Annotated in this window: 52 protein-coding genes and 1 tRNA gene (1 of these 53 only partly in view); 26 read left to right on the top strand and 27 right to left on the bottom strand. The window is 59.6% G+C overall.

The genetic code is table 11. The features are described from left to right. Positions 1-493: the 3' portion of a beta-ketoacyl-ACP synthase II gene (gene fabF, locus INR99_RS13050; RefSeq protein ID WP_194116793.1), read on the top strand. 749 nt of this gene lie to the left of the window's left edge; 493 of the gene's 1,242 nt are visible here — the last part of the coding sequence; the start codon falls outside the window, past its left edge; the stop codon is at positions 491-493. Between the two features lie 271 nt (positions 494-764). Then, complete coding sequence (locus INR99_RS13045; protein WP_194116792.1) at positions 765-3,176, top strand: DUF1631 family protein; 2,412 nt, start codon at positions 765-767, stop codon at positions 3,174-3,176. A 64-nt stretch (positions 3,177-3,240) separates the two neighbouring features. Here the strand turns inward: INR99_RS13045 and INR99_RS13040 are convergent, their stop codons facing one another. Continuing rightward, positions 3,241-3,762, bottom strand: a complete 522-nt coding sequence (locus INR99_RS13040; RefSeq protein WP_194116791.1) for a lipocalin family protein — start codon at positions 3,760-3,762, stop codon at positions 3,241-3,243. A 71-nt stretch (positions 3,763-3,833) separates the two neighbouring features. Between INR99_RS13040 and INR99_RS13035 the strand changes: the two genes are divergently transcribed. From INR99_RS13035 to INR99_RS13025, 3 genes are all read left to right on the top strand, one after another. Next, positions 3,834-5,129, top strand: a complete 1,296-nt coding sequence (locus tag INR99_RS13035) for an aminodeoxychorismate synthase component I (protein WP_308431495.1) — start codon at positions 3,834-3,836, stop codon at positions 5,127-5,129. After that, positions 5,126-5,992, top strand: a complete 867-nt coding sequence (gene pabC, locus INR99_RS13030) for an aminodeoxychorismate lyase (RefSeq protein ID WP_194116790.1) — start codon at positions 5,126-5,128, stop codon at positions 5,990-5,992. The genes INR99_RS13035 and pabC overlap by 4 nt, the downstream gene beginning before the upstream one ends. A 93-nt stretch (positions 5,993-6,085) precedes the next feature. Continuing rightward, entirely contained in the window at positions 6,086-6,985 is a 900-nt protein-coding gene (locus INR99_RS13025; protein ID WP_194116789.1) for an ankyrin repeat domain-containing protein, read from the top strand. A gap of 58 nt (positions 6,986-7,043) precedes the next feature. Here INR99_RS13025 and prmB read toward each other — a convergent pair whose 3' ends face one another. After that, a complete protein-coding gene (gene prmB / locus INR99_RS13020; protein ID WP_194116788.1) occupies positions 7,044-7,952 on the bottom strand; it encodes a 50S ribosomal protein L3 N(5)-glutamine methyltransferase in 909 nt (302 codons plus the stop codon). A gap of 158 nt (positions 7,953-8,110) precedes the next feature. Between prmB and INR99_RS13015 the strand changes: the two genes are divergently transcribed. Next, positions 8,111-9,508: a DEAD/DEAH box helicase gene (locus tag INR99_RS13015; protein WP_194116787.1), complete on the top strand. Its 1,398-nt coding sequence runs from the start codon at positions 8,111-8,113 to the stop codon at positions 9,506-9,508. Between the two features lie 126 nt (positions 9,509-9,634). Here the strand turns inward: INR99_RS13015 and INR99_RS13010 are convergent, their stop codons facing one another. Together INR99_RS13010 and INR99_RS13005 are read right to left on the bottom strand one after the other, a co-directional pair. Next, a complete protein-coding gene (locus tag INR99_RS13010) occupies positions 9,635-9,976 on the bottom strand; it encodes a hypothetical protein (RefSeq protein ID WP_194116786.1) in 342 nt (113 codons plus the stop codon). A 69-nt stretch (positions 9,977-10,045) separates the two neighbouring features. Beyond that, positions 10,046-10,357, bottom strand: coding sequence for a DUF2322 family protein (locus INR99_RS13005; RefSeq protein WP_194116785.1), 312 nt, complete (start codon positions 10,355-10,357; stop codon positions 10,046-10,048). 129 nt (positions 10,358-10,486) lie between these two features. On the opposite strand from INR99_RS13005, the gene INR99_RS13000 reads away from it, so the two are divergent. Next, a complete protein-coding gene (locus tag INR99_RS13000; RefSeq protein WP_194116784.1) occupies positions 10,487-10,939 on the top strand; it encodes an EF-hand domain-containing protein in 453 nt (150 codons plus the stop codon). 10 nt (positions 10,940-10,949) lie between these two features. Here INR99_RS13000 and INR99_RS12995 read toward each other — a convergent pair whose 3' ends face one another. From INR99_RS12995 to cysE, 10 genes are all read right to left on the bottom strand, one after another. Next, positions 10,950-11,948 carry an HD-GYP domain-containing protein gene (locus INR99_RS12995; RefSeq protein WP_194116783.1) on the bottom strand — a complete coding sequence of 333 codons (999 nt, stop codon included), beginning with the start codon at positions 11,946-11,948 and terminating at the stop codon, positions 10,950-10,952. Between the two features lie 61 nt (positions 11,949-12,009). After that, a complete protein-coding gene (iscX, locus tag INR99_RS12990; protein ID WP_194116782.1) occupies positions 12,010-12,204 on the bottom strand; it encodes a Fe-S cluster assembly protein IscX in 195 nt (64 codons plus the stop codon). A 65-nt stretch (positions 12,205-12,269) separates the two neighbouring features. Beyond that, entirely contained in the window at positions 12,270-12,608 is a 339-nt protein-coding gene (gene fdx / locus INR99_RS12985; RefSeq protein ID WP_194116781.1) for an ISC system 2Fe-2S type ferredoxin, read from the bottom strand. A gap of 14 nt (positions 12,609-12,622) precedes the next feature. After that, positions 12,623-14,479 (bottom strand): Fe-S protein assembly chaperone HscA, encoded by a 1,857-nt coding sequence (gene hscA / locus INR99_RS12980; RefSeq protein ID WP_194116780.1) that lies wholly within the window; start codon positions 14,477-14,479, stop codon positions 12,623-12,625. Between the two features lie 152 nt (positions 14,480-14,631). After that, positions 14,632-15,162 carry a Fe-S protein assembly co-chaperone HscB gene (hscB, locus tag INR99_RS12975; RefSeq protein ID WP_194116779.1) on the bottom strand — a complete coding sequence of 177 codons (531 nt, stop codon included), beginning with the start codon at positions 15,160-15,162 and terminating at the stop codon, positions 14,632-14,634. Positions 15,163-15,249: 87 nt separating this feature from the next. After that, a complete protein-coding gene (gene iscA / locus INR99_RS12970) occupies positions 15,250-15,573 on the bottom strand; it encodes an iron-sulfur cluster assembly protein IscA (protein ID WP_194116778.1) in 324 nt (107 codons plus the stop codon). Positions 15,574-15,640: 67 nt separating this feature from the next. Then, a complete protein-coding gene (gene iscU, locus INR99_RS12965; RefSeq protein ID WP_028452109.1) occupies positions 15,641-16,021 on the bottom strand; it encodes a Fe-S cluster assembly scaffold IscU in 381 nt (126 codons plus the stop codon). Positions 16,022-16,172: 151 nt separating this feature from the next. Then, positions 16,173-17,384 carry an IscS subfamily cysteine desulfurase gene (locus INR99_RS12960; protein WP_194116777.1) on the bottom strand — a complete coding sequence of 404 codons (1,212 nt, stop codon included), beginning with the start codon at positions 17,382-17,384 and terminating at the stop codon, positions 16,173-16,175. An 11-nt stretch (positions 17,385-17,395) separates the two neighbouring features. Next, entirely contained in the window at positions 17,396-17,878 is a 483-nt protein-coding gene (iscR, locus tag INR99_RS12955) for a Fe-S cluster assembly transcriptional regulator IscR (RefSeq protein ID WP_194116776.1), read from the bottom strand. Between the two features lie 108 nt (positions 17,879-17,986). Then, positions 17,987-18,760: a serine O-acetyltransferase gene (cysE, locus tag INR99_RS12950; protein ID WP_194116775.1), complete on the bottom strand. Its 774-nt coding sequence runs from the start codon at positions 18,758-18,760 to the stop codon at positions 17,987-17,989. A 165-nt stretch (positions 18,761-18,925) separates the two neighbouring features. Between cysE and INR99_RS12945 the strand changes: the two genes are divergently transcribed. Beyond that, positions 18,926-21,391, top strand: a complete 2,466-nt coding sequence (locus INR99_RS12945) for a mechanosensitive ion channel family protein (RefSeq protein ID WP_194116774.1) — start codon at positions 18,926-18,928, stop codon at positions 21,389-21,391. A 45-nt stretch (positions 21,392-21,436) separates the two neighbouring features. Here INR99_RS12945 and INR99_RS12940 read toward each other — a convergent pair whose 3' ends face one another. The 5 genes from INR99_RS12940 to malQ all read right to left on the bottom strand — a co-directional run bounded on the left by INR99_RS12940 (position 21,437) and on the right by malQ (position 27,008). Next, positions 21,437-22,855, bottom strand: a complete 1,419-nt coding sequence (locus INR99_RS12940; RefSeq protein ID WP_228098310.1) for an SEL1-like repeat protein — start codon at positions 22,853-22,855, stop codon at positions 21,437-21,439. Positions 22,856-22,978: 123 nt separating this feature from the next. Further along, positions 22,979-23,182 carry a hypothetical protein gene (locus INR99_RS12935; protein ID WP_194116772.1) on the bottom strand — a complete coding sequence of 68 codons (204 nt, stop codon included), beginning with the start codon at positions 23,180-23,182 and terminating at the stop codon, positions 22,979-22,981. A 174-nt stretch (positions 23,183-23,356) separates the two neighbouring features. Further along, positions 23,357-23,911, bottom strand: a complete 555-nt coding sequence (locus INR99_RS12930) for a hypothetical protein (RefSeq protein ID WP_194116771.1) — start codon at positions 23,909-23,911, stop codon at positions 23,357-23,359. A 201-nt stretch (positions 23,912-24,112) separates the two neighbouring features. Then, positions 24,113-25,264 carry a TDT family transporter gene (locus INR99_RS12925; protein WP_228098309.1) on the bottom strand — a complete coding sequence of 384 codons (1,152 nt, stop codon included), beginning with the start codon at positions 25,262-25,264 and terminating at the stop codon, positions 24,113-24,115. 133 nt (positions 25,265-25,397) lie between these two features. Beyond that, positions 25,398-27,008: a 4-alpha-glucanotransferase gene (malQ, locus tag INR99_RS12920; RefSeq protein WP_194116770.1), complete on the bottom strand. Its 1,611-nt coding sequence runs from the start codon at positions 27,006-27,008 to the stop codon at positions 25,398-25,400. Positions 27,009-27,262: 254 nt separating this feature from the next. Between malQ and glgB the strand changes: the two genes are divergently transcribed. The 6 genes from glgB to INR99_RS12890 all read left to right on the top strand — a co-directional run bounded on the left by glgB (position 27,263) and on the right by INR99_RS12890 (position 38,501). Beyond that, complete coding sequence (glgB, locus tag INR99_RS12915) at positions 27,263-29,473, top strand: 1,4-alpha-glucan branching protein GlgB (RefSeq protein ID WP_194116769.1); 2,211 nt, start codon at positions 27,263-27,265, stop codon at positions 29,471-29,473. After that, a complete protein-coding gene (gene glgX, locus INR99_RS12910) occupies positions 29,466-31,445 on the top strand; it encodes a glycogen debranching protein GlgX (RefSeq protein ID WP_194116768.1) in 1,980 nt (659 codons plus the stop codon). Before glgB ends, glgX begins: the two co-directional genes overlap by 8 nt. Positions 31,446-31,449: 4 nt before the next feature. Then, positions 31,450-33,078: an alpha-D-glucose phosphate-specific phosphoglucomutase gene (locus INR99_RS12905; RefSeq protein WP_194116767.1), complete on the top strand. Its 1,629-nt coding sequence runs from the start codon at positions 31,450-31,452 to the stop codon at positions 33,076-33,078. A gap of 145 nt (positions 33,079-33,223) precedes the next feature. Beyond that, positions 33,224-34,498 carry a glucose-1-phosphate adenylyltransferase gene (glgC, locus tag INR99_RS12900; protein ID WP_194116766.1) on the top strand — a complete coding sequence of 425 codons (1,275 nt, stop codon included), beginning with the start codon at positions 33,224-33,226 and terminating at the stop codon, positions 34,496-34,498. A gap of 100 nt (positions 34,499-34,598) precedes the next feature. Continuing rightward, positions 34,599-36,035, top strand: coding sequence for a glycogen synthase GlgA (gene glgA / locus INR99_RS12895; protein ID WP_194116765.1), 1,437 nt, complete (start codon positions 34,599-34,601; stop codon positions 36,033-36,035). Between the two features lie 9 nt (positions 36,036-36,044). Next, positions 36,045-38,501 (top strand): glycogen/starch/alpha-glucan phosphorylase, encoded by a 2,457-nt coding sequence (locus INR99_RS12890; protein ID WP_194116763.1) that lies wholly within the window; start codon positions 36,045-36,047, stop codon positions 38,499-38,501. Between the two features lie 108 nt (positions 38,502-38,609). On the opposite strand, the gene INR99_RS12885 is transcribed toward INR99_RS12890, so the two are convergent. The 4 genes from INR99_RS12885 to INR99_RS12870 are packed head-to-tail and all read right to left on the bottom strand — an operon-like array spanning position 38,610 to position 41,254. Further along, positions 38,610-39,197 (bottom strand): BON domain-containing protein, encoded by a 588-nt coding sequence (locus INR99_RS12885; RefSeq protein ID WP_194116762.1) that lies wholly within the window; start codon positions 39,195-39,197, stop codon positions 38,610-38,612. Then, positions 39,197-39,790 carry a phosphoheptose isomerase gene (locus INR99_RS12880; protein WP_194116760.1) on the bottom strand — a complete coding sequence of 198 codons (594 nt, stop codon included), beginning with the start codon at positions 39,788-39,790 and terminating at the stop codon, positions 39,197-39,199. The genes INR99_RS12885 and INR99_RS12880 overlap by 1 nt, the downstream gene beginning before the upstream one ends. 13 nt (positions 39,791-39,803) lie before the next feature. Beyond that, positions 39,804-40,148, bottom strand: coding sequence for a YraN family protein (locus tag INR99_RS12875; RefSeq protein ID WP_194116759.1), 345 nt, complete (start codon positions 40,146-40,148; stop codon positions 39,804-39,806). Then, complete coding sequence (locus INR99_RS12870) at positions 40,145-41,254, bottom strand: penicillin-binding protein activator (RefSeq protein WP_194116757.1); 1,110 nt, start codon at positions 41,252-41,254, stop codon at positions 40,145-40,147. Before INR99_RS12870 ends, INR99_RS12875 begins: the two co-directional genes overlap by 4 nt. Between INR99_RS12870 and rsmI the strand changes: the two genes are divergently transcribed. The 4 genes from rsmI (at position 41,249) to INR99_RS12850 (ending at position 44,853) form a co-directional block, all read left to right on the top strand. Further along, positions 41,249-42,118 (top strand): 16S rRNA (cytidine(1402)-2'-O)-methyltransferase, encoded by an 870-nt coding sequence (gene rsmI, locus INR99_RS12865; protein WP_308431494.1) that lies wholly within the window; start codon positions 41,249-41,251, stop codon positions 42,116-42,118. The two genes, INR99_RS12870 and rsmI, sit on opposite strands and share 6 nt — an antisense overlap. Positions 42,119-42,163: 45 nt before the next feature. After that, positions 42,164-42,247: transfer RNA gene (locus INR99_RS12860), tRNA-Leu, on the top strand. A 168-nt stretch (positions 42,248-42,415) separates the two neighbouring features. Then, positions 42,416-43,705 (top strand): DUF445 domain-containing protein, encoded by a 1,290-nt coding sequence (locus tag INR99_RS12855; protein WP_308431493.1) that lies wholly within the window; start codon positions 42,416-42,418, stop codon positions 43,703-43,705. A gap of 98 nt (positions 43,706-43,803) precedes the next feature. Beyond that, entirely contained in the window at positions 43,804-44,853 is a 1,050-nt protein-coding gene (locus INR99_RS12850; RefSeq protein WP_194116754.1) for a GGDEF domain-containing protein, read from the top strand. An 89-nt stretch (positions 44,854-44,942) separates the two neighbouring features. Here the strand turns inward: INR99_RS12850 and INR99_RS12845 are convergent, their stop codons facing one another. Together INR99_RS12845 and rlmD are read right to left on the bottom strand one after the other, a co-directional pair. Beyond that, positions 44,943-46,217 (bottom strand): ABC transporter substrate-binding protein, encoded by a 1,275-nt coding sequence (locus INR99_RS12845; protein ID WP_194116753.1) that lies wholly within the window; start codon positions 46,215-46,217, stop codon positions 44,943-44,945. Positions 46,218-46,477: 260 nt separating this feature from the next. Next, positions 46,478-48,010 (bottom strand): 23S rRNA (uracil(1939)-C(5))-methyltransferase RlmD, encoded by a 1,533-nt coding sequence (rlmD, locus tag INR99_RS12840; protein ID WP_194116752.1) that lies wholly within the window; start codon positions 48,008-48,010, stop codon positions 46,478-46,480. Here rlmD and INR99_RS12835 point away from each other — a divergent pair. From INR99_RS12835 to INR99_RS12820, 4 genes are all read left to right on the top strand, one after another. After that, positions 47,988-48,638: a putative pterin-binding protein gene (locus INR99_RS12835; RefSeq protein WP_194116751.1), complete on the top strand. Its 651-nt coding sequence runs from the start codon at positions 47,988-47,990 to the stop codon at positions 48,636-48,638. The genes rlmD and INR99_RS12835 overlap by 23 nt on opposite strands. A 22-nt stretch (positions 48,639-48,660) precedes the next feature. Next, on the top strand, positions 48,661-50,829 hold the full coding sequence (locus tag INR99_RS12830; RefSeq protein WP_194116750.1) for an ATP-binding protein: 2,169 nt from the start codon (positions 48,661-48,663) through the stop codon (positions 50,827-50,829). 78 nt (positions 50,830-50,907) lie between these two features. Beyond that, the gene (gene nagZ / locus INR99_RS12825; RefSeq protein WP_194116749.1) at positions 50,908-52,461 is read left to right on the top strand and encodes a beta-N-acetylhexosaminidase; all 1,554 of its coding nucleotides are present in this window, start codon (positions 50,908-50,910) and stop codon (positions 52,459-52,461) included. A gap of 108 nt (positions 52,462-52,569) precedes the next feature. Then, positions 52,570-52,884 carry a hypothetical protein gene (locus INR99_RS12820; protein ID WP_228098308.1) on the top strand — a complete coding sequence of 105 codons (315 nt, stop codon included), beginning with the start codon at positions 52,570-52,572 and terminating at the stop codon, positions 52,882-52,884. A 99-nt stretch (positions 52,885-52,983) separates the two neighbouring features. Here the strand turns inward: INR99_RS12820 and INR99_RS12815 are convergent, their stop codons facing one another. Beyond that, complete coding sequence (locus INR99_RS12815) at positions 52,984-53,808, bottom strand: HDOD domain-containing protein (protein ID WP_194116747.1); 825 nt, start codon at positions 53,806-53,808, stop codon at positions 52,984-52,986. Positions 53,809-53,999: 191 nt separating this feature from the next. Here INR99_RS12815 and INR99_RS12810 point away from each other — a divergent pair, with 191 nt between their 5' ends. Then, positions 54,000-54,485, top strand: a complete 486-nt coding sequence (locus tag INR99_RS12810) for a GNAT family N-acetyltransferase (protein WP_194116746.1) — start codon at positions 54,000-54,002, stop codon at positions 54,483-54,485. A gap of 58 nt (positions 54,486-54,543) precedes the next feature. On the opposite strand, the gene INR99_RS12805 is transcribed toward INR99_RS12810, so the two are convergent. Beyond that, positions 54,544-54,750, bottom strand: a complete 207-nt coding sequence (locus INR99_RS12805; protein WP_194116745.1) for a DUF1289 domain-containing protein — start codon at positions 54,748-54,750, stop codon at positions 54,544-54,546. Between the two features lie 192 nt (positions 54,751-54,942). Here INR99_RS12805 and INR99_RS12800 point away from each other — a divergent pair, with 192 nt between their 5' ends. Genes INR99_RS12800 through INR99_RS12790 form a run of 3 tightly spaced genes read left to right on the top strand, consistent with a single transcriptional unit; the run spans position 54,943 to position 57,056 of the window. Further along, on the top strand, positions 54,943-55,761 hold the full coding sequence (locus INR99_RS12800) for a UDP-2,3-diacylglucosamine diphosphatase (RefSeq protein ID WP_194116744.1): 819 nt from the start codon (positions 54,943-54,945) through the stop codon (positions 55,759-55,761). Then, a complete protein-coding gene (locus INR99_RS12795; RefSeq protein ID WP_194116743.1) occupies positions 55,758-56,816 on the top strand; it encodes a glycosyltransferase family 4 protein in 1,059 nt (352 codons plus the stop codon). Before INR99_RS12800 ends, INR99_RS12795 begins: the two co-directional genes overlap by 4 nt. 39 nt (positions 56,817-56,855) lie before the next feature. After that, positions 56,856-57,056, top strand: a complete 201-nt coding sequence (locus INR99_RS12790) for a hypothetical protein (RefSeq protein WP_194116742.1) — start codon at positions 56,856-56,858, stop codon at positions 57,054-57,056. Positions 57,057-57,198 lie beyond the last annotated feature (142 nt).

Raw genomic sequence — 57,198 nt, 5'->3', positions numbered from 1 at the left:
GCGTGGTGCCAAGATTTACGCCGAACTGATCGGTTTCGGCATGAGCTCGGATGCGCACCACATCACCGCGCCGAACGCCGAAGGCCCGGCGCGTGGCGTAGCCAATGCGCTGCGTGATGCAGGTGTGAATCCGGATGATGTGCAGTACGTGAATGCGCACGGTACCTCGACCCCGCTGGGTGACGCCAACGAGACCAATGCGCTGAAGCTGGCGTTTGGCGATCATGCCAAGAAGCTGGTGGTGAACTCGACCAAGTCGATGACCGGTCACCTGCTGGGTGGCGCGGGCGGCGTCGAGGCGATCTACTCGATCCTGGCCATCCACAATCAGGTGTCACCGCCGACCATCAACTTGGTCGAGCAGGACATCGATGCTGGCTGCGATCTGGATTATTGCGCCAACACCGCACGCGACATGAAGATCGACGTGGCGATCTCCAATTCCTTCGGTTTTGGTGGTACCAACGGCACGCTGGTTTTCAAACGCGTCTGAGCACGGAGCTCCCGAAAAAAGCCACCCGAAGGGTGGCTTTTTTCTTGGCTTCCTTGCATGGCATGGTTCGGCCATCCATATGGTGCATTGTAAGTGTGTCGTAGGCTCCCGCAGCAGCTATGCTGCAAGTGGAACACCATGCCGGTGCTGGCGGTGCATCTATGCAGCCAGGCGGCTGACTTCTGCGCTGTACGGCTATACAGTGATTCCCTGATCCTTACTATAATCACGTCCGGCCCGATGCCGCTCACATGACCAATTACGAGTTACCATGGATCGAAACGAACTGCTGACTGCAACCCGGACGACATTTTTGCGCGCGTTCAATGCCGCAACGGCCGGCCTGACCAACAAGGCGGCAGAAAATCTGTTCAACCGGGCATCGCTGGCGAGCAATCTGGTCGAGCAGCGCGAGCTGCTCGATATCCGTGCTGCGCTGATGGCGAATGAAGCAGCCGTCCGTGAAGCGATTGCATCATCCATGGAGCGCCTGCTCAATCGCAGTTATCAGACGGCATACAGCACATTCAGACCCTCCTTTTCCGAAGCGTTTACCCAGCAGACGCTGTCACTGGTTGATGTCTCGGTCTTTGATGGTGAATTGCACATCGATGACATCACGACGCGGATGCGCAACAGCGCTGAAGAGCAGTTGCGCGATCTGAATATCCGCATGGCGGTGCTGTTCGATCAGGACAACATCAATGAGCGGGAAAACCCATTCCGCCCGTATCTGCTCACGCGCAGCCTCAGCCTGGCCATTGAGCAAATCGGTCTCACGCCTCCACAGCAGGATGTATTGACGTCGGTGCTGGCTACCGAGCTGATGCCGCAAGTGGCGACGATTTATGAGGCGCTGAACCGCTTGCTGGCTGAGCGAGGCATCGCTGCACAGCTGCAGTTGCGGGTGCGGCAATTGCCTGGACGAATGCCCGCTGCGCCAGGCGGGTTTGCCGAACCATCGGCAGGAGAGGCTGAACAGGCCGCCGCATATGACCACACCTTGCCAGAGCTTGGCGGGGATAGCCCGCTGCCCTTGCCGGCGGTGGAAGGGCAGCGTTTTAACCGCTTTCTCACCTTGGTGCGAGCCAGTGCCAGTGGGCAGCCTCAACAAGCGCTTTCTGCCGCGCCGTCCGGCCATCCTGTGGCCGGGTATGCCACGGATGCGGGATCTGCTGGCTTGCTGGGCGGCTGGCTTGGCAGTGTGCAGGGGATCGGGCAGGCCGTGCGGCAGTTCTTCTCCGGCCAGATGCTGGGCGAGCGGGTCGGAATGCCAGCCAGTGCATCGCTGACCAGCTCCATTGAACAGTTGCAGCAGCGCACCCAGCTTGCAGTCAGTGCACCGCTGAACGAGTCAGGCGAAGTACGCAACCTCATTCTGGAAATGCGCCCGCAACTGACCGAGGCGACCAGTGACCTGAATGAGCAGATGATCATCGACATCGTCGGGATGCTGTTCGAGTTTATCCTGCGCGATACCCAGGTTCCGGCGGAAATCCGTGCCCAGTTGGGGCGCTTGCAGCTGCTGGTGCTCAAATCTGCGCTACAGAACCCGGCGCTGTTCTCCCAGAAGCATCATCCGGCTCGACTGCTGGTCAACCGCATCGGTTCGATCGCCCAGGGGTTGCAGCAGTTGGATCCCGGTGCTGAGCGGGTTACCGCTGAAATTCGTCGCATTATTGAAGCACTTCTCTCTGGCGAAGAGGACGATCTGACGCTGTTTGCGCGGATGCTTGATGAGCTGGATGCCTTCATTGCCCGGGAGCTGCGGGCAGCTGACGAGCGCGTCGAGCTGGCGGCCAAGGCGATGGAAAGTGCCGAGAGCCGAACACTGCGCTATGCACGCATCAGTGCGCAGACGGCCGATGCGCTCGCCGACTTTACGCTGGATGCGCAGTTGCGCGATTTTCTGGTCACGACTTGGCCTTATGCCATCGAGCGTGCCGAGCGTGCCGATGCGGTGCAGGCCTTGCGCTTTCGCATGCTGGTTCCCGAGGTGCTCTGGAGTATTGCACCCAAGACCGAGCGTATCCAGCGGCAGGCCTTGCTGGCACTGATTCCGACGCTACTGGGCACCTTGAGTGAAGGGCTGCAATTCACCCCATGGAGCGCAACGCAGCGGCAGACGTTCCAGGGCTGGCTGGTTGATGCACACCGCCATGCTCTGCGGATTTCCAGCAGCACGGCGCAGGTGCCGACCATCGAGGCATTGCGGGCGCACTTTACCGATTTTATCGGCCAGAGTGCGGCGGAAGTCGATAGCAGCAATCTGGTCAGGCTTGATGAGGTCAATCCGGCGTTGCTGCAGGAGGCGATGCACGAGATCAATGCCGAGTTCAGCAAGATCGACTTGCCGCTTGGGCAGGATGAGGCGGAGCCCGAAGGTGATGCGACACTGGCCGAGGCGGAATCGGCCGCTTTGCTGGCGCGGCTGCAGGCCGGGCTGCGAATCGAAATCAACCTTACCGGCAGCATGGTGCCGGCAACGCTGTGCTGGCTCAATGCGGGCGAATCGCAATTGCTGCTCAAGCTGGCTGACCGCGATGAGCCCAGCATGCTTGCTGCCGCCGCGTTCCGCCGACTGCATCGCAGCGGCCGCCTGCGCCTGCTGGAAACCGAGCCGCTCTTCGAGCGGGCTCTTGCCGCGCTGGTGGCTACTGCAGATACGCTGGATCAGGATTGAGTGAGTAACTGTGGTGGGTATAGGGATGCAGCTCGGCATTCATAACCACTACAGGCTTATACCCCTACTGTTGCTGGCCATGTGCCGTGTAGCGCAGCCGCTCCAGTGAATAACCTTGTCCGATGGCGGATGTCAGTGCCGCGTCTAGCAACGGTTGTTCGAGTTGCGGGGTGCGGCTAAGCAGCCACAGATAGTCCCGGCTGGGGTGGCCGACAACCGCCCAACGATACTCCGGATCCAGCCCGATCACCCAGTAGTCGCCGTAGAAAGGCCAGAAGAACGTCACGCGCAATTTACTGTTATTACTCCCGGCGACGACCTTGGCGCGGCCTTCCGCGCTGTCAATGTCGCCGCTGGCCGTACGGCAGCGATTGATGACCCGCACCAGCCCATCCTCGCGCATGCTGTATTCGGCAGTCGTGTCCGCAGTGCATTGCGCCTGAAAGCGCATCGGGAACGCGGCGATTTCATACCATTTGCCTAGATAGCGGCCCAGGTCGACGGCTGGCACGGTCTGCACTTCAGCGGCCAGCGCCATGGTGCTGCAGACGGTGAAGAGCAGGGCTGCGAGAAAACGCGTGGGCATGGGAAATTCCTCAGTGGCAATAGGGTGCGATCTTGGGTTGTTGCTGTGGATTTCAAGCTAGAATGCGCGCCATGTCTACCATGATTCATACCCTCCCCGGACCTGCGGGGCTTGATCTGGCCGCGTTGGCGGCCAGGCATCCTGCTGCCTTTCCGGGCTTGCTGCAATCCGCTCGTGAAACAGGCTGGGATATCCTGTTTGCGCTGCCACAGGAATCGCGGGTCTACCGCAGTGGTGAAGGTGCGGCGTTCGTCAGCGATCTGGCTGCCTTGCCACGCTGTAAGTCGCTGGGCAGCACTTTGCCATTTCATGGCGGCTGGCTGGTGTATGCAGGGTACGAGCTGCTGGAAAGCTTCGAACCCAGCGTGCCGCAGCGGGAAGCCGATGAATACCCGCTGGCGGCCCTAATCCGTTGTCCGGCGGCAATTGTCTGCGATCGTTCCAGCAAGGCGGTGACGCTGCTTGCCGAAACGCCACAGCTGCTTGAACAACTGGAGTCCCTGCTTGTGGCCGGGGAATGGCAACCCAATCCGCTGCAGCTGGCTGCCATTCGTGAAGATGACGAAGCGGCCTTCCTGGCCGGGGTAGAGCGCTGCAAGCAGTACATTTACGAGGGTGATGTCTTCCAGGTCAATCTGTCGCGTGGCTGGAATGTGACGTTGGCGCAGGGTAGTGCCGATGACTTGTTCGCGGCGTTGCGCCAGGCAAATCCCGCGCCCTTCTCGGCATTGCTGCGACTCGGCGATTGTCAGATTGTCAGCTCCTCTCCCGAGCGGCTGGTGCGCTTGCGAGACGGAGTGGTCGAAACCCGGCCAATTGCCGGTACCCATCCGCGCTCGACCGATCCGCAGGAAGATGCCCGCCTGAAGCAGCAACTGATTGATACACCCAAAGAACGGGCCGAACACATCATGATCGTCGATCTGGAGCGCAATGATCTCGGGCGGATCGCCGTTCCCGGGAGTGTGCATGTCGATGAGTTGATGGCCGTTGAGACGTATGCGTTTGTACACCATATCGAATCGAATATCCGGGCACATATCCGTGAGGGTATGTCGGCCGCGGATGTGTTGCGGGCGCTATTTCCCGGTGGCACGATCACTGGCTGTCCCAAGGTGCGCTGCATGCAGATCATCCGCGAGCTGGAAGACCGACCGCGCGCGGCCTACACCGGCAGTCTGGGCTACATCAACCGCGATGGTTCGCTCGATCTGAACATCCTGATCCGTACCTTCATGATGCGTGGTGACACCTTGTATTTCCGGGCTGGAGCCGGAATCGTGGCATATTCGGATGCGCAGCGGGAGCTGCAGGAAACGCGCCACAAGGCTCGAGGGCTCCTACGTGCATTGGGGGTGCTGGAATGAAATTGCTCAATGGTCAGCCCTCCGAAATGTTGCCGCTGGCAGACCGGGGGCTGCAGTTCGGTGACGGTGTATTCCGTACGTTGCGACTGGAGCACGGAGTAATGCCCTTCTGGTCGCGGCACTACGCCAAGCTGGCGGCTGACTGTGCCGTGCTCGGGCTGTCTTGTCCGGCAGAGGCGCTGCTGCTCGAGGATATCCGCCAGTTGGGTGTCGATTCGGCCACGATCAAGATCATCATCACCCGGGGGGAGTCCGCGCGGGGTTACGCGATCCCGGAGGGCTGCCAAGCTAACCGGATTGTCCAGGCCACCGGATTGCCGGCTTATCCAGCGGAATACTACAGTCAGGGCGTAGCGGTTCGGCTGTGCGCGACTCGCGCCAGCTGGCAGCCGGCACTGGCCGGCGTCAAGCATCTCAATCGGCTGGAAAATGTGCTGGCACGGCGAGAGTGGCAGGATCCGGCCATTTTCGACGGACTCTTGCTGGATCGCGATGGATTCGTCGTCGAAGGCGTGTTGAGCAATATACTGCTGTTGGATCAGCAGGGGCGGGTACTCACCCCGTTACTGCGCAGTAGTGGTGTGGCGGGCGTCATGCGGGCGATCGCGCTGGAACTGTTTGCCGCGCAGGGTTATACGGTGCAAGAGCAGGAAATTCCGGTGCAGACGCTGCTGGCGGCGCGGCAGATCTGGCTAAGCAATAGCCTTTTTGGTCTTCTGCCGGTACGGCAGCTGGGGGAAAGGCAGTGGATTGTCGATCCGCTCGATACGCTGTTGCAAGAGAAGTTGCAACACGCCGCCGAGAATGAATTCCTGAGGCTTGAACTGCCGCAGGATCCTGCCCGTCAGGGGCAGAGGAAGTAGCGCAGTTTCAGTCTGAACGGTGTCAACTCAGTCTTGCACTGTACTTGCAGCGTTCTAGACTGAATCATCCTCAATCAAGGGTGACGCGGGACCATGAACGACAATCTTCTGCACTTGCTGGGCGGTGATGAGGCTCAGTATCCGCATGCACTGGGCGAAAAATATCCGCGCATTATCGAACGTCTTGTCTCCTTGTGGGGCACGCCGGATGTACTGGTGTACCTCAATGGCCTGATTTTCGATCAGCGCGGGGGACGCGAGGGCTTTCCCGAAGACGCCGCCAAGGATCTCTTTCATCTGAATGACTGGATCCGCTCGCATATGACAGAAGCGATGAAGCAGCAGGCTGCTGGCAGGCTGTCGCATTTTGATGATGTCTGGGAAACCGCCGAGATGCTGCAGGGGGAGAAGCGCAGCAATGAAGTGGCCATGCTGCCGGAGACCCTGCTCGAAGCCGGTCAGCGTGGTGATATCGAAGCAATCCGCAAGCATCTTGATGCCGGGCTTGGTATCAACAACATCGCCGGGCCAAATGAACAGACCGTGCTGCATGGTGCCTGTGGGTATGGCCATGCACATTGCGTCGAATCGATTCTGCGTCTGGGCGGGCAGGTGGGAAGCAAGGATGCCGCTGGGCGTAGCCCTTTGCATCTGGCCGCACAGGCAGGTAGTGCCGATTCGATCGAATTGCTGCTGGCTGCAGGGGCTGACATCAATACGGTAGACAAGGAGGGGCAAACTCCACTTCATCATGCGGTTCAGTCAGGCAAGATGCGCTCGGTTGTGCAGTTGCTGGAGGCGGGGGCTGCTTTGAATGTTCAGGATGTCAGACAGAATGCCCCCTTGCACTTGGCGGTGCTGGCCAAGCAGTCGCGCATGGTCGAATTGCTGCTGAGTTATGGTGCCGAGCGCACCTTGGTCAATGCCGACGGGCATACGCCGTTGGAGCTGGCTCTGATGAGCTCGGATACGCGTTTGCCGGGTCTGTTCTGAATGTATTTGCCCATGAAAAAAGGCCCGAATGGGCCTTTTTTCATGGGGGAGGTGGGGCTCAGTAGCCTGCCTCTTCGAGCATTTCACGCGTCAACAGGAACACGAAGCCATCACCTGACTCGGTGTCCAGCCACACGAACGGCAGTTCGGGATAGTGGGCTTCCAGGACATCACGGTTGTGACCAATTTCAACCACCAGCACGCCGAGCGGATTGAGGTAGGTGGTCGCCGACTCGATAATGCGGCGGGTGATATCCAGCCCATCTTCGCCGCTACCAAGTGCCATCTCTGGCTCGTGACGGTATTCGTCGGGCAGTTCGTCCATGCTGTGGGCATCGACGTAAGGTGGGTTCGAGATGATCAGGTCGTACTTTTCACCTTCCAGCGGCTCGAACAGATCGCCGTCGAGCAGATCGATGCGCTCGCCAAAGTGGTAGTCGGCGACGTTGATTTCCGCCACATCCAGTGCGTCCGGGCTGAGGTCGACAGCATCAATCTGGGCATCGGGGAAGTAGTCGGCCAGCAGGATCGCCAGGCAGCCCGAGCCGGTGCAAAGGTCCAGTGCGCGGTGGATCAGTTCCGGATGCTCGATCCAGGGATCAAGTCCGCCAGCGGCCATGATTTCGGCAATGAAGGAGCGCGGCACAATGGTGCGTTCGTCAACATAGAAGCGGTATTCGCCCAAGAAGGCTTCGTTGGTCAGATATGCGGCAGGTTTGCGCGTTTCGGCGCGAGTCTGCAGGGTCGTCAGCACCTGATCCAGCTCTCCGGGGAGCAGTTTGGCGTCATATACGGCTTCAAGGCGATCCAGCGGCAGCTTCAGGGTGGCCAGAATCAGATAGGCCGCCTCATCCCAGGCATTGTCGGTGCCGTGGCCGTAGAACAGTTCGGCGGCCTGGAAGCGGCTGACCGCAAAACGGTGCAGATCGCGTATCGTGGTCAGCGTGGTGCGAGCCTGGTCGAACATGGCGCTCTCCTTAGGTTGAATGGCCGTCAGTGTAGAGGCTATTCCTTGCCGAGGCTATGGCTTTCTGTGTCGTGGCGCCCCATATTGTAAGGTAGGCAGGGGAGGGCGCTTCGTGTAAAATCAAGTGCTTATTTTTTGCACACTGGAGTGACCGCAGGATGACATTCGCAGCGCTCGGCCTGGCGCCGGAACTGCTCAAGGCCGTGAGCGAACAGGGATACGAGAATCCGACACCGATCCAGGCTGCAGCCATTCCCGTGGTGCTGGCAGGGCAGGACGTGCTCGGAGCTGCCCAGACCGGCACCGGCAAAACAGCCGCGTTTACCCTGCCCATCCTGCAGCGATTGCTGCGCCACGCCAGCACCAGTGTTTCACCGGCCAAGCACCCGATCCGTGCGCTGGTGCTCACGCCGACCCGCGAGCTGGCTGATCAGGTGCATGACAGCGTCACCCAGTACGCCAAGTACAGCAATCTGCGCAATCACGTGGTTTATGGCGGTGTCGACATCAAGGGGCAGATTCCGGCGCTGCGCAGCGGTGTTGAGATTCTTGTCGCAACACCGGGGCGACTGCTCGACCACATCGAACAGAAAACCGTGAATCTCTCGCAAGTCGAGATTCTGGTGCTGGATGAAGCTGACCGCATGCTGGACATGGGCTTTATTCTCGATATCCGCCGCATTTTCAATCTGTGCAGGGCTCGCAAACAGACCCTGCTGTTCTCGGCGACCTTCGCCCCGGAAATCAAGAAGCTTGCCGATGACTTCATGAAGTCGCCGCAGCTCGTGCAGGTCGAGCGCCAGAACTCCACCAATGAATCGGTGAAGCAGGAATTGCATCCGGTCGAAACCGGCCGCAAGCGGGCGCTGCTGGCCCATCTGATCCGCCTGCACGACATGGCGCAGGTGATCGTCTTTACCCGCACCAAGCAGAATGCTGACCAGCTTTCACGTGATCTCAAGCGCGACGGCTTTGCCGTTGAGGCTATTCACGGCGATCGCGACCAGCGTGCACGCATGGAAACACTGGCCGGTTTCAAGGAAGGCCGAGTCAAAGTGCTGGTGGCGACCGATGTGGCCGCGCGTGGACTGGACATTTCCGATCTGCCTTTCGTGGTGAATTTCGAGTTGCCGAACAACCCGGAAGACTACGTGCACCGTATTGGCCGTACCGGTCGTGCCGGCGCAACCGGTGTGGCGATTTCGCTGGTCGCTCCGGAAGAAGAAAAGGCCTTCGACCAGATCAAGAAACTGATCAAGAAAGAGCTGGCGTTGATTCCGGTGCCGGGCTTCTCGCCGGGTACCGAGCCACTGTATTCCCCCCGCCGCGAAGAGCGTGGAGAGCGGGGCGCACGCGGTGAGCGCGGCAGTAGTCGCGAGCGTGATGGCCAGCGCCGAGAGGGCGTACCCGAACGTGCGCCGCGCCGCGAACGTGATGCTGATCCACTGGCCGGTGTGGTATTCCCGAGCAATCTGCCCCCGCTTCCCAAGCGCCCGCAGAAGCAGATCGCCGCGCTCTTTCTGCCGCCGCGCCCGCCACTACCACAGGGCGAGTAGCTTAGTATTTCCCGGCATTGGCTGGGGCATCAAAATGCCGCGCATTGCGCGGCTTTTTGATGGGTATGGTGGCTAATCGGGCAATTGATATCGGCTGTGGCGTGATGGCCGGCTAGGTATGCCGCATCAGATAACACCGAGAAATCCAAGTGCCAGTACAGCCAGGGCGCTGATGGTGAGTGCTCCGATGATGGCATTGATGCCGAACAGCAGGCGGATGGCGGTGGAGTCGATGCGACGGTAGCGTCCGCTGCGGGTCAATGCCCATATATCACCGACAAAGGCCATTGCCTGGTCCTGATCGACCCACCAGGTCTGGCTCTGTGTGCGCTCGAACAGGGTGCAGTAATTCCGCTCCACATAGTCATACAGCAGGCGCGACAGGATCAGCATCAGGAAAAAACCACCGAGGGCCGTGCTGACGCAGGCCGGCAGCACGACATCCACAAAAAAGCCGGGTGCAGTCATGATTTCCCTTCAGGAACGAACATGCATTCAGCATGGCGTGTCCGGGCGGCGCCGGTTTGTCGCATCTTGCTATTTTGCGATCAGGCGTACCGCAAAAGGTTGTGCAGCATCCACGGCGAACAGGCGATCAATGTTCGGGTGCTTGCCCGGGTTGGCTCGCGCATCCTCGGTGTGCTCCGCATACAGACGCAAGCCCTTGTCGGCAGCTACTGCATTGATGCAACCGAATTCCTGATACAGCGCGTGGTAGACCCGCAAACTGCCGGCCTGGCCTTGCTTGTTTTCCATGCGGGCCTGAACGGTATCGCCGTGCAACAGTTCCAGTGCATCCAGGTGATCGATAGCTGGCAGGCTGGCGAGATTCTCGGCAAAGTTGCTCATGAGTTTACTCCGTGAAAAGTCACAAAGGCGGCGAGCATAGCGCAAGTGCTGTCAACGGGGTAGCAGCATGCCGCGTTAATCGCTCATGCCGGCCGGCTGGATACATTTTCATATTCCAGGAGCAAGACCATGAACAAGCTGATCATCGCAGCGATAGCTGCCAGTGTTTCCCTCTCCGCCTTGGCTGCCGCGCCCGCCGCGACGCCTGCCTGTCCGCAAAAACAGATGCAGGGTGATGTCAGTCGCGCGGATGCACTGAAACGGGCTGGCGAACATTTTGACTTGATGGACAAGGATCATAACGGGGTGGTGACTCAGGCCGAGCGCCAGACCTGGCGAGACAGTATGCGCGAACAATGCCCGCGTGCGGGCAAACATATGGCGAGCGGGCCGCGCGGGCAGGGCAAGATGATGCCAAAGGGCGATCTGACGCGTGCCGAGGCCCTCAAACATGCCGAACAGATGTTTGATCGCGCCGATGCCGATCATAACGGCGTGGTGACGCAAGCAGAGCGACGCGCCATGCACCAGCAGATGCGCGAGAAACGTCAGGCCGGCGCCGGGCAGGATACGCTCTGGTAAGCCGCGAAGCTCAGGCTGGGGCGCTTTCCGTACTGGTCGCTGTGGGCAAGTGGGCATCAGGACCCCAGACCCGCGTCAGACTGATCGGTCCGGGGGCTCCCTGCAGGTCGATTACTTCCTGGATGCTGAATTCCAGCTCGTAGCTGTCCCGCAGGCGCAGCGTGCTTGCTGCACTTCCTTCGGCGGTGAACAGCTGGATCAGCAAGGGGGTTTCCAGAGTGCGTCCGGCACTTTGAACCATGCAGATTTCGCCGTTTACCAGTCGCACCAGTGCGCCTGGCGGATAGGGACCCAGCGTCTGGGAAAATATCCGCCCCAGCTTGCCATCTACCGACTGCAGGGAGCTGCCCAAAGCCGACAGCAGAGCGACATCAGTCTGCTGACCGCGTCGCCAGGCATTCTTGGACAGCATTGCACAATAACGATCCGCAAGTCCGATGAGACGGGCTTCGAAGAGCAGTTCATCACCACTGAGCTGCTGTGGATACCCCGAGCCATCCGGAGCTTCATGGTGTTGCAGCACGCACTCCAGCCAGGCCGCATCGGCGACACCCAGTTCGCGCAGCAGATCACGACCGTTGGCAGGGTGCAGCTGGATCAACTGGCGCTGCGCCTCGCTAAGTGGTGTGCTTTGCTGCGCCAGATCTTTCTGCAATTGATGCATGGCGATATTCATCGTCAGCGCGGCGGCAACGATGGGCATCCGCTCGTCATCACGCCAGCCCAATGCCTTTAGCACCTGCTCCACCAGCACCGCCACATTGCAGGCGTGACGGCTCGGGTAGTCCCCCTCCTGACACAGCAGAATACTGGCAATGGCCAGATCGGGATTTTCGCGGCAGGCTTCCTGAATGCTGTAAACGCATTGACGGATCAGCTGCGGGAGTGTTTCGCCAAAGCCGTGAGGGTTGTCGAGCATCTGTCCCAGCAGCTTGCGCAGGCCGAGCAGCCGCGCCAGTGCAGAGATGCTGGATGGATCCGGGGAGGATGCGATGCGCGGCGAAGCCATGAATCACCTTTTCTGCTGCATTATCAGTTGCTAATGGATAGTTGCAGCAGTTTAAGGGCAATTACTCAGCTTCGTCCATCCATGCCAGCTGAATGGCCTCGAGGATTTTCTCGCCGCAATGTTTAGGGTCATCGCTGAAGCCATCAAGTTCGAGCACCCACTGCATCAGATCGGTAAAACGCACGGTTTTGGGGTCGATCTCCGGAAATTTCTCGGCCAATTCGATGGCGATATCGCGGCTGTCTGTCCATTTCATGACTCGTCTCCAGTGGGTATCTAGCTATAACCAAGTATTATCAATGTCTTGCTGCGTATACCTGTTTAGTGGTGCTCACGCGCATGGTTGATGGTGTATTTCGGCAACTCGACCACCAGATCAGTGTCGGCCACGACGGCCTGACAGGATAAGCGCGAGCAGGCTTCTAGTCCCCAGGCTTTGTCGAGCTGGTCTTCCTCCAGCTCATCGGCTTCATTCAGGCTGGAGAGCCCTTCACGCACCAGTACATGGCAGGTGGTGCAGGCACAGGATTTTTCGCAGGCGTGCTCGATTTCAATATCGTTGGCGAGCAGGGCATCGCAGATGGTGGTGCCCGGTTCTGCGTCAATGACCGCACCTTCGGGGCACAGCGCGGCGTGTGGGAGAACTACGATCTGGGTCATGTAGGTTGTCCTGATTAGAGTTCGGCAATGTTCTGGCCGGCCAGACCACGCCGCACTGCGGCGTCCATCCTGCGGGCAGCAAAGTCGCTGCTGGCCTGATTCAGTGCCTCGGCAGCGATACGTATCGCGTCGGCATTGTCCTGCGCGCTCAAATGACGCAGGTTGTCCATGCTGGTGCGGATCGCGGATTGTTCCTCGGCGCTGATCAGGTCGCCATCACTGGTCAGCGCCACGTCCAGGGCATTGAGCAGGCTTTCGGCTTCCACGCGTGCTTCGCCAAGCTTGCGCGCCTGCATGTCGTCCTGGGCATGTGCCATTGAATCCTGCAGCATGCGCGCGATGTCATTGTCCGCCAACCCATAGGAAGGTTTCACAGTAATGCTGGCTTCGACTCCGGTCGACATTTCCCGTGCCGCCACGCTTAGCAGACCGTCGGCATCAACCTGGAAGGTAACCCGGATGCGGGCTGCCCCGGCCACCATGGCCGGAATGCCACGCAGCTCGAAACGTGCGAGGCTGCGACAATCGGCGACCAGTTCGCGTTCACCCTGCAGAACATGGATGGCCATCGCGGTCTGGCCATCCTTGAAGGTTGTGAATTCCTGCGCGCGAGCCGTCGGAATGGTCGAATTGCGCGGGATGACCTTTTCTACCAGCCCGCCCATGGTTTCCAGACCCAGGGATAAGGGAATCACGTCCAGCAGCAACCAGTCATCATCACCCTTGTTGCCGGCCAGCACATTGGCCTGCATCGCTGCACCCAGCGCGACAACCTTGTCGGGGTCGAGGTTGGTTAGCGGTTCCTGGCCAAACAGCTCGGCCACGGCGCGCCGCACGTGCGGCATGCGGGTTGCTCCGCCGACCAGCACCACGCCCTTGATGTCAGCCGCAGTGAGCTTGGCATCACGCAGTGCCTTCTTTACCGGCAGCAGTGTCTTTTGCACCAGATGTGCGGTGAGTTGCTGGAAGTCGTGGGCAGTCAGTTCCTGATCGATGACCTGGCCGTCGGAGAGGACGGCAGTAATGCGCGTGCTGTCGTGTTCGGTGAGTGCTTCCTTGGCTTCGCGGGCACGGGTTAGCAGCAGCCGCTGATCCTGTGCCGAGGGGGTCATCAGGCCGGCTTGCTCCAGCACCCAGCAATACAGGCGGTGATCGAAATCGTCGCCGCCCAGCTGAGCATCGCCCGAGGTGGCGCGCACTTCAAATACGCCGCGCGATAGTTCCAGCACCGATACGTCAAAGGTGCCGCCGCCCAGGTCGTAGACCACGAAAGTGCCTTCGGCGCCATTATCCAGTCCGTAGGCAATGGCCGCCGCCGTCGGTTCATTCAGCAAGCGCAGGACGTTCAGCCCGGCAAGCCTGGCTGCATCCTTGGTGGCTTGGCGCTGCGCGTCGTCGAAATAGGCCGGAACGGTGATGACCGCGCCGACCAGTTCGCCGCCAAGGCTGGCCTCGGCCCGGGTCTTGAGGGTTTTCAGAATGTCCGCCGAGACTTCGACCGGGCTTTTTACACCGGCACGGGTCACGAGCTTGAGCATGCCCGGTTCGTCGACGAAGCGGTACGGCGTGGCCAGTTCGCCGATGTCGACCAGTCCGCGTCCCATAAAGCGCTTGACCGAGACAATGGTATTGGCGGGATCATCGTTCTGGCGCGTCTGGGCACTGCGGCCGACCAGAATTTCGCCATCGCGACCATAGTGGACGACGCTGGGCAGCAGGCTCTTGCCGTCTTCGTCGCGCAGGCAGCTGGCGCTGCCGCTTTTGACAGAGGCGACGAGGGAATTGGTAGTGCCCAGATCAATACCGACGGCCAGCCGGTGCTGGTGTGGGGCGGCGGAGAGTCCGGGTTCGGAGATTTGCAGCAAAGCCATTGGCTGTCGTCCTGTGTGCTTGGCTCAGATTCTAATCGTCAGTCACGGGTATATTTCCGGAGGCTTTTATCCATAAGACCTTGAGCTTGATGCTCTGGTCGGTATCTCCGTGACTCAGGGCTGGAATCTGGGGGTCAATGATATTCTCGTGCTTAAAACATCACGGCTTCGATCGCGTCGCCGATTTCCTGGTCGAGCTTTTCCAGGAAGCGCAATTTGCGCACGGAGGTACTGGCTGCATCCCACTGCGCCGCATCCAGTTGACCGCCGAGTAGTCCCTCCAGTGCAGCAATTTCCTCGCGCAATTCGCTATTGAGGCGTTCGAGCTGATCAAGATGGCGGCTGGCACGGGCAGAGGCAATCGCCTCGCGCCATTCCATTTGCTGCATCAGGAAATCCATCGGCATAGCGGTATTGGTGTCTTCCTGCGTATCCACCCCGTTCAGGCGCAGCAGGTAGCGGCCGCGTGCCAGCGGACTCTTCAGTGTCTGCCAGCCTTCATTGACGAAGGTCGAGGCTTGCAGCGACAGCCGGCGGGCGCTGTCATCTTCGCTGGCGTAGCGATCCGGATGCCATTGTGCCTGCAACTCACGGTAGCGGCGGTCAAGTTCGGGGGTATTCAGCGCAAAGCGTGGCTCGATACCGAATAGCGAGAAATACGTCTGGTTGAAATCAAACTGCATGGCAGGGCCTGTTCAAAAACATTCACCACAGTCCGGACGGGGCACATTGGCGCCCGATCCGGCTGTGGTGTCAGTGGGTATTGCCGATCAGACGTGGAAGCTTTCGCCGCAGCCGCACTCGTTCTTCACGTTCGGATTGTTGAACTTGAAGCCCTCGTTGAGGCCTTCCTTGGTGTAGTCCAGCTCGGTGCCGTCGATGTAGGGGAGGCTTTTGGCATCGGTGAAAATCTTCACGCCGAAGCTCTCGAACACCAGGTCGTTCTCGGCCTGTTCATCAACGAACTCCAGCTTGTAGGACATGCCCGAGCAGCCGGCGGTCTTGACGGCCAGCCGCACGCCCAATCCCTTGCCGCGCTTGGCGAGAAAGTTGGCGACGTGTTTGGCGGCGCTTTCGCTCAGAGTGAGTGCCATTGCTATACCTTTATGTGTAACCACCTGCGGGCTTTTAAATATCTCGGCCGCAGGTATATACCTTCAATTAGCCGTGCTTCTTCTTGTAGTCTTCTACTGCTGCCTTGATGGCATCTTCGGCAAGAATCGAACAGTGGATCTTCACTGGAGGCAGAGCCAGCTCTTCGGCAATCGCGGTGTTCTTGATGGCCAGTGCTTCGTCCAGCGTCTTGCCCTTCACCCACTCGGTAACCAGCGAGCTTGAGGCAATTGCCGAGCCGCAACCGTAGGTCTTGAATTTCGCGTCCTGGATCACGCCATCTTCACCGACCTTGATCTGCAGCTTCATCACGTCGCCACAGGCCGGCGCGCCGACCATGCCGGTGCCAACCGTGTCATCGCCCTTGTCAAAGGCGCCGACGTTGCGCGGGTTTTCGTAGTGGTCGAGGACCTGTTCGCTGTATGCCATTTTGTGTACCTCCAAGTTCTATCCGCATTGATCGCGCACATCCGGGTAATTTGGCCGGGTCGCGGTGTCCTGCAAGGCGCGGTGTCGCGCAGTTTACTGCTGTAAGCAAGCGGCAACGCAACGCCGCAGGGCGCTGCGAGCCGGATCAAATTTAGTGGGCGGCCCACTCGATGGTGGAAATGTCGATGCCTTCCTTGTACATGTCCCACAGCGGCGACAGTTCGCGCAGCTTGCCGATCTTGGCCTTGCACAATTCGATGGTGCGGTCGATGTCTTCCTCAGAAGTAAAGCGGCCGATGGTGAAACGGATCGAGGAGTGTGCCAGTTCGTCGGAGCGGCCCAGTGCGCGCAGCACGTAGGACGGCTCGAGCGAGGCCGAGGTACAGGCCGAGCCACTGGAGACGGCCAGATCCTTCAGCGCCATGATCAGCGACTCGCCTTCCACGTAATTAAAGCTCACATTCAGGTTATGCGGCACACGCTGGGTCATGTCACCATTCAGGTGAACTTCCTCGATTTCCTTCAGGCCGTTCCACAGGCGGTCACGCAGTGCGCCGATGCGGACGTTCTCGGTGTCCATGTCCTCGCGGGCAATACGGAAGGCCTCACCCATGCCGACGATCTGGTGCGTGGCCAGTGTGCCGGAACGGAAGCCGCGCTCATGGCCACCGCCGTGCATCTGGGCTTCCAGGCGTACACGCGGTTTGCGGCGGATGTACAGTGCGCCAATCCCTTTCGGGCCGTAGGTTTTGTGCGCGGAGAAGCTCATCAGGTCAACTTTCAGCGCATTCAGGTCAATCTTCACCTTGCCGGTGGCCTGTGCCGCATCGACATGGAACAGGATTCCCTTGCTGCGGCACAGCTCGCCGATCCCTTCGATGTCCTGGATGACGCCGATTTCGTTGTTCACGAACATCACCGAGATCAGGATGGTATCGGGGCGGATCGCCGCTTCCAGTGCTTTGCTATCGATCAGGCCGTTTTCCAGCACATCGAGGTAAGTGACCTCGAAGCCTTCACGCTCCAGCTCGCGCATCGTGTCCAGAATCGCCTTGTGCTCGGTCTTCACCGTGATCAGATGTTTGCCCTTGGTCTGGTAGAAGTGGGCAGCACCTTTCAGCGCGAGATTGTTCGATTCGGTCGCGCCGCTGGTCCAGACGATTTCCTTCGGATCACAGTTCACCAGCGCGGCAACCTGCTCGCGGGCTTCTTCCACGGCGGCTTCGGCTTCCCAGCCATAAGGGTGGGAGCGGCTGGCCGGGTTGCCGAACAGCTCGGTGAGGTAGGGGATCATCTTGCTGGCCACGCGGGGATCAACCGGCGTGGTGGCGGAGTAGTCGAGGTAGATCGGTTTGCTGGTCATGGTACCGGTACTCAATGTGCGGCAGGGGTTCCTGCGGATTCTTTCAGGATGCGGGCGTCGATCAGGGCTTCGGCGCGGCGTTTTTGCTTGGCCTGGTGTTCATCGATCAGGGTGCCGAGACTGACGGCAGAGAGGTGATCGTAGATCACGCGGTTCAGTCCGGACCACAGGTCATGTGTCATGCAGCGGTGTTCATCGCGGCAGTTCTCCTTGCCGCCGCATTGCGTGGCATCCAGTGGCTCGTCAACGGCACAGATGATTTCTGCCACGGTGATGTCGTGCGCAGCACGAGCGAGGCAGTAGCCGCCGCCGGGGCCGCGTACGCTTTCCACCAGTTCACGGCGGCGCAATTTGCCGAACAGCTGCTCCAGATAGGAGAGCGAGATGTGCTGGCGCTCGCTGATGCCGGCGAGCGTCACCGGACCATTCGCTTCGCGAAGCGCCAGGTCGAGCATCGCAGTGACGGCAAAGCGGCCTTTGGTAGTCAGGCGCATGCGGGTTTCCTCGCAGTTCTAGTTCGTCGCTATCGTAAAATAACCTAGTGTTTTAGTCAACTAAAAACCCGACTGGTTCAGTCGGGTTTGGCTGGGAATGCGGAGGGCTTAGTCGACCAGCTTGTTCAGGTAGCCTGGGTCGAATTTGTCATCGCGCGCTCGTTCTTCGGCGCAGTCCACACCCAGCTGTTCGAGCTTTTTCAGGATGGCGTTGAGCCGGGCATCGGTGGTGACGGTGTGATCCAGCAGGCCATGAATGGCTTTCACCATCGGATCGTTCATGTCACTGGAGATGCCATATGCCGAAAAACCCAGTTCGGCAGCCTTGGCGGCGCGGGCCTGATCTTCTTCGGTGCAGCTTGCGGGGGCCGCCTCGACAATTCTGGCCGGAATGCCGACCGCCGTGGCTCCGGCGGGGACGGCCTTGACGACGACTGCATTCGAGCCGATTTTGGCGCCTTCACCGACGGTGAATCCGCCAAGTACCTTGGCGCCGGCGCCGACGATCACACCACGCTCCAGTGTCGGGTGACGCTTGGCGCCTTTCACCAGCGAGGTTCCGCCCAGCGTGACGCCCTGATACAGGGTGACGTCGTCGCCCAGAACGGCGGTTTCGCCGATGACCACGCCCATGCCGTGGTCGATGAATACGCGCCGGCCGATGGTGGCACCGGGGTGGATTTCGATGCCGGTGAGAAAGCGTCCGAGCTGCGAAACAACCCGTGCCAGCAAGCGCAATTCACGCACCCACAAACCGTGTGAAACACGATGCAGTGCCAGCGCATGAAAGCCCGGATAGCAAAGCACGACTTCCAGGCGGCTTTTGGCCGCAGGGTCGCGCTCCAGAATCACATTGATGGTTTCGCTGAGGTAGGCAAGCATGCGAGAGGGGCGAAGAAATAATCCGACAATTTTACTCGACTATGTTGCAGAGGGCTAGCCGGATTGAATGGCAAGGCTATATCCGAGGAGGGCAAGAATAAGGGTACGGTTATGTAACGAGAATGCATACAATGGCCTGATTGATAGGCCAATCATCTAATCGCAATGTCGAAAAAACATGCACTCTCCAGTTTGATTGCTCTCTTGCTGTGCTGGCCGGCGCTGCTGCCGGCTACCGCGCTCTTGCCCGTACAGGACGAGGGCAAAACTGCGCCCGAGCCCATTATTCAGGCGGTCGCGATCGAGGATATTCCCGCCCAGATTGCCGCGGACACCACCTTTGCCGAAGGCGTGCTGTCACGCAGCGCGCTGGCGGCTGACCCGGCCGGGCTTGAGCGCGAGTTGCAAGAAATCGAAGGGCGCTCTCGCATCGTTATGGCCAATGCCGCGCCGGCGCACGCACGGGTGCTCAGTTATGTTCATCTGCTTTCGCTGGATCAGCATCTCACCTTGCTCCAGCGTCAGCTCGCCAGCTGGCAGGAAAGGGCGGAGAAGGGCGGGCAGTCCTTGTCGGTGGATGCCGCAAAGCTCGCGCAGCGGCGTCTGCGCTGGCTCAAGACCAGTGAGGCGCTTGATGGCGGGCTGGCGCCGCCGCTACTGAGTAGCATCGCCGAATTGTCCGCCGTATTCGAGCAAGCTGAAGGCGCCATTGCGCCGCCGTTGAGTGCATTGATTGCGCTGAGCAAGCGTGCGGCTGCCTTGAAGCAGGAGCTTGACGGTAGTCGTCAGCAGTTGGGTGGGTTGCTGGCCAGTAGTGGTCAGGGCGTATGGAGCAAGGATGCACCCGGGCTATGGCAGATCTTCAATGAGAAAACAGAAGGGGCTGCGACGAGCTCCTTGCGCCTGCTGGAGACGCTCAAGGTTGAGGCTGATTTCTATTCGCTGTTCGAGGAACATACCCAGCGGCAACAATTTGCCGCCACCCTGTTTGGATTGATCCTGCTGCCCGTATTGCTCTGGATCAGCCGTGCGGCGCGTCGCGAGGGGCTGGCCGGCAGCGATTTTGCCAATTACCGCAAAACCCTGTCTCGTCCGATTGCGGCGCTGATCCTGCTGTATCTGGTCATGCAGCTGCTGATCACGGTGCACGGTCCCTATCTGCGCCAGCAGCTGTTACTGCTGGCGGCTTGGTTGCCGGTAATGCGCTTGCAATCCGGGCGCATGCAGCAACTTGCCGGTCATTGGGTGTATGCCACGCTGGTGTTCATTCTGCTTGAACTGGCCGGCAGCCTGTTCAGTGCCTCGCCTCCGGTCTATCGTTCGTTGCTGCTGGTGCAAGGGTTGTCGGTGATGCTGGTGTTGTCTTTGGTCTGGCGGCGCGTTGCTAGTCTGAAAGATGAATTTGCCTGGCCGCGTTTGCGCAAGGTCGTGCAGTTGCTGCTGGGAATCGGCATTGTGCTGATGGCGGCTGCACTGCTGGGCAATGTGACCGGACGCGTCTATCTGGCTGACCTGCTCAGCGATGGGGTGATTTCGGCGATCTACACCGGGTTGTTCCTGCTGGCGGCGCGCAATGTCTTGCAGGCCTACACGCATTTCGGATTGCGTCGACTATTTCAGAGAGGGCAGCAAGGCAGAGCAAATGCTGCCCGGCTGTTGCAGTTGGCTGGACAGCTGCTGAATGTGCTGGTTGTGCTGGCCTGGTTTTCCGGGGTGCTGCAGCTTTTCCATCTGTGGCTACCGCTGCGCAGTCTGCTTGCCGAAGGGGCGGCGCTCTCGCTGGGCGTTGGCGCGGTGACGGTCACGATTGGCGGCATCGTCCTGTTCTGTGTTTCCGTCTTTCTGTCGTTCTGGGTCGCCAGAATGCTGCGCTTGATTCTCAATGACGATATTCTGCCCATGCTGACGCTGCCACGCGGCGTTGCCAACAGCGTGGCCACCATGAGCTATTACGCTGTACTGCTATTGGGCTTGGTGCTGGCGCTGAGTGCGGCCGGCTTCCAGCTCGGACAGCTGGCGATGGTGATCGGCGCATTGAGTGTGGGGATCGGTTTTGGTCTGCAGACCGTCGTGAACAATTTTGTTTCCGGGCTGATCCTGATGCTGGAGCGCCCGATTCAGCCCGGCGATACCGTCGAGGTATCGGGTACGGCGGGTACCGTGCGTGAAATCGGCATGCGCACGACCACGGTCACCACCTTCGATGGTGCGGATGTGGTCATCCCCAACGGCATGCTGTTGGCGGAGAAGCTGACCAACTGGACACTGAACAACCGCCGTCGCCGCATCGAGATCCCGGTTGGGGTCGCCTATGGCAGCGATCCGCGGGCGGTGCAGGCGATGCTGCTGGAGCTGGTAAACAAGACGGCCGGGGTGAGTCATGTTCTGCCGCCGGTGGTGCTTTTTAGCGGTTTTGGTGCCAGCTCGCTGGATTTCACCGTGCGGGCTTGGACCGATAATTACGACCTTTCCAACGAAATTCGCAGCTCGCTGGCGCTGGCCATTCATGACCGCCTGCGTGAAGCCGGGGTCGAGATCCCCTTTCCGCAGCAGGATATCCATCTGCGCAGTGTCACCGAAGCGGCGCAGGCCATGCTGGGGGGGAGTTCCCCTCCCGCTCCCGCGCGCTGAGCAGGTGCGGCCCCGCACAAGGTTCTGCCGCAGCAAGCTGACGGTTTACTGCGGCGGTTGCGCGCTGTCTTGATCGCGCAGTTCCAGCTGGACGCTATTGGCGCTGATGTGGGAAATCAGCGGCAGGTGAAGCCCCGGGAAGGCCAGTGCTGTGATGGCGCCGCGCTCCAGATACGGGCGTAGCGGATCGAGGGTCTTACCCTTGGCGCGTACGCAACCTTTGCGGTCGATGCGGCCCTGAATGGGCACTTTGACCGCCTCGTACATTTCTTCGTAGGCGACCAGCCACCAGTCCAGCCCTTCGCCCAGTGACGATTCATTTCTGCCCAGACCGCATACGGTCAGACTCAGCGGCAGGGCGGGCAGTGGTTTGGCGGCAGCCTTTTCGCTGGCGAGCAGCTCGCCCCAGGCGATGCGATCTTCCAGGGCAGAGTCGGGAAAGGCGAAAGCTTGAGGATCAATCCGGTGCAGCGCCGCCAACCTTTGCTTTCCCGTCTCCAGCTTGGCCAGATCCGTTTCGCCGGCTAGCGCTTGCAGCAGTTGCTGGCGCGCGGGTTCAACCGCGACTTTCAGTCCCAGCAGTGCTGCGGCTTCGTAATGTTGTAATGCCTGCCCGAAATCGCGCTGTGGCAGGCCTCGTCCGGCATAGGCCAACTCAGCCAGCTGGAAATGCGCAACCGGATTATTCAGTGCTGCCCCGCGTTCCAGCGCGGCACGAGCCTGTGCATAGTCGGCAGCTTGTGAGCGGCCGCTGGCGGCATTGGCTTCTTCCATCAGTAGAATGCCGTAATTGGCCCAGGCTGCAGGGTTATTGCGCTGCTGGCCCTTGCTCAGCCAGCTGATGACGCGCTGGCGCAGCGCGGCCTGATCAAATTCTTCCTGCACATCCGTGCGGGCCTTCAGGTAATACAGGTAGGCCCGCAGGTATTGCCCAGCCGCTTCCTGTTCCAGTGTGAGTACGTCTGGCTGCGCTGCCAGTGCCGCTGCGAAGTAGTCACCGGATTGGCTATGGGCGCGGATGGTGTCCGCATCGACCAGATACAGCGGGGCATCGGGACTGACTGCGCGGGCCAGTACCTGCAGTGTCGGTACTTTCATGCCGCGTGCCAGTGCTTCTTCCAGCAGGGCTATGCCCGCGGGTTTGTCGCCCTGCTCGATGAGCAAAAGGCCCAGATTGTGGCTGGCGCGCGCGGAGCCCTTGGCGCGCGCTTGCTCGTAATAGCGATGCGCCAGCTCCAGCTCTTCTGCTTCGTCGTAATCGGCTGCATCCGGTGTTTTGATCAGGTGCAGATGGTGTGCCTTGCCCTGCAGAAACAGCGCTTGCGCATCGCCTTGCTCTGCCGCTGCCAGGGCTTTGGGCTGGAATTCGGCAAATTGCTTCTGTTCAAACAGTTGCTCCAGTGTGGCCGCTTGGGAGCAGCCAAGCAGAAACAGTGTCGTAATGCAGAAATGGCGAAGTGGCATGATGAGCGTTTGCAAGGGTCGGGTGTCGGGTATATTAACGGAAGGCTTGTTTTTCATGGGTTATGTGTCGATACCTTCCCGCTATCAGTGGTGCACTTCACTCTTTCCGCGGTGGGGGCGGTGTCAGAACAGTGCGGCGAGCAAGAGTAGCGCCATGCTTATCCAGGCCAGGACCAGCAGGGAGCCACAGGCCAGGACCTCGATCAGGCGCGCAGGCTCACGCGGCACGTCGAGCTGCCGGTAGCTCTTCCAGCCGGCAAACAGCGCCATGGCGGAAAGGACGATTCCTGCAAGTACTGACAGCAGCATCGCGCCCAGCAGTGGCATTCCGCAAACGGGGCCGGTTTCGCCTGCGGTACGCGCCCCCCTCCCGAAACGCTTGCTCCTGCAATGCATAAAGCAGGATGGGAACAATCAGCGAAGCGGCGCCCAGCAGCCAGGACCAGCCGCGCCAGCTACGGAAAAGCATGTCTGATGTGTTCGAATTCACGGCGTTGCGGTTCAAGGCATGCATTCTTGTACGTTCAGCCAAAGGTGCGCCAGCATGCTGACCGCGCCGCGGTTGGACAGGTTGCGAAAACCGGTGCTGCCGAATCTGACCTGATGTTTTGAGCGCTTGTAGGTGCAGCTGCCAAGGAAACGCGGCAGGCGGGGCGCGGCCGTCTCCGCTGTAAGAGTAATGACTAGTTGCAGCTGCATGATCCCGTTGACATCGAATTCCTTGGCATCAATCTCCTCCACCACCGTCCAGGGCAGGCGGTGACCGAGTTTGGCAAGGAATATGCTGTGCTCGTCGGCGGCTAGTCGTGGCTGATGCCTGTTCCGCCAGGTTTTTAGGCTCACCCAAAGTCCGGCAGCACCTAATCCGCCAAATAGCAGCACAAAAATCCAGATTGCTGGTTGCGGAGTATCGGCGGCTAGTTGGGGGGCTATCAGCGCGATTGCTACTCCAAGGGCAAGGCACAGGATGTTTAGCGGGAGGTGCCACCACAGCCTTGCCCAGAGCTTGTCATAACAGGCTAGAGATGAAGGGAGGCAAGCGGCTCTGTCGCTCATGAGCCGGGTTCTCCTTGACGAGGTAGGTCAAGTCTAAGGGCCATATTCAAGCAGCTCGTGCACTTGATTGTAAAATTCTGGCAATTGCTGTCTTTGGTATTTGGCTTTTTGTTATGTTTGTAAGTTTCAAGGCGCGCAGAGCGACTGTTTTTGATCGTGTACGCTTTGTCCTCAATCCAGCCCATTGCCAGATGCGGCTGATTATTCCTTCCGTGCTACAGGATGTGGACTAATCAAAGGCGGGCGCAGCAGTTTTCCCGAAATCACGCCCCTCAGTGTCTGGGCAAACACCAGCAGCCACGCGCACAGCAGCACGGCATACAGCAACAGGGCGATCCAGCGAAACAGCGGCAGTTTCAGCATGATCGACAAAACGCAGGTTCCGGTGACACAGGTGCCGACCGGAAAGGTGAAGGACCACCAGGTCAGGGCAAATCCCATCTGGCGGCGGATTGCCCGCCAGGTGAGCAGGATGGCGAGGGCCATCCACAGCCACATGAACCCCCACATCACCAGCCCGTAGAACAATCCGATGTTCAGCAAGCCCTCCGCAAAGGGCAGGGTTGCGCCATCATAGGCCACAGCCGCGATCCCCAGCCCGCCTGCTGCCGTAATCGATTGGCCAACCGGCCCCAGCACGATCCACAGGGTCGGGACGCGCACGCCGCCCGAGGAGCCATAATGGGCTAGCCGGCTCCAGATCAGTGAAATGATGACCAAGGAGGCAATCAGGCTCATGCCGAAGAGCGAATAGCTGATGACCAGCAAGCTATGCCGCCAGAGGGCATCTTCAATGTATGGAATGAGTTGCGCTGCCGCCGCCGCCGAAACCATGGGAGGCACGACGGGCATCAGCCAGCCACCGAAGGCGGAGTCATGCTTGACCTGCAGGCGGGTAAACAGGCGGAAGGTGACCAGCACCGCGCAGGCGAAGCCCAGTATGGTTCCGGTCAGCCAGCAGCCGATCTTGATGAACATCGCCAGTTCAAGGCCGATGTGCTGGGGCCCGACCAGCATCGTGGCTGTTCCCACGGTGAGAATGGCCATCGGAGGCGCCCCGAAAAACTGGATGCCGACCGGGTCATCGAGCAGGGCGTTCAGAGCCGCTGGGCGGCTGCACCAGTTCCAGGTCGCTGCGATCAGCAGCACGATCAGCAGTAGCGTTGCTGCCAGCCAGGCGCTGGTGATGATCAGCTCAAGCCCGGGGAAGCGGATGGGCTGCAGTTTTCCGGCTATCGCCAGGATGCCGGTGCCCATCACCGATGCAAACCAGTTGGGGCCGATTAGTATGCCTGCCGGATTTGCGGCGCCGGGCGTGGCTGGAGGCAAGGCGGGTTTGTCTGTGGTCATCATCAGGTTATCCTTCCCGGAGCACGCGTGACGGTGTTGCAGTCAGGGAGGCTCCAGGCTTTTGCGCTAAATACAGTGTTGGGTATATAGGTGTATCCGTTTTCCTGTTTTGCGTCTATTCGTATACGTATTGGCTTTATGGTGCCGAGGTACTCAGCCCATTGCGCCCGTACAGCTGGCTCAGGTACTTCAGTCCCTCGGCTTGCCCGCTGTTGAGCGCGTCGGCGCTGAAGCGGTACTGCCAGTTGCCGCTGGCCGTGCCAGGGGTGTTCATGCGCGCTTGTGCTCCGGCACCCAGCACGTCCTGTACCGGGGCGATGGCGAAAACGGCATTCGTCGACCAGGCCAGCCGGATCAGGTCCCACCCTGCGGCTTCGCCCGAGGTGTTCAGATAGCGGCGGAAATAGTCGCGTGCCTTGTCATTGGCCGCGCCATACCAGCCCAGCGTGGTGTCATTGTCGTGCGTGCCGGTGTAGACCACTGTGCGGCTATCCGGATAGTTGTGCGGCAGATGGTCGCTGGCCGCGTCGGCATCAAACGCAAACTGCAGCACCTTCATGCCGGGCAGACCCAGCTTTTCGCGCAAGGCGGTGACGTCCGGCGTGATGATGCCGAGGTCTTCGGCGATGATGGGCAGGTTTTTGCCCAGCGCCTTTTCGATGGCGGCGAACAGCGCCTTGCCCGGCGACTTTTTCCACTGGCCGTTCACCGCCGTGGCTTCGCCGAACGGCACCGCCCAGTAAGCTGCAAAGGCGCGGAAGTGGTCGATGCGCACGATGTCGGTGGTGGCGAGCAGTGCGGCGATGCGGTCTATCCACCAGGCAAAGTCCTGCTCCTGGTGTTTGGCCCAGTCGTACAGCGGGTTGCCCCACAGCTGGCCGGTGGCGGAAAAATAATCGGGCGGTACGCCGGCGACTTCATTCGGGTCGCCGGCGGCATCGAGGCAGAAGAGGGATTGGTTTGCCCACACGTCAGCCGAATCGAAGGCGACGAAAATCGGAATATCTCCAATCAGCCGGATTCCGCGCTCATTGGCGTAGGTCTTGAGTTGCCCCCACTGGCGGAAGAACAGGAACTGCAGGAACTGATAAAAAGTCACGTCATCGGCCAGCGTCTTGCGCCAGTGGCTCAATGCCTTGGGATTGCGTGCGGCCAGCTCGGCGGGCCAGGAATTCCACACCGCGCCGTAGTAGCAGTCCTTGATCTGGTTGTCGCTCAATCGCCCGGCCAGGCGCTGGTAGTAGCTCTGGTATTCGGGCGTTTCATAGTCATTCTGCCGCGCGGCGATGAAGTGGAATTTGCAGGCGACAAACAGCGCAAAGTCATCCAGCCAGGCGTGTTGCTTGCAGAAGGTTGCGAACTCCTTTTTCAAGGCGGCAGGCGGGCTGGCCTGATAGTTGCGCCATGCCGCACGCAGCACGGTCATTTTCCACGGGATGACGCTGCCGAAATCGACGCGCTGGGCATCAAAGGCGAGTGCCGGGATATCGGCGTCAGTGAGCAGGCCGTCGGCGATCAAGAGCTCGGGGCTGATCAGGTAGTGGTTGCCGGCAAAGGTGGAAAACGACTGGTAGGGCGAATCGCCATAGCTGGTCACGCCCAGCGGCAGAACCTGCCACAGCGTCTGGCCAGCGGACTGCAGAAAATCGGCGAAGCGGCAGGCTGCCGGACCAAGGTCGCCGATGCCGTAAGGCGAAGGTAGCGAGGTGATGTGGGCTAGCAGGCCGGATGCTCGGCTGAACGTCATTGTGCGCACCTATATGACAAAGTGTAATAATTTGGTAAGTAATATTTCGGTAAACTAGCTGGTAAGCAAGCTGCCGCTGTCGCATATTGTGCTGCTGCGCTGCCGCAAAGCTGGCCTGCATCGCCCGTTATGTGGCATTTTTGCTGCAAGCGCAAGCATTTCCGCCCTGGAAGTGCAGGCTTACGAATCTGGTGTATCAGCTGACAATTGACAGCGTCGGGCGCCAATAAAAACAATGACCAGCGAGGATTTACATGCTGACCCTCCCGTGCGCAGAAATCGAAGCCGCAGCCCTTGACGCCTCCGCAATCGAGGCCATCTGCAGCGGCACGCATGACAATCCCTTTGCCCTGTTGGGCATGCACTCCACCACCGTCGGCCTGCAGGTGCGGGCCTGGCTGCCTGGTGCCGATCAGGTCAGCGTTCTGGATGCCAAAACCGGCCGCAAGCTGGTCGAGCTGACCCGTTTTGATGATCGCGGTTTTTTTGCCGGCAGCGTACCGCGCCGCAAGAATCCTTTTGCTTATCGGCTGCTGGTACGCTGGGGCGAACACGAATTCGATCTGGAAGACCCGTACCGCTTTGCCCCGACGCTGGGCGAACAGGACGTCTGGCTGCTGGCTGAAGGGACGCACTTGCGCCCCTACGAGCGCCTGGGTACCCATCCGCGCACGATGGAAGAGGTGGGCGGCGTGGCGTTTGCCGTGTGGGCGCCGAATGCCCGGCGCGTGTCGGTGGTCGGCGACTTCAACGGCTGGGACGGCCGCCGCCATCCGATGCGCAAGCATCTGGGCTGCGGGGTGTGGGAAATCTTCCTGCCCAATATTCCGGCTGGCAGCAATTACAAATACGAAATTCTGGATGCCAACGGCCAGATCCGCCTGAAGTCGGATCCCTATGGCTTCGCGTCCGAGTTGCGCCCGAGCACCGCATCGAAAATCGCCTTTCTGCCATCTTGGGTCGAGCCCAGTGAAGCGCGCCGCAGCGCCAACCGCTTCAATGCGCCAGTGTCGATTTACGAGGTGCATCTGGGCTCCTGGCGCCGCGTGCCGGAAGAGGGCAATCGCTGGCTGACCTACCGCGAACTCGCCGAGCAGCTGGTGCCCTATGTGGCCGATCTGGGCTTCACCCATATCGAGCTGCTGCCGATCAACGAGCATCCGTTTGATGGGTCCTGGGGGTATCAGCCGCTAGGCCTTTATTCGCCGACTTCACGCTTCGGTACCCCGGAAGATTTTCGCTATTTCGTCGAGGCGGCGCATGCGGCTGGCGTCGGTGTATTGCTGGACTGGGTGCCTGGCCACTTCCCGACCGATGATCATGGCCTGGCGACGTTTGATGGCACGCACATCTACGAGCACGCCGATCCGAAGGAAGGTTTCCATCAGGACTGGAACACGCTGATCTACAACTTCGGTCGCAACGAAGTGCGCAACTATCTGATCGGCAATGCACTGTACTGGGTCGAGCGCTTTGGCATCGATGGCCTGCGCGTCGACGCGGTGGCGTCCATGCTGTACCGCGACTATTCCCGCCGCGAAGGCGAGTGGGTGCCGAACCAGTTTGGCGGCCGCGAGAATCTGGAAGCCATCGATTTCATGCGCCGGATGAATGCGACCGTTGGCACCGAGCGCCCCGAGGCGATGACGATGGCTGAAGAATCGACGGCGTTTCCGGCCGTGAGCCGGCCGCCGGAAATGGGCGGCTTGGGTTTCCACTACAAGTGGAATATGGGCTGGATGCACGACACGCTCAGCTATTTCCAGAAAGAGCCGATTCACCGCAAGCATCATCACAACCAGCTGACCTTCGGGCTCTTGTACGCCTTTACGGAAAACTTCGTGCTGCCGCTGTCGCATGATGAAGTGGTGCACGGCAAGGGCTCGTTGCTTGGCAAGATGCCGGGCGACTGCTGGCAGCAGTTTGCCAATCTGCGAGCCTACTACGCCTTCATGTGGGCGCATCCGGGCAAGAAGCTGGTGTTCATGGGCGGCGAATTCGGGCAGGGGCGCGAGTGGAATCATGACAGCAGCCTCGACTGGCATCTGCTTGCCGAGGGCCCGTGGCACGCCGGCGTGCAGGCGCTGGTGCGTGATTTGAACCGGGCTTACAAGGCAGAGCCGGCGCTGCACGAGATCGATTTCGACCCGCGCGGCTTCCAGTGGCTGGTGGCGGATGATGCCGAGCATTCGACGTTGGCGTTTGTGCGCTATGCGGACAATGGTCGTCCGGTGATCGTGGTGTGCAACTTCACGCCGGTGCCGCGTCATGGCTATCGCATCGGCGTTCCCGATGCGGGGCATTACCGCGAGATTCTCAATACCGATTCGACCTTCTATGCCGGCAGCAATACCGGCAATGGCGGTGTGGCCAGTGAAGCGCATCCGCTGCATGGCCACGCGCAGTCGATCACGCTGACCTTGCCGCCGCTCTCGGTCATTTATCTGGCGCGTGACGATGGCTGATCAGGCTGTGAGCCTATCAACCGGGCTGCCGTATCCGCTGGGCGCGACGCTGGACGAGCGCGGGGTGAATTTCGCGCTCTATGCCGGCGCGGCCAGCGGCGTAACCTTGTGCCTGTTCGATACGAGTGGTGCGCAGGAACGGGCCCGCTACACACTGACCCAGTGTGAGAACGGGGTATGGTTTGGTAGGATCGATGATGTAAAGGCTGGGGCTGTATACGGCTATAGAGTAAGTGGCGAGTGGGCGCCCGAGCGCGGCCTGCGCCACAATCCCGAGCTGCTGCTGCTCGACCCGTATGCCCGCGAAGTTGTCGGCGAATTCGGCAAGACGCCGCTGCTGGCGCGCGTCACTGCCGAAACGTATGACTGGGGCGACGATGCGCCGCCGTGCACGCCCTGGGGCGAGACGGTGATCTACGAAGCGCATGTGCGCGGGCTGACCATGCGGCATCCGGAGATTCCGGCCGAGCTGCGCGGCAGCTACGCGGCGCTGGCGCACCCGGCGATCATCGCGCACCTGCAAATGCTTGGCGTCACCGCCATCGAGCTGCTGCCGGTGCAGTACTTTCTGGATGAGCCGCGGCTCATCGATCTCGGTCTGAAAAACTACTGGGGTTACAACCCGCTGGCCTGGTTTGCACCGGCATCGCGCTACTGGTCGGGCCGGGCCGGTACCACGCCGCTGTCGGAATTCCGCGACGCGGTAAAGGCGCTGCACGCCGCCGGCATCGAGGTAATACTCGATGTGGTGTTCAACCACACGGCAGAGCTGGATGCGCCGGGGCCGGTGCTGGGCTATCGCGGCATCGATAACGCTGCCTATTACGTGCTCAACGGGCATGGCGAGTATGAGAACTGGACCGGCTGCGGCAATGTGTTGAACCTGTCGCACCCGCGCGTGGTGCAGCTGGTGATGGATGCGCTGCGCTACTGGGTAGGCGAATGCCATGTTGATGGCTTCCGCTTCGACCTCGCGCCGATTCTGGGGCGTGTCAACGGCGGCTTCAGCGCGCTTGCGCCCTTGCTGGTGGCGATGCAGCAGGATCCGCTGCTGACCCGGGTCAAGCTGATCGCCGAGCCGTGGGACATCGGCCCGGGCGGTTACCAGCTCGGCCAGTTTCCTGCAGGCTGGGGCGAGTGGAACGATCAGTACCGCGACGCCATGCGCCAATTCTGGCTGCACGACGGCGTGAATCGCGCCCTGTTCGCACGCCGCTTTGCGGCATCGAGCGACCGTTTCCAGCATGCCGGACGCGCACCGCAGGCCAGCGTGAATTTCCTGACCGCGCACGACGGCTTCACCCTGCGCGACATAGTCAGCTACAACCACAAACACAACCTCGCCAACAAGGAACACAACCGCGACGGCCATTCGCACAATCTGTCGTGGAATTGCGGCGCGGAAGGCCCGAGCGATGACGCCGGCATCAACACCCTGCGCGAACGCGCGCAGAAGGCTTTGCTGGCGACGCTGCTGCTGTCACAGGGCACACCGATGCTGCTGGCTGGCGACGAGCTGGGGCACAGCCAGCAGGGCAACAACAACGCCTATTGCCAGGACAACGACATCACCTGGCTGGACTGGCAGAACGCCCAGTCGGGGCTGGCCGATTACGTTGCGGAACTGATCGCCATTCGCAAAAGCTGCCCGGCACTGACTGCTGCGCACTGGTGGCGTGGCGCCGAGGCCGGAGCGACTGCCGATGTGCAATGGCTCAACCCATCTGGTGATGCGCTGCACCCGCACGACTGGGACGATGCCGCAGGTCGTGCGCTGATGATTCTGCTGGCGGGTGACTTGCTGATCCTGCTCAATGCCTCGGCGCACCAGTTGCATTTTCATTTGCCGGCGGGCAGCTGGCAGCTGAGGCTGGCCAGTACTGGCGATGCCCAGACTTCACACAAACTGCACGACTGCCGCGTCGCCGCGCGCAGCGTGACCGTATTAACCCGATTTGATGGACAGGAATGAACGCATGAGCAAGACCATTGCCACCACGGCCTTTGCCGGCCAGCGCCCCGGGACTTCGGGTTTGCGCAAGAAAGTGACCGTCTTCCAGCAGCCGCACTATCTGGAAAACTTCGTCCAGGCGATTTTTGATTCGGTGCCGGAACTCAATGGCGGCGTGCTGGTTGTCGGCGGTGACGGCCGCTATTACAACCGCACGGCGATCCAGACCATCCTGAAAATGGCCGCCGCCAACGGCGTGGCCAAGGTGCTGGTGGGCAAGGGCGGGATTCTCTCCACACCTGCAGCCAGCTGCGTGATCCGCAAATACGGCGCGGTCGGCGGTATCGTGCTGTCGGCCTCGCACAATCCGGGTGGCCCGGATGGCGATTTCGGCATCAAGTACAACATCAGCAACGGCGGCCCGGCACCAGAAGCAGTGACTGAAGCGATTTACGCGCGCACGCAAACCATTACCGAATACCAGCTTGCTGATGCCGCCGACTACAACCTGGATACGCTGGGCGAGGGCGAGCTGGCCGGCATGCAGGTCGTGGTGCTCGACTCCGTACTCGACTACAGCGAGCTGATGGCCAGCCTGTTCGATTTCGCCGCGATCCGCGCCTGGTTCGCGGCCGGTCACACCATGCGTTTCGATAGCCTCTCGGCCGTATCCGGCCCGTATGCCAAGCACATCATCGAAGGCGTGCTCGGCGCGCCGGCGGGTACGGTGGTCAACGGCGAGCCGCTGGAAGACTTTGGCGGCCATCATCCCGATCCGAATCCGGCGCATGCGCATGAGCTGATGGAGGCGATGTTTGCCGCCGATGCGCCCGATCTGGGCGCCGCCAGCGACGGCGACGCCGACCGCAACATGATCGTCGGCAAGAAGCTGGCCGTTACCCCGTCCGATTCGCTGGCCATCATGGCCGCCAACGCCACGCTGATCCCGGGCTACAAGGATGGCCTGGCCGGCGTGGCTCGCTCGATGCCGACTTCGCAGGCGGTTGATGTGGTGGCGAAGGCGCTGGGTATCGAAAGCTTCGAGACGCCGACCGGCTGGAAATTCTTCGGCAATCTGCTGGATGCCAACCGCGCCACGCTGTGCGGCGAAGAGTCGTATGGCACCAGCTCCAACCATGTGCGCGAGAAGGACGGCGTCTGGGCCGTGCTGTTCTGGCTGAACCTGCTGGCCGCCACGGGCAAGAGCGTGACCGAACTGGTCAGTGCGCACTGGGCACGATTCGGGCGGCACTTCTATTCGCGCCACGATTTCGAGGGGCTGGATACCGATGCGGCCAATGGATTGATGGAACACCTGCGTGGCCTGCTTGGCGGACTGGCTGGCCAGAAGCTGCACGGTCTGACGGTGAAGCTGGCCGATGATTTCGCCTACACCGATCCGATTGATGGCTCGGTGTCGGAAAAGCAGGGCATCCGTGTGCTGTTCGAAGACGGCAGCCGCGTGGTGTATCGCCTGTCCGGTACCGGCACCGAAGGGGCCACGCTGCGCGTGTATCTGGAGCGCTATGTGGCCGATACCGCAGGGCACGGCGAGGATACCCAGTCGGCGCTGGCGGCGCTGATCACGATTTCCAGGGAGCTTGCGCAGATCGCTGAGCGCACCGGCCGGCTTCAGCCGACTGTGGTGACCTGATTGATGGGTATATATTTGTAAATCAATAAAATAAAAGGCGCCAGCCGTATACATGCAAATGTATAAATGGCTGGCGTGCCGTCACACTCGCACTGTGACCAAGCGGGCTTTGCCCACCGAGGATGAGTTAGGGAGAACAAACACTATGACGACGCAAACCCTGGACAAGATCACGCTGGCGCGCCAGCTACCCAATAAATCCGTGGCACTGGTGCTGGCCGGTGGCCGTGGCTCGCGCCTGAAGGCGCTGACGGATCATCGCGCCAAGCCGGCGGTGTATTTCGGCGGCAAATTCCGCATCATCGATTTTGCACTGTCGAATTGCCTGAACTCCGGCATTCGCCGCATCGGTGTTATCACGCAGTACAAGTCGCACTCGCTGCTGCGCCATTTGCAGCGCGGCTGGTCGTTCCTGCGCGGCGAGCTCAATGAATTTGTCGACCTGTTGCCGGCCCAGCAGCGCGTGGATGAGGAACACTGGTATCGCGGCACGGCCGATGCGGTGTATCAGAATCTGGACATCGTGCGGACCTACAAATCCGAGTATGTGGTGATTCTGGCGGGCGATCACATTTACAAGATGGATTACTCGCGCATGCTATTGGATCACGTGGAGAAGGGCGGCAAGTGTACGGTGGCGTGCATTGAAGTACCGCGCAACGAAGCCAGCGCCTTTGGGGTGATGGCGGTGAACGAAGACCGCCAGATTACCGCGTTTGTCGAAAAACCGGCCAATCCGCCGGCGATGCCGGGCAAGGACGATGTCTCGCTGGCGTCGATGGGGATCTACATCTTCAACACCGACTATCTGGCCCAGCTGCTGGAAGAAGACATCCGCAATCCCGATTCCAGCCACGACTTCGGCAAGGATCTGATTCCGAAAGCAGTTAGTCAGGGCGCTGCCTTTGCGCATCCCTTTGGCCTGTCCTGCGTGCAGAGCGATGAATCCGGCGAGCCGTACTGGCGCGATGTGGGGACCGTGGATGCCTATCATGCCGCCAACCTCGATCTGGCATCCGTGACCCCCGAGCTGGACATGTATGACCGCGACTGGCCGATCCACTCCTATCAGGAGCAGCTACCGCCGGCCAAGTTCGTGCAGGATCGCAACGGCAGCCACGGCATGACGCTCAATTCGCTGGTGTCCGGTGGCTGCATCGTCTCCGGCTCGCTGGTGCTTAATTCCGTGCTGTTCTCGAAGGTGCGCGTGCATTCCTTCTGCACCATCGATTCGGCGGTGATTTTGCCGGATGTCACCATCGGCCGTTCCTGCCGTCTGCGCCGCGTGGTGATCGACCGCAGCTGCGAAATTCCGGATGGCATGGTGATTGGTGAAAACGCCGAAGAAGATGCCCGCCGCTTCTACCGCACCGAGAATGGTGTGGTGCTGGTGACGCGCGACATGCTTGCAAAACTGTAAGTCGTGTCGCAAAACTGTGTGATGTTGCTGCTGTGCAATCGGGTTGTCATATCGGGCAACCAGACTGCACGGCATTGTTCTGGATGACTGGAATCACTGAATGCGAATTCTGCATGTAGCTGCCGAACTCTTTCCGCTGCTGAAGACCGGTGGGCTGGCCGATGTCGCTGGCGCTCTGCCACTGGCATTGGCCCCATTAGGCGTTGATGTCCGGGTGCTCTTGCCGGCCTTTCCGGCCATCCGTGCCGGTGTGAGCATCGAGGGCGAAGTAGCCACGTTTGCCGCGCCGATGGGGGCGGGGAAGCTGCTGTTTGGTCGAACAGCCGATGGCGTGGCGGTGTACCTGATTGATGCCCCAGCGTATTACGACCGGCCGGGAAATCCCTATCATGATGCCGAACAGCGCGGCTATGGTGACAACCATCTGCGCTTTGCCCTGCTGGGCTGGGTTGCTGCTCAACTGGCACAGGGCATGGATGCATACTGGTCACCGGTCGTCGTGCATGCCCATGACTGGCATGCCGCACTGGCGCCGGCTTATCTGGCTGCTAGCGGCCGCCCGGCAAAGTCGGTGATCACGGTGCATAACCTCGCTTATCAGGGGGTGTTCGGGCGTGAATGCTTCGATGCACTGGGTTTGCCTCCCTCATTCTTCGATCGTGAAGGGGTCGAGTTCCACGGGAATGTGTCGTTCCTCAAAGCTGGGCTGTTTTATGCCGACCACATCACCACCGTAAGTCCGAGCTATGCGCGTGAGATCACGACTGCCGAGCAGGGCTGCGGGCTGGAAGGACTGTTGCAGGCGCGTCGCTCTCAACTTTCCGGCATTCTCAATGGTGTCGATGAGGCAGTATGGAATCCGGCTTCCGATGACCTGCTGCCAGCGACCTACAGCGCCGACAAGATGACTGGCAAGGGCAAATGCAAGGCCGCATTGCAGCACGAGCTGGGGCTGGACGTGCAGGATGCCAAACCGCTGTTTGTCGTGGTGTCGCGACTGACTGATCAGAAGGGGCTGCCCTTGCTGCTGGAGGTGCTGCCGGAGCTGCTGGCCCGTGGTGGGCAGTTTGCCTTGCTGGGCAGTGGTGATGCCTGGCTGGAGGAGGCCTTCCGCCAGCTTGCGCATCAGCATCCGCGCCAGCTGGCTGTGAAATTGGGGTATGACGAGGCCTTCTCGCACCGCTTGATTGCCGCTGGTGATGTGATCATGGTGCCGAGCCGCTTCGAGCCCTGCGGGCTGACCCAACTCTACGGTTTGAAGTACGGAACGCTGCCTCTCGTGCGGCGCGTGGGTGGCCTTGCTGACACGGTCAGTGATTGCTCGCTGGAGAATCTGGCGGACGATTGTGCCACGGGGTTCGTATTCCGCGACCTGGATGTGCCGGATTGTCTGGCCGCCGTGCGCCGCACATTCGCACTGTGGGAGCGTACCCGTGAATGGAAAAACGTGCGCAAGCGCGCCATGCTGCAAAGCGTGGGCTGGCAGGAGTCGGCCTCGCACTATGTCACGCTCTATCAACAACTGATGACTGCCTAAGGAGAATGCATGAGCATTCCGTTTACCTATGATTCGCCGGCTGAAAACAACGATGTCGAATCGCTCAAGCGAGCCATTTCCAACAAGCTGATGTTTTCCATTGGCAAGGATCCTTACGCAGCCAACGACAAGGACTGGATGGATGCAGTGTTTCTGGCGGTGCGCGATCGCATGGTAGAGCGCTGGATGGAAACCACCCGCGCACAGTATTCGCAGGATGTGAAGCGGGTTTATTACCTCTCGATGGAGTTTCTGATCGGTCGTGCTTTCGGCAATGCGCTGATTGCGCTGAACCTGCAGGATGAAGTCCGGCAGGCACTCGACGAGATGGGGGTCAGTCTCGAAGACCTGCTGAAGGAAGAATCGGATGCTGCTTTGGGTAATGGTGGTCTTGGTCGTCTTGCCGCCTGCTTCCTGGATTCGATGGCCACTCTGGGCATTCCGGGCATGGGCTACGGCATCCGCTACCAGTTCGGGATGTTCAAGCAGCGCATCATCGAAGGCCGTCAGGTCGAGGCTCCGGATACCTGGCTGGGCTCGGTCAATATCCTTGATTTTCCGCGCGACGAGGTTTGTTACCGTGTCTGCTTTGGTGGCCGCCTCGAGCTCGATGGCGAGAAAGTACGCTGGGTGGATACCCAGCATGATGTGCTCGCGGTAGCTCACGACATCATCATTCCGGGCTATGACACCACTGCCACCAACACGTTGCGCCTGTGGACAGCCCGCTCAACGCGCGAAATCAATCTCTCCAAGTTCAACGAGGGCGATTACTTCTCCGCCGTGGCCGAGAAAAACGTCTCGGAAAATGTGTCGCGCGTGCTGTATCCGGATGACTCGACCTACTCGGGCAAGGAGCTGCGCCTGCGGCAGGAATATTTCTTCTGCTCGGCCAGCCTGCAGGACATTCTGCACCGCTATCGCCTGACTCACGAGTCACTGGATGAGCTGCCGAACAAGATCGCCATCCATCTCAACGATACGCACCCGGTATTGGCTGTTCCCGAACTGATGCGCCTGCTGCATGACGAATACCAGCTGGACTGGGATACCGCATGGGAATACACCGGCAAGATCTTCAGCTACACCAATCACACGCTGATGAGCGAGGCGCTGGAGTGCTGGCCGGTTGACATGCTGGGGCGCCTGTTGCCGCGTCACCTGCGGATCATCTTCGACATCAACGACCGTTTCCTGAAGGATGTGGCCGCACGCTTCCCGAATGATCCCGATCTGCTGCGCCGCGTTTCATTGATCGAAGAGGGAGGGGAGCGCAAGGTACGCATGGGTTATCTTGCCGTCGTTGCCAGCCATACGGTCAATGGTGTTTCCGAGCTGCACTCGGAACTCATGAAAACCTCGATCTTTGCCGATTTTGCGCGGATCTTCCCCGAGCGCTTCACCAATGTGACCAATGGAATTACACCACGCCGCTGGCTGGCGCTGGCCAATGAGCCGCTGTCCCGGCTGATTGACGACGCGATTGGCAAAACCTGGCGTGTGAGGCTGGATGAGCTGGCGGAGTTGCGCGACAAGGTCGATTTCCCGCAATTCATCCAGCATTTCCGCGACGCCAAGCATGCCAACAAGGAGCGGCTGGCGAAGTATGTCGCGCGCACACTGGGCGGCTACATCAATCCGGATGCACTGTTCGATGTGCAGGTGAAGCGCATTCACGAATACAAGCGGCAGCTACTCAATGTGCTGCACGTGATTACGCGTTACAACCGGATCATCAAGCATCCGGAAAAAGCCTTCCAGCCGCGTGTGGTGATCTTCGCCGGCAAGGCCGCGTCTGCGTATAAGACTGCCAAGCTGATTATCCAGCTGATCAACGATGTCGGTGTGAAAATCAACAACGACCCTCGTGTTGGCGACAAGCTCAAGGTGGTGTTCATACCGAATTACAGTGTCAGCCTTGCCGAAATCATCATTCCGGCAGCCGATCTGTCCGAGCAGATTTCCACCGCCGGCACCGAAGCATCGGGCACCGGCAATATGAAGTTTGCGCTCAACGGTGCACTGACTATCGGTACGCTGGATGGTGCCAACGTGGAAATCCGCGAAGCAGTTGGTCCGGATAACATCTTTATCTTCGGTCAGACGGCCGATGAGGTGGAAACTCGTCGCAAGAACGGCTACAACCCGCGCGAGATCTACGAAGGCAATCGTGAGTTGCGCGAGGTCCTCAATCAGCTCGCCAGTGGCTTCTTCTGCCCGCAAGAGCCGGAGCGTTACCGCTTCCTCTACGATGTGCTGGTGAACTGGGGCGATCACTACCAGCTGCTGGCAGACTACCAGAGCTACATTGATGCGCAGGACAAGGTGGATGATCTGTATGCCCGTCCCGATGAGTGGGCGCGACGCGCCATTCTGAATGTGGCGGGCATGGGCAAGTTCTCGTCGGATCGGACCATCGCCGAGTATGCCGAGCGGATCTGGCATACCAAGCCGGTCAAACTCTGAGCAGGGATGTGCTGAAACAAAAACGGACTACGCTGTAGTCCGTTTTTCATGGGTATATCCCCGAAGGTTAGATATTACTGGGGCGCTGGTGCAATACAGATGCGGGTATTAGTTTGGTGCCGGTGGACGATACTCTACCAGCTTCACCACTTGCTGTACGCCGCCCACCTTGCTGGCACTGATGGCCGCCTTGTTGGCCAGTTCAGGAGTGGATAGCCCCATCAGGTACACCACCTTGCGCTCGGTCACGACCAGAATGTGCACACTCTGAGCATCTCCGCCTTCGGTGAGGATTGCAGTCTTGACGCGCGTGGTGAGTTGGCTGTCGTTGAGGCGTTCGCCCGCAGATGAGGGTGGAGCAATCACCGTTTCATTGATGACCTGGCGGATGCGCTGATCTTCGCGGCTTATCTGCTCGATTTTTTGTCGTGCCTCGCTATCGGGTACTTCACCGGTCAGCAGTGCCACGCCGTTATAGACGGTCACGTTCACATGGGCCTTTTCTTTCCATGTGTCGATGATCTTGGCACTGATGGTTGCGCCACTGTTGGTGTCCTTTTCGATCAGCGCTGTCTTGCGCGGGTCGGAGCCGATCCAGGCGCCAACGGCGACGCCGCCGACAACCAGTAGCGGTACGCAGGCAGTCAGGCCGATGGACGAGACGGCTGCGGCAAGCAACAGGGCGCGTTTCAGCATTACTGATCACCCCCGAGCAGCATGAAGTCGACCGCATCACACATGGCATGAATCGCGGTAATGTGGACTTCCTGTGTGCGAGCAGTGCGCGGAGTCGGTGCACAAATGTGAACATCGTCGCCAGTCAAAAGATCTGCGATCTGGCCGCCACCCTTGCCGGTCAGCGCGATGATGCGCATCTGGCGCTCATGTGCGGCGTGGATGGCCGCGATGACATTGGCGGAGTTGCCTGAAGTGGAGATGGCAATCAGGATGTCACCCGGACGCCCCAGTGCATGAACCTGCTTGGAAAACACCAAGTCAAAGTCATAGTCGTTGGCAATCGCAGTGAGTGCCGACGTATCGGTGGTCAGCGCGATGGCCGGGAGGCCCGGGCGCTCACGCTCGAAGCGGCCCACCATTTCAGCTGCAAAGTGTTGGGCATCGGCAGCCGAGCCGCCATTGCCGCAAGCCAGAATCTTGCCGTCGGCGATCAGCGTCTGCACCATCAGCTCTGCTGCAGCGGCAATGGCCGGAGCGAGTTCATCAGCGGCGGTCTGCTTGACCTTGATGCTTTCCAGAAAGTGGTGCTGTACGCGGGCGATCAAATCCATTGCTGTTCCTTCGTTAACCTTCAGTGGCGTCCAGGCAGTTCTTCAGCCAGTTGACTGTCGTGCCTTCGATGCACAGGGCATCGAAGCGGCATGCTGGCGTGACACGCAGACTGCTCAGGTAAGTTTGTGCGGCGATCAGGAGTTTAGCGCGTTTTGCCTGACTGATGCTGGCTGCTGCACCGCCAAAGCGTGCCGACGCGCGGGCGCGAACTTCTACAAATACCAGTGTTTCCCCTTCACGGGCAATCAGGTCTATCTCGCCCCTGCGGCATTGCCAGTTCCGCTCGACAATCCGCAAGCCTTGTCTTTCGAGATAGCTTGCGGCCATGGCCTCGGCCAGCCGGCCGCGTTCGTTCATTGCCCGCTCGGTGTGGGGTTAGAGTCGGCGGGTTTGCTGGCCGGTAGCCTTCCGGGTACGGTGCGCAAGACCAGTTCACGCTGGATCTGGCCATTGTCCCCGACACTAAGCCAGCCGCTGACACCTTCCCACTCCTTTTCTCCGCTCTGCGTCGCGAGGGAAGCCGCAATGCGCCAGGCATCGATTCCCAGGGCATACAGTCGCTCCAGATCGGCGGATGGCGAGCGTTTGCGTTGGTAGGCCATAAAGGCATCGTGCTCTGGCGCGGCCAGCCAGGGCATGTCGAGGAAGCGAACGCCGGCTAGATCAACCGATGCCTTCAGCGTCCCGGTATCGATCTGGCTGGTCGCGTAGACAAGCCGGTCATTGCCCAGGTACGGGCGGATCAGACGGGCCTGTTTGGCCGTGGTAGCCAGTATGACGGCATCACAGTCGCGTGCTGCCAGTAATTCGGCTAGCGCGGAAGGTGTTGCAGCCGGCTCGGCAAGATCAATGACCTCGGGGGCATTGCCAGAGGTACGGGTCCAGTGGCTGGAGAAGCCTTGAACCATACGCGCAGCCAGAGAGCCTTCTCCTTGCAGCAGCACGGGTTTGTTCAATCCGCCTTCCTGAATCGTGCGGGCAAGTTGTGCGGCTTCCGCTTCGATCGAGAGGCTGAAGCTGTACAGACCCTTGCGAGGCAGGGTTGTGTCATCGAAGCTGTTCAGCGCCAGTATGGGTACATCCAGTTCGGCCATATCGGCCACATAATTTACGGCGGATTTGCTTAATGGTCCGATGATCGCGCGGGCCCCATCGGCTCTGGCTTTGTCCAGCTGCGCCAGTATTTCGGTTTCTGCGTCGCCGGTGTCATAGAGTCTAATCGTTGGAATGTCAGCATTTCCGTGTGCTTTTTCGGCGGCCACAATGCCTGCACGAATCTGCTCGGCTGCAGGGCGCAGGGATTTGCTTTTGATCGGCAGCAGCACCGCAATGCTTGCGGGCTGGTGGGCGACAGCGACGTCATCCTGGACCTTGTCTGCCGCGGTAGCCGTAATGGCTGCAGCACCGTATAGTACCGCCGCAGTGAATCGCAGACTGCGCAGTAGGAGGTTTCTGGCGTGCATGACGATACTTTTCTGGTGAGCAAGTGCTCATTATATGTGGTTGCCACGCCAATCGGGAATCGTGGGGATTTCACCTCGCGTGCGCTGGATGTGTTGCGGCAGGCTGATGTGATTGCCGCCGAGGATACCCGGGTCACCGGTTTGCTGCTCAAGCACTATGGCATCAGCACCCCAATGGTCAGCCTGCGCGAGCATAATGAGCGGGGCATGGCTGAAAAACTGGTGTCACGCATGCAAGCCGGCGAAGTGGTCGCACAGGTGTCTGATGCGGGCACCCCGGCCATTTCCGATCCGGGTGCGGTGCTGGTGGCGACGGCCCATGCCGCCGGAGTCCCCGTAGTGCCCATTCCCGGCGCATCTGCCCTGACCACCGCACTCAGCGCTGCTGGATTTACTGCGCCCCACGCGCTCTTTTATGGATTTCTGCAACCCAAAAGCGGTCAGCGCAAAGCGGAGCTGGCTCAACTGCAGGCCTTGCCCTTTCAGATCGTATTCTACGAGGCGCCGCACCGCATTCTTGAATGTCTGGCCGATCTGGTCGAGGTGCTGGGGCCTTCCCGCGAAGCGGTACTCTGCCGTGAGCTGACCAAAACCTTTGAAACGATCCGGCGCGGTTCGCTGGCCGAGCTGCATGCCTTTGTTGCCGCAGACAGTAACCAGCAGCGTGGCGAATGTGTTCTGGTTCTTGATGCGGCTGCGGCGCAGCCCAAGGCCGCCGGTGACGAATACGATTCGCTCCTGTTGCCACTGCTGGCCGAGCTGCCGCTCAAGCAGGCTGTGGCGCTTGCCGTACAGATCAGTAGCGCCCCCCGCAACCTGCTCTACGAGCGCGCCTTGCAGCTCAAAAAAGCCGGAGATACTTAAGCGCTTGTCAGCCGGGGAGTGGCAAGGCATAATGCCGCTCTTCGTGCCCGGGTGGCGAAATGGTAGACGCAGGGGATTCAAAATCCCCCGTAGAAATACGTGTCGGTTCGAGTCCGACCCCGGGCACCACCAAAATCAAGGTCTTGAGCGATTTTCGCCAAGGCCTTTTTTGTTGTCTGCCTATCTGTGCTGCATGCTTCTTGGCTGATTGCTGGCGCGGAAAGGTGGATTGGCAACGCTTGCCGAATGGCAAGTTCGCTTCTCGGCGTTCTTCGCTATAGTGGCGCAAGGAGGTGAGTGGCGTTGGTCGATCAGGCAGATCTGGATGACATGCAGTTAAAAGTGCGGCGCTTGCAGCGCGGGCGCCGGCTGGCACTCGGTTTGCTGCTTGCCGCAACCGTGCTGTTTGTGGTTGCCGCTTCGCTCAGGGGGGGTAATCCACTCTGGGGCTACGTGGCGGCATTTGCCGAAGCCGCGATGATTGGTGCTCTGGCAGACTGGTTTGCCGTCGTGGCACTTTTTCGCCATCCCATGGGCATTCCGCTGGCCCATACTGCGATTATTCCGCGCAACAAGAGCCGCATCGCCGAAAGCCTGGGCACGTTCATCACCAGCAATTTTCTTTCCACCGAGCGCGTGCTGAGCGCGGTGCGCGAATTCAATCCGGCGAGCCAGATGATGCGCTGGCTGGCCAAGCCACATGCGCAGCAGTGGCTCAATGAGTTGCTGTTTACCCTGCTGGGGCAGCTGTTGCTGGCTCTCAATGATCGTCGGGTCATGGCTTTTTTTGGTCACAGTGTTCAGCAACGGCTGCAGCAGCTGGATCTCTCCCCGCTGCTGGCATCACTCCTTGATGGCCTGGCTTACGGCAAGCGGCATCATCGCCTGTTGGAAGAGGTGCTGCGTGAGCTGGATCGGCAGCTTGATGACCCGGATATTCAGGAGCAGCTGGTTGGCGTGGTGGCCGCTGAAATGAATATTCTGCGCTATGTCAGCCTGGATCGTGCGGCGGCGCGCTACATCACCGAGAAGCTGGTGCATGGCGTGCAGCGGGAATTGCGTTCGGCCGGATCGGATCACCAGCATCGACTGCGCCAACGTCTGGATGGCTGGCTGGCCGAGCTGGCCAATCAGCTGCGGCATGATCCCGCGTTGCAGCAACGGCTGGCCCGAGCCCAGCATGAACTCCTGGTCCAGCCAGAGCTGGCCGCACAGTTGCATTCGCTTTGGCTGGGGGTGCTGGACTGGGTGGCTCAGGACATCCAGCAAGAGAATTCCAAGGTACGGCTGCAGCTGGAAGGGCTCACGGCGACGCTGGCAGTTCGGCTGCGCAGAGACCCGGCAATGCGTGCCTGGATCAACGAACAGGTCGAAGCAACCATTCCTGGTGCGCTGGCGCGCTGGCGTGAGCCCATTGCAGATTTTATCGCCCAGCAGGTCAAGGATTGGGATGACCGTACGATGGTTGAGCGGCTTGAGCTGAATATCGGCACAGATCTGCAATACATCCGCATCAATGGCACATTGGTCGGGGGGCTGATCGGTCTGCTTCTGTATGGCCTGGCCCAGTTGCTGCGCCTGTATTGACAGCGGATTGTTGAGCGCGGGCATCCTGTACAAAGCGCATCCGTCAGCCTAGTCTGCAGAGCAGGCTGTGTCACTGGCGGCAGCCACAGGACGGATGGATGCTGAATAATCGAACACTGGCCCCACAGGAGTTGGTGCAGTCCCTTGCCAATATCACCGGATTGCAAGATCGCGATGATCTTGCGGTGAGCATGTGTCTGACGGTGTACGAAATGCTGCCGGTGATGGCTATCCGCTTTTACCGCACCGTAGTGGCCGGCAATGGTACGGGGCTCGGATTACTCGTCGAGTTCGACGAGCACGGGGTCAGGCAGCATTCGCTGGCCGCTAGTTCAGGGCGAAGCTCTGCTCGCCCTGAAACCGATCCCTGGCTGCAGGGTGTACTGATGAGCGAAAGCGCACTTCATGTCGCGCCAGGTGGTGAGTGCCTGATCATGCATTTGCGCCGCAAGGGGGAGATTTATGCCTTGCTCGATATCCGGGTGCATGAAGGGCTGGAGCCTTCCGATCTGCGTCTGCTGCAGGGAATCGCCCGAATCTATGAAAACCATATCGCCCTGCTGGATTATGGCGAGACGGATACGCTGACCGGGCTGCTCAATCGCAAGACGCTTGAGCGCCAATATTTCAAAATCGTCACGGCATTGCAGAACTTGCCGGCGATTCAGTCGCAGGGCACTGGGCGCAGGCAGGATCAGGTGCCCGCACAGTACTTTCTTGCCGTATTCGATATAGATCACTTCAAACAGATCAATGACCGGCTTGGCCACCTTTTTGGTGATGAAGTACTGCTACTGGTCGCGCAATTGATGCGAAGCAGTTTCCGTAGTGATGATTGTTTGTTTCGCTATGGCGGCGAGGAGTTTGTGGTAATTCTTGGGCCGCAGAGTCGCGAGGGCGTAATGCTGGCGCTGGAGCGCTTCCGGGAGCAGGTCGAGCAGCATGATTTTCCGCAGATCGGCCGGGTGACGCTTAGTGGCGGCATTGCAGCAATCCAGCCATTCGAAGTGCTGAGCATGACGCTGGGTCGGGCCGATCAGGCGTTGTATGAAGCCAAGTCGTCGGGGCGCAACCGGATGGTGTTTTCCGAGCCTCCGCCTGCGGCGGATGCTTCAGGTTCCGCCGGGGATGATACCATTTTCTTCTAGTGAGCCAGCCTGACGAGGTTATCGTCAGGCTGGGGGTATGCAATCTCAGCCCTTCTGCATTAGAGCGTTCATACCCATACCCTTGAAGATTACTTCTTGCTCAGACGCTTGTTCCAGTCTGCCGCGGCCGCATCGAGCGCCGCTTTTACCGGTTTGCGGCCGGTGATGGCCAGCTGCATTTCGTCGTTGAATTTGCGCATCATGGTGGTTTCATCCGGCAGGATGCCCGGCTCCATCATCACGGTCTTGGCACCTGCCATCGAGCCAGCGGCCACGGCGCGGGCTTTTTCGACGGGATCCTTGCTGGCGGTACCCGCGGTGAAGAAGCTATCCTTCGCAGCCTGTTTGGTCGACGGGAAGGTGGTGCTGGTCGCCTTCGAGAAACCCAACTGGTTCGTGTCGTTGGTCAGGAACATGCCCAGCTTGCCGGCTGCTTCCGGATTTTTCACGCCCTTCGGGATGACATAGGCCATCAGCCAGCCACCCCATGCCATTTCACCGGCTGCGGTCGGAAATGCCGCGATGTCGGTCTTCGCATAGGTACCCTTCGCGTCATTCTGCGTGCGCTTCAGCGCTTGAGGTGCCGTGGTCATCATGGCCAGCTTGCCAGCATTGAAGGCCGCGATTTCCTGTTCAAATTCAACCTTGAATACGTCCTTGGGCATGACGCCTTCCTTGTAGAGGTCGGCAAATTGCTGAACCATTGCCACGTGCTGCGGCGAGTTGAATACCGCCTTGCCATCCTTGATGACCGGCAGTCCGGCGTAATAGAACCAGCCGATGACGCCGCCGCCACTACCCGGGGCCAGTTTCGGCACAAAAGCCGGAACCCCGGTTTTCTGCTTGACGGTTCGTGCTTGGCTAACCAGTTCATCAAAGCTCTTGGGCTGGCCGTTTACGCCAGCTTTGCCGAACAGTTCGGTGTTGTAGGCAATAACCGAAACCGAGTTGTACCAAGGGAAGGCATATACCTTGCCGTTGACCGTCACGTCCTTGATGGCATTGGTTTCATACTTGGCCTTGTCGGCGCCCATATAGGCATCAACCGGCAGGATGTTGCCCTGACGAGCAAAATCGTGTGTCCAGGGAACGTTGAAGTTCACCAGTGCCGGCGGGTTGCCAGCGGCCAGAGCCGCGATCAGCTTCGGCTGGATCTGGTCCCAGTTCATGTCGACCCATACGGCTTCCAGACCCGGGTTCTGCTTGTTGAAGTCAGCAGTGAGTTTGGTGAAGTAGTCCTTGAAGGTTGGTGCCATATTCATGGTCCAGTATTCGAGCTTTTCGGCTGCACTGGCCGGAACAGCGGTCAGGAAGCCCAGGCCCAGCAGTGCGCTGGCGAGCAGTTGGGGGCGAAAACGCGTCATGGTCGAACTCCTTGTTATTGGTGGAATTGAAAGCTTCCACGATGGATTGTTCTCCCCTTGACGACGGGGTGCGTGGCAGAAATGCCATGTGATCTGGTAAATGCATCATGGCATTTTTCAATCTATGCGCCGTGTCATTGCATGGGTATGGCTTATCATGCCTTGTTGATATTGGCTTGCGCGTCAATGCGGCTATGGGTATGTATGAAAGACGCATAAAAAACGGGGCCAGAGGCCCCGTCCGATGGCAGCGCTGAGTATTACTGCGTGTTGCTGCTGTCTTCGGCTTGGCGAGCCAGCCATTCCAGGCGGCGAGCTTCCTTTTCGGCGGCCTTGCGCACACGGTTGGCGGCCAGCTCGGCTTCCTTGTCCGCTTTGCGTTTGGCCTCGGCTGCGGCCTCCAGCTTGCGCGCTTCCTTGGCGGCCTGACGCGCGGCTTCTTCGCGCGCTTCCAGGGCCGCCAGTTCCTCGGCATTCAGTCCCGGGCCGGTTTTTTCGAACCAGGCGATGGATTCCACATGCGTGGTGTGCGGGAACATGTTCATGATCCCGGCGGATTTCATCGTGTAGCCCTTCACGTTCACCAGCACATTGGCATCACGTGCCAGCGTCGATGGATTACAGGACACATACACGATACGTTTGGGGCCATTTACGGGGTCGATGGCCTTGACCAGCTCGATGGCGCCGTCGCGCGGCGGGTCGATCAGCATCTTGTCGAAATGGCCGAGCTGGTTCAGCCAGTCTGGGGTCATCTCGAACAGATTGGCGACCTTGAAATCAACCTTGTTTCTGAGCTTATTGTGTTCCGCGCTCTGGAAGGCGCGCTCGACCAGTTGCTGGCTGCCTTCCATGCCGAGAACTTTCGCGCCGCGCTTGGCGATCGGCAGCGTGAAGTTGCCCAGGCCGCAGAACATGTCGGCAATGGTTTCGCCAGGCTGCGGGTCGAGCATATTGATCGCGCGCTCGACCATGACGCGATTCAATTGATGATTCACCTGCGTGAATTCGGTCGGCTTGAACGGCATTTCGATGCCGAATTCCGGCAGTTCGTAGGAAAGCTGCGGTGCGTCGAGCGGGTAGAGCGGGTAGGCGGTATCCGGCCCCTTGGGCTGCAGCCAGATCTGCACCTGCCACTCGTCCGCGTAGGCTTTCAGGATCGCTTCATCGGCCGGCGTGATGGCTTCCATATTGCGGAACACCAGCACGGTGACCTTGCTGCCAACGGCCACTTCGATTTGCGGCATGCGGTCGAAAATCGACAACTTGCTGACCAGCTCGCGCATGGCCGGCAATTGTTTCGCGACATGCGGCACCAGGATGTGGCACTCGGTCATGTCGGCGATGTAGGACGAGCGCTTCTCGTGGAAACCAACCAGCATGCCGCCCTTCTTGGCGACATGGCGCACCGACAGGCGTGCACGGTGGCGGTAACCCCAGGGGCTGCCATAGATCGGCGGCAGCGAGACTTCGGCCGAGACATTGCCGATGCGCTGGAGGTTGTCTTCCAGTACGCGCTGCTTGGCGGCAACCTGCGCGTTGAATTCCATGTGTTGCAGCGAACAGCCACCGCAAATGTCAAAATGCGGGCATTTCGGCGTGACGCGCATGAAGCTTTCTTTATGGATGGCTGTTGCCTGCGCGTTTTCGAAATTGGGCTTCTTGCGGTAGCTGGAGAAACTGACCGTTTCAAAAGGCAGTGCACCGTCGATGAAAATGGTTTTGCCTTCATATCGGGCAATGCCGTGACCTTCGTGGTCCAGTGATTCGATGGTAGCGATCTTGTCAGCCATGGTGGGAAATGCTTCGAGCGAAAACAGCGCATTATACGCATGCCGGCGCATCATCGCTTGCGCAATGCCCGGTGGCTGGCAACAATACAGCAAACAAGAAAATCACATTAATTCAATGCTGGAGATTCATGTGCGTATCCGTTCCATTTTGCTTGGCCTTTCCCTGACCCTCTTGCCGCTCCTGAGTGCGCACGCACTGGAAAAACCTCGCGGTGAGGTTTTGCTGACTGTGAGTGGTACGCTCGGTGTGACCAATGATGGTGAGAAGGCCGTATTTGACCGTGCAATGCTGGAGAAGCTGCCTCAGTACAAATACACCGTCGTCGTGCCATGGTTCAGTGGCCCGCAGGTGTTCGAAGGCCCCCTGCTGGCAGATGTTCTGGCAGCAGCCAAAGCGAAAGGTAGTCAGCTGACGTTCAAGGCGCTCAACGATTACATGATTGGCATGCCGCTGGAAGACGCAAAGGCCAATGCCGCCATTCTTGCCATGAAACACAATGGCGAGGTAATGACACCCCGGAACAAGGGCCCCTTGTTTGTGATGTTTCCCTTCGAGCGCGCCGAGTTGCGCAAATCGGAGTTCTATCAGCGTTGCGTCTGGCAGCTGGCTTCGATTGACGTGAAGTAGGGCGGCCTAATCAGGCGATATCGTGAATTTTCTTCTTCATCACTTGCGCTGGGTTGCCCTGACAGTCATCACCTGTCTCGGGTTGGCGTTGTTTTCGGTGTTGCAGCTGGAAGTCCAGCAGCGCAGTGAGTTGTCCCGCGTCACCGAGTTTGCCGTCGAGAATCAGCTCTGGCAGTTCTTCCAGTTGCGTTCGGAATATCAGAGTCTGCGGGAAGAGGTGCTCAAATTGCGCCAGCAGCGATCCCCGGAGCAATATCAGCTGGTCCGGCGCTGGCAGGATATTTTCGTTGGCCGCATCAATATGCTGCGCGACCAGGCTTTCACCGAAATCTATCGGGATGCACCGGAAATGGAGGCCCGACTGGAGCAGCTGTCGCGGCGAGCCGAGGCGGTCGATGCCCATGTGGCTGCGATGGAGCGACCGCAGGGCCCGGAGCGCCTGCAGAAGGCTGTGTTTGCCTTGCAGGAGGACGTGAATTTCATCGTGCAGGAAGCGCGCACCCAGTTTGTCGAACACAATTCCGTGCGCAAGCAGCGAATTGATGAGATGGCAGGCAGCCGCATCGTCTTGTCCGTACTTGAATTCACCTTGCTCTGCGTTTTTGCCGCTTTCATGTTCTGGGCACTCTGGCGGCTTGAGCAGCGGCAGGAAGTGCAGGAAGGCCTGTCCCGCCAGCTGGGTGAGGCGTTGCTGGCGGCAGAGTCCGCCAACGATGCCAAAGGCCGCTTCTTGGCGCATGTCAGTCATGAAATCCGCACACCGCTGACCGCGATTCTTGGCTATGGCCAGCGCCTGCGCGAGTCGGGAGGGTTGGCTCCGCGGCAGCAGCAATGGCTGGAGCGCATTGCCAGTAGTGGCGAGTATCTGCAAAACCTGCTGAACAATGTACTGGAGCTAAGCCGCATCGAAGCCGGCAAGGCCGAGTTGCAGCAGGGCGCACTTTCGATGTCGCAACTTACTCGTGAACTGGATGCCTTGTTCCGCGAACAGGCAAGACGCAAGGGCTTGTATCTGGAGTTGCGCGTGGACCCGGGTGTCGATGATGTGCTGATTCTGGATACCGGCAAGATAAGACAGATTCTGGTCAATCTGATCGGAAATGCGATCAAGATGACGATGCAGGGGGGGGTGCATGTCAGCTTCTGGCAGACGCTTGACGCCAAAAGCAACCCCTGGCTGCATGCGGCGGTTCGTGACACCGGGCCGGGCATTCCCCCCGAGGCGGCACAGCGGGTTTTCCGTCCGTTCGAGCAATCCCTGGATGGCAAGCGTGCCGGCGGCTCGGGACTGGGTCTGGCGATCAGTCGCGAATTTGCCGAGCTGATGGGCGGAACACTGCATTTCGACAGCAAGCTGGGGGCTGGAACCAGTTTCTTCCTGCAGTTACCTGTCCGGCACAATACGCAGGAGGGTGGGCAATCTGAACCGTCGTGCAGTTCTACGCTTACCGGGTTGCATATTCTGATTGTCGATGACCAGGAAATGAATCTGGATCTGCTGGATGATCTGCTTCAGCGAGCTGGAGCGACGGCGGCACAGGAGCTGGATGGCTATGCCGCACTGTCACGGATGCTGACAGAGGGATTTGACGCGGTGATCGTCGATTATCACATGCCGCTGATGAATGGGCTTCAGCTTGCGCGGGCACTGCGTGCGCGGGAATTTTCGGGGCGAATCATTCTCAGTACGGCGGGAATGTTCCCTGAGGCTGATGTGATGGAAAAGGCCGGGATTGATGGCGCAATTGGGAAGCCGTTTGTTCGCGAGCAGATTCTGGCCGCGCTAGCACCAGAAAAGCGCGAACAGCCGAGTGCCTTGTTAGCGCCAGTTGCGCCGGGGAACGAATTGCAGGTTGCTGATACCCGGCCGCTTTGGTCACTTACCCCTGCTGCCAATGCCCTTGGATATGCGCCTGCACGTTTTCTTGGGCTGGCTGAACGGGGGTTGCAGCGTATCGGTGATCTGCTACAAAGTTGGCCGCAGGCCAGTGCGGAAGGGGACCGGCATCGTTTGGCACATACCTGCAAGGGTATTGCGGGGCAGGTCGGCGCATTGGCGTTGCAACAGGCGTGCCTGGCGCTGGAGCAGGAGCCGGAGGACTCCGGCCGTTTTGCAGAATGCATGGATTGCTGGCAGCGCTCCCGCGAAGCATGGCCTCGCGCCAGCGAGGAATGGCGAAGCGGGAGCTAATCCGCCACTGCGCGCTGCGGTGCTGCTCCGCTATACTGGCGCGCCGCACGCGATGTGCGCAGATGAGCGGAGCAGTCGATGAAGATTACAGCGCTGACGCTGTCGCAGAAAATTGGCCAGTTGCTGATGGTTGGCTTTGATGGCCTGGAGCCGGATGCGCAGATTGAGAGTCTCCTGGACCAGTTACAGGTTGGCGGTGTCATCCTGTTCAGGCGGAATGTGTCTGATCCGGCGCAGGTCGCATCGCTAACTCGCAGCTTGCAGCAGCGCAATGCGCTGAGCAGTGCGCTTCCGCTGATGATTGCCATTGACCAGGAAGGGGGCATGGTAGCTCGTCTGGAGCAGGGGCTGACCCCGCTGCCTTCGGCTCAGGCTCTGGCCGCGACCGGCGAGCTGGCTGCCGTGCGTGAGCTGACGTGCATCGCCAATCGTGAGCTGAAGCAGATGGGCATCAATGTCAATTTTGCGCCTGTGCTGGACGTCAACAACAACCCCCGCAATCCGGTCATCGGTGTCCGTGCTTTTGGAGACTCTGTCGAGACCGTATCCAGATACGGCCTGGCGGCATTGCGTGCGGTCAATGAGGCCGGTGTCGTTCCGGTGATCAAGCATTTTCCGGGTCACGGGGATACCGAAGTTGATTCGCATCTTGGTTTGCCTTCCGTACCGCATGGACGGGAGCGTCTCGATGCCGTCGAACTCGCACCGTTCCGGGCCGCGCTTGCGGCAGGGGCGCCGGCGGTGATGAGTGCGCATGTAGTGTTTCCGGCTATCGAAGCCGATCGTGATACGCCGTCCACTTGTTCGGCTGCCGTGCTGAATGGCCTGTTGCGGCGTGAACTGGGATTCGACGGCGTCATCTTTACCGACTGCTTGGAAATGGACGCGATTGCTGCCGGAATGGGGGTCGTCCAGGGGGCGCTGGCGGCTTTCCGTGCCGGAGCGGACATCTTGTTGGTTTCTCATCGACTGGATCGCCAGCGCGCGGTGCATGCGGCCTTGCTGGAGGCCGTGCTTTCGGGCGAGATCTCCGAAGCGCGTGTCGATCAGTCGCTTGCTCGCATACTGCGTCTCAAGGAGGCATATCGTATGGCGCAATGGTCTCTGCCGGAGGCAGTAGTGCCTGATATTCTGGCAAGCGCTGACTCACTGGCACTCTCTGCCCGGTTGCATGCGGCCGCGCTGCATTGGGAAGGGGGTGTCGCACGGCTTGATCCGCAGTTCGCTGCGCTGGTGGTGCAATGCGAAGTGCGGCAGCGTACCGAGATGGATGAAACTGAAACGCGTGATGGTTCGCTGGCTGCGCAGTTGCGGGAGGCGGGCATGCCCGTGCGAGCGGTTTATCTGCCACTGGTGCCGGAGCAGGAGGATATCGAAACGGTTCTTCGGCTTAGCGATGATTTTGCCCAGGTCATCGTTGTGAGTTACAACGCCATGCTGCACCCGCGGCAGCGGCAATTACTTAATGAATTGTCCAGGCGGGCCGCCGCGCGAACCTGGCTGGTTGCCGGGCGCATTGCCGGAGATCTGGCGGAGTGGCCGATGCTGCGTGGACGCCTGACTTGCTATGCCAATCGGCCAGCTGCCCTGCGCGCGGTAGCCGCAGGGTTGCTTGGCTGGAACGCGGCATGACTGTGAAATGCCACGCTCGGATCGGCTGTTGTTGCAGGTATAATCCCTGCTGACAAGCTGGTCAGCTAACTACACAGAGACAGGCGCAAAGGAAAAGCAATGCAGGGGATGAAACGTGGGCTGGTTTTGCTCGCAGGCATGGCGCTGTTGATGACGCAAATGTCGGTGCGAGCCGAAGATGCACCATTACCTTTTGACGAACCGGCAGCGGCGACCCCGTTACCCAAGAAAAAATCAGCGCAGGCTGCGCCCGTAGTGCAAACGCGCGAGGCCAAGCGCTCTACTGCCAAGGGTAAAAGCAAAGCCGTGCGCCAGCCCGGCCGCAAGGGAAGTGTCGCCAAGTCCGGTGCGCAAAAGTCGCCCAAATCGGCTTCTGCCGGCAGCAAAAAAGTCAGCAAGCCGGCGAAATCACGCGGGCGCTAATCGGGGTGTCTGGTTGCAAGCCATATCCAGTATCGGCTTTGGCTATATACCCAATAAAAACGGCAGCGCTTGCTGCCGTTTTTATTGGGATGTGCGAGTCTAGAGCAAATCATCCACTGCCAGGCAGATTTCGCGCCCTTGCTCCAGATTGGCCAGCAACTTGTCACGATTGATGTTCAATAGTTGCAGCATGTTGTCCGGCAATGCCTCGGCGCACTGTTCGGCAGTACTGTTGTGGGTGAATTGGTGAACCACGAGCTCGGCCAAGGCAATCAATCCTGCATAGGGCTCGAAGGGCGTGTGTGCGGCCGGATTGCGCTGCTGGCGGATGGCGCGCTGGATATCGGCGGGGAAGTGCCAGCGTTTGGCGAGCTCTTCGCCCACCTGGGTCAGATCCAGGCCCAGTTCCATGCTTTCCAGCTGGATGCGGTCCGCACCGCCTTCGACCAGCCGATCGATTTTCAGTGCTTGCCCCGGAAAGGCAACATGGATCAGCAGCTCGCCGATATTGGCCAGCAAGCCGCTGGTATACGCCTGATTGCCATCCAGCCCCGCGTACTTCGCCAGCCACTTGCAGGTATTGGCAACCTCAAAGCTGTGGCGCCAGAAGGCTTGCCGGTCGAAGGTATCGTTGGGTACCTGAATGGATGATACGCCGGATGCAATAACCAGTACCCGCAGGGCATCAAACCCGAGACGGACTACTGCGTCATCAATGGTCTTGACCGAGGAGCCCGCGCTAAATTTGGCGCTGTTGGCCATGCGCAGAACTTTGGCAGTAATGACTTGATCGTGCGAAACCTTGCGGGCGATCTCGTCGATGTCGGTGTCTTCTTTTTCGAAGCTGGCGATCAGTTCCTGCACGACTTTGGGAACGCTGGGCAATTTTGCGGCAGCGCGGTCGAATACTTCAGCTAGATCCATGGTGTCGTCTCCCTTGCACTTTGGTTATGTCTGACAGCTGCGCTTTCATGCTAGGAAGGCTTTGCCCTAAACACCAAGCAAGAAATGCATCTTTGCGCGGTTTGCCCGAATCCGGGAGGGCGTTAGACTATATCGCGTAGCGCATCGCCGCTTGGGCAATGCGACGTTGATACGCAGGTGGTGGAGATCGCATGACGATTGCCGTGATCGGCAAGGCGGACTGGACGGAAGTACATGCCGTACAGCTTCAGGCCTACCCTGTTGAATTGCATGAATCGGTGGTGGTTCTGGCTGACAAGCAGCGACTGGGTCCGGATAGTTGCTGGTGCTGGCGCGAACAGGGCGGGGTATTGGGCTATCTGCTGGCCCATCCTTGGGCGGGCGACGCTCCGCCGGCTTGGGGCCTCGGTGGGCAGCAGTTCACGGGTGAACCAGATCAATTGTTTTTACATGATATGGCGATCTTGCCGGCGCAGCGTGGCAAGGGAATTGCTGCCGCCTTGCTGGGGCAGGCCAGTCGCTGGGCACTGCTGCAAGGTATTGGGCACTTGCGCCTCGTTGCCGTGATGGGAGCGCATAGCTACTGGGAAAGACAGGGCTTTGCCGAAGTAAGGGGGGCGCCCCCACTTCCGGCTTACTATGGGGAAGAGGCTGTACTGATGGGGAAGGCCGTATAGGGCGGGTATTGACCTTTATGTCATGTCGGGCATGCCTTTTCGGCTGATACCGGTAAGCCTATCTGCGCAGCCAAGGCGGTTCACAGCCTTGTTTTGCCCAGAAAGCCTCCAGTCGCTGCCAGATCGGCTCGCGGGCTGCCTCGTCCAGCGTTACCCACATTGCCACTTCCTGACTGCTGCGCCCGCAGCCGCGGCAGACTTCGTCACCCAGCGCCGTCGAGCAGACCGCGATGCAGGGGGTGTCGGGGCGCGAGGAGTGCTTCATGAATCTGCTGCCGGTAATAAATAAACCCCGAACCATAACACAGCCTGCCGAACCAGGTGGTGTTGTGCCGCTGTGTGGTGGTATGTCATTGATTTGACTTGATAACGTCACGCCGTATACACGAAACCGTCACCGATCTGTCATTGCTGTCACGCAAGATGCTTGGAAATGCAGCCAAGACAGGAGCCTTGAATGGGTGATGAGCCGCGACTGAAGTTTCGCAGCATCTGGATCTCAGATTTGCATCTGGGGACGGCTGGGTGTCAGGCCGATTATCTGCTCGACTTTCTGAAGCATACCGATGCCGAGCATTTGTACCTGGTTGGCGACATCATCGACGGGTGGGCGCTCAAGCGATCCTGGTACTGGCACCAGCGACACAACGACGTGATCCAGAAAATCCTGCGCAAGGCCCGCAAGGGGTGCAAGGTCACCTTCATACCCGGCAATCATGATGAAGCAGCTCGGCAGTTTCTGGGGCTAATGTTCGGTGAAATCCGCATTGAAGATGAAATTGTCCACACCACTGCGGATGGTCGTCGTTTTCTGGTGCTTCACGGCGATCGTTTTGACGGCGTGGTGCAGTGTGCGAAATGGCTGGCCGTGGTGGGTGACCGACTGTATGGCATCACGCTCAAACTCAATCAATGGTTCAACCAGTTACGGGCCCGAATGGGTCTGGGCTACTGGTCCTTGTCCCAGTACCTGAAGCATAAGGTCAAGTCGGCAGTGAATTTCGTCAGTGATTTCGAAGAAGCCGTGGCCGCTGAGGCGCGCCAGCGCGGACTGGATGGCGTGATCTGCGGGCATATCCATAAAGCAGAGCTGCGCGAGATCGACGGCATTCTCTACTGCAACGATGGTGACTGGGTGGAAAGCCTAACCGCACTGGTCGAGTTGCCATCCGGAGAGCTGCGCATTCTGGGTTGGCAGAAGACCTTTGCGGAGCAACAGCAGGAATTGCAGCACCTCATGATGATCGATAACCCCACCAAGGAATATGTGCAATGAAAGTACTGATCGTAACGGATGCCTGGGAGCCACAGGTTAACGGCGTGGTCCGCACCCTCAAGCAGACCCGGCTGGAATTGCAAAAGGCTGGACATGAGGTTGAAGTGGTTTCACCCCTGGAATTCAGGACTATTCCGTGTCCTACCTATCCGGAAATCCACTTGTCGCTATTCCCGGGGCGCAAACTGCGCGAGCGCATTGATGCGTTTGCCCCCGATGCCATCCACATTGCAACCGAAGGGCCGCTGGGTTTGGCTGCGCGCAAATATTGCAAGCGCAAGGGGCTGCCATTTACCACTGCGTACCACTCGCGCTTTCCGGAATATGTGCAACTGCGCTTTGGCATTCCGCTGAGTTGGACTTATCGCTTCCTGGCCGGTTTTCATAATGACGCCTGTGCAGTGATGGCGCCGACCCGCGTGGTGGTCAGTGATCTGGAGGCGCGAGGCTTTAAGAATGTAGTGATGTGGTCCCGCGGAGTAGATTTGGAAATCTTCAAGCCGGGCGCCCGTGACCGCTTGCAAACGCGCCGGCCGATCTTTGTTTATGTTGGGCGTGTGGCTGTTGAAAAGAATGTTGAGGCATTTTTAGAACTTGATCTGCCTGGGTCGAAGTGGGTCTGTGGTGATGGCCCAGCTGCGGCATCACTGAAGGCCAAATATGGTACCGAGCAAGGGGTGAGCTGGCTCGGCGTGCTGAACCAGCAAGAGCTGGCTCAGGTATATAACGCTGCCGATGTGTTTGTTTTCCCGTCCAAAACGGATACCTTCGGACTGGTGCTGCTGGAGGCAATGGGGTGCGGCTGTCCGGTGGCAGCCTATCCAGTTACCGGGCCGATTGATGTCATCGGCACTGATGGGCCGGGTGCGTTACGGGATGATCTGCGCCAGGCTTGTCTTGATGCCCTCAAAATTGATCGTGCCGAAGTGCGCCGGTTTGCCGAGCGCTACTCATGGGCGGCGGCATCACGGCAGTTCCTTTCGCACCTGCATCCGTTTACCGATAGCGCACAGGCGGAGTTGCAGCTGGCTATGCAGGGTAGTGCTGGCGAATAGCGGTATACGACTACCCGAAAACGCCATCTGCTCGCACGGATGGCGTTTTTTATTGGTAATGAGAACTGTGAAAAGCGCAATCCTAGGGGTATTGCCCTGGGGGTGGCGGTTGTAGATAAGACTGGCGATATACTGATCTGGGTATTTGTGGTGGCGGCGCTGACGATTGACTGGTTTTGTGTGTATTACAAAACAACGACTTATCGACTTGGCGCGCAAAATTGTCGGGCGGGGTGTTGACGCTTCGAGGGTTGGGCCGTATAGTTCGGCCTCTCTGCTGCTGACGCAGCGAAACAAACGAAGCGAAACGACGAGTTTAGCGAGTTTGGCGGCGTCAGGGCAACGATCTTTAACAAATTACAGCCGATGAGTGTGAGTGCTT

This window comes from Chitinilyticum piscinae, from assembly GCF_015223195.1.
Classification (GTDB): Bacteria; Pseudomonadota; Gammaproteobacteria; order Burkholderiales; family Chitinibacteraceae; genus Chitinilyticum; species Chitinilyticum piscinae.
This window is presented reverse-complemented; position numbering and strand designations above follow the sequence as displayed.

Coding starts and splice junctions, on each gene's coding strand:
- iscR (WP_194116776.1), bottom strand. CDS start 17,878: ATGCGCCTGACTACCAAAGGCCGCTTTGCCGTCACTGCGATGCTCGAC.
- INR99_RS12940 (WP_228098310.1), bottom strand. CDS start 22,855: ATGCCACTTCGCCATTTCTGCATTACGACACTGTTTCTGCTTGGCTGC.
- INR99_RS13000 (WP_194116784.1), top strand. CDS start 10,487: ATGAACAAGCTGATCATCGCAGCGATAGCTGCCAGTGTTTCCCTCTCC.
- fdx (WP_194116781.1), bottom strand. CDS start 12,608: ATGACCCAGATCGTAGTTCTCCCACACGCCGCGCTGTGCCCCGAAGGT.
- hscA (WP_194116780.1), bottom strand. CDS start 14,479: ATGGCTTTGCTGCAAATCTCCGAACCCGGACTCTCCGCCGCCCCACAC.
- INR99_RS12790 (WP_194116742.1), top strand. CDS start 56,856: ATGGCGTTTTTTATTGGTAATGAGAACTGTGAAAAGCGCAATCCTAGG.
- hscB (WP_194116779.1), bottom strand. CDS start 15,162: ATGCAGTTTGATTTCAACCAGACGTATTTCTCGCTATTCGGTATCGAG.
- glgX (WP_194116768.1), top strand. CDS start 29,466: ATGGCTGATCAGGCTGTGAGCCTATCAACCGGGCTGCCGTATCCGCTG.
- iscX (WP_194116782.1), bottom strand. CDS start 12,204: ATGAAATGGACAGACAGCCGCGATATCGCCATCGAATTGGCCGAGAAA.
- iscU (WP_028452109.1), bottom strand. CDS start 16,021: ATGGCATACAGCGAACAGGTCCTCGACCACTACGAAAACCCGCGCAAC.
- glgC (WP_194116766.1), top strand. CDS start 33,224: ATGACGACGCAAACCCTGGACAAGATCACGCTGGCGCGCCAGCTACCC.
- INR99_RS12835 (WP_194116751.1), top strand. CDS start 47,988: ATGGTAGCGATCTTGTCAGCCATGGTGGGAAATGCTTCGAGCGAAAAC.
- INR99_RS12815 (WP_194116747.1), bottom strand. CDS start 53,808: ATGGATCTAGCTGAAGTATTCGACCGCGCTGCCGCAAAATTGCCCAGC.
- INR99_RS13010 (WP_194116786.1), bottom strand. CDS start 9,976: ATGACTGCACCCGGCTTTTTTGTGGATGTCGTGCTGCCGGCCTGCGTC.
- INR99_RS13015 (WP_194116787.1), top strand. CDS start 8,111: ATGACATTCGCAGCGCTCGGCCTGGCGCCGGAACTGCTCAAGGCCGTG.
- INR99_RS12845 (WP_194116753.1), bottom strand. CDS start 46,217: ATGACGCGTTTTCGCCCCCAACTGCTCGCCAGCGCACTGCTGGGCCTG.
- INR99_RS12850 (WP_194116754.1), top strand. CDS start 43,804: ATGCTGAATAATCGAACACTGGCCCCACAGGAGTTGGTGCAGTCCCTT.
- INR99_RS12805 (WP_194116745.1), bottom strand. CDS start 54,750: ATGAAGCACTCCTCGCGCCCCGACACCCCCTGCATCGCGGTCTGCTCG.
- pabC (WP_194116790.1), top strand. CDS start 5,126: ATGAAATTGCTCAATGGTCAGCCCTCCGAAATGTTGCCGCTGGCAGAC.
- INR99_RS13040 (WP_194116791.1), bottom strand. CDS start 3,762: ATGCCCACGCGTTTTCTCGCAGCCCTGCTCTTCACCGTCTGCAGCACC.
- prmB (WP_194116788.1), bottom strand. CDS start 7,952: ATGTTCGACCAGGCTCGCACCACGCTGACCACGATACGCGATCTGCAC.
- glgB (WP_194116769.1), top strand. CDS start 27,263: ATGCTGACCCTCCCGTGCGCAGAAATCGAAGCCGCAGCCCTTGACGCC.
- INR99_RS12880 (WP_194116760.1), bottom strand. CDS start 39,790: ATGGATTTGATCGCCCGCGTACAGCACCACTTTCTGGAAAGCATCAAG.
- INR99_RS12960 (WP_194116777.1), bottom strand. CDS start 17,384: ATGACCAGCAAACCGATCTACCTCGACTACTCCGCCACCACGCCGGTT.
- cysE (WP_194116775.1), bottom strand. CDS start 18,760: ATGCTTGCCTACCTCAGCGAAACCATCAATGTGATTCTGGAGCGCGAC.
- INR99_RS12905 (WP_194116767.1), top strand. CDS start 31,450: ATGAGCAAGACCATTGCCACCACGGCCTTTGCCGGCCAGCGCCCCGGG.
- INR99_RS12930 (WP_194116771.1), bottom strand. CDS start 23,911: ATGAGCGACAGAGCCGCTTGCCTCCCTTCATCTCTAGCCTGTTATGAC.
- INR99_RS12870 (WP_194116757.1), bottom strand. CDS start 41,254: ATGCACGCCAGAAACCTCCTACTGCGCAGTCTGCGATTCACTGCGGCG.
- malQ (WP_194116770.1), bottom strand. CDS start 27,008: ATGACGTTCAGCCGAGCATCCGGCCTGCTAGCCCACATCACCTCGCTA.
- INR99_RS12925 (WP_228098309.1), bottom strand. CDS start 25,264: ATGATGACCACAGACAAACCCGCCTTGCCTCCAGCCACGCCCGGCGCC.
- INR99_RS12795 (WP_194116743.1), top strand. CDS start 55,758: ATGAAAGTACTGATCGTAACGGATGCCTGGGAGCCACAGGTTAACGGC.
- INR99_RS12935 (WP_194116772.1), bottom strand. CDS start 23,182: ATGCCACTGCTGGGCGCGATGCTGCTGTCAGTACTTGCAGGAATCGTC.
- rlmD (WP_194116752.1), bottom strand. CDS start 48,010: ATGGCTGACAAGATCGCTACCATCGAATCACTGGACCACGAAGGTCAC.
- INR99_RS13005 (WP_194116785.1), bottom strand. CDS start 10,357: ATGAGCAACTTTGCCGAGAATCTCGCCAGCCTGCCAGCTATCGATCAC.
- INR99_RS12890 (WP_194116763.1), top strand. CDS start 36,045: ATGAGCATTCCGTTTACCTATGATTCGCCGGCTGAAAACAACGATGTC.
- INR99_RS12885 (WP_194116762.1), bottom strand. CDS start 39,197: ATGCTGAAACGCGCCCTGTTGCTTGCCGCAGCCGTCTCGTCCATCGGC.
- nagZ (WP_194116749.1), top strand. CDS start 50,908: ATGAAGATTACAGCGCTGACGCTGTCGCAGAAAATTGGCCAGTTGCTG.
- INR99_RS12875 (WP_194116759.1), bottom strand. CDS start 40,148: ATGAACGAACGCGGCCGGCTGGCCGAGGCCATGGCCGCAAGCTATCTC.
- INR99_RS12945 (WP_194116774.1), top strand. CDS start 18,926: ATGTCGAAAAAACATGCACTCTCCAGTTTGATTGCTCTCTTGCTGTGC.
- INR99_RS12820 (WP_228098308.1), top strand. CDS start 52,570: ATGAAACGTGGGCTGGTTTTGCTCGCAGGCATGGCGCTGTTGATGACG.
- INR99_RS13025 (WP_194116789.1), top strand. CDS start 6,086: ATGAACGACAATCTTCTGCACTTGCTGGGCGGTGATGAGGCTCAGTAT.
- INR99_RS12810 (WP_194116746.1), top strand. CDS start 54,000: ATGACGATTGCCGTGATCGGCAAGGCGGACTGGACGGAAGTACATGCC.
- INR99_RS13045 (WP_194116792.1), top strand. CDS start 765: ATGGATCGAAACGAACTGCTGACTGCAACCCGGACGACATTTTTGCGC.
- INR99_RS12800 (WP_194116744.1), top strand. CDS start 54,943: ATGGGTGATGAGCCGCGACTGAAGTTTCGCAGCATCTGGATCTCAGAT.
- glgA (WP_194116765.1), top strand. CDS start 34,599: ATGCGAATTCTGCATGTAGCTGCCGAACTCTTTCCGCTGCTGAAGACC.
- INR99_RS13035 (WP_308431495.1), top strand. CDS start 3,834: ATGTCTACCATGATTCATACCCTCCCCGGACCTGCGGGGCTTGATCTG.
- INR99_RS12995 (WP_194116783.1), bottom strand. CDS start 11,948: ATGGCTTCGCCGCGCATCGCATCCTCCCCGGATCCATCCAGCATCTCT.
- iscA (WP_194116778.1), bottom strand. CDS start 15,573: ATGGCACTCACTCTGAGCGAAAGCGCCGCCAAACACGTCGCCAACTTT.